At 45.1% G+C, this 57,671-nt stretch carries 55 protein-coding genes and 1 riboswitch (1 of these 56 running past the window's edge); of the genes, 22 read left to right on the top strand and 33 right to left on the bottom strand.

Features of this window, described 5'->3' with window-relative positions:
- Together BAZ21_RS06260 and BAZ21_RS06255 are read left to right on the top strand one after the other, a co-directional pair.
- A protein-coding gene (locus tag BAZ21_RS06260) for a helix-turn-helix transcriptional regulator (protein ID WP_068498165.1) crosses the window boundary here: on the top strand, positions 1 to 431 show its 3' portion. The gene continues 895 nt to the left of window position 1, outside the view; only the last 431 of its 1,326 coding nucleotides appear in the window; its start codon lies off the left edge, out of view; the stop codon is at positions 429 to 431.
- Positions 406 to 1,206 carry a WYL domain-containing protein gene (locus tag BAZ21_RS06255; protein WP_068498162.1) on the top strand — a complete coding sequence of 267 codons (801 nt, stop codon included), beginning with the start codon at positions 406 to 408 and terminating at the stop codon, positions 1,204 to 1,206. The genes BAZ21_RS06260 and BAZ21_RS06255 overlap by 26 nt, the downstream gene beginning before the upstream one ends.
- Before the next feature lie 61 nt (positions 1,207 to 1,267).
- On the opposite strand, the gene BAZ21_RS06250 is transcribed toward BAZ21_RS06255, so the two are convergent.
- Together BAZ21_RS06250 and cysK are read right to left on the bottom strand one after the other, a co-directional pair.
- Entirely contained in the window at positions 1,268 to 2,245 is a 978-nt protein-coding gene (locus BAZ21_RS06250; protein WP_068498160.1) for an aldo/keto reductase, read from the bottom strand.
- 46 nt (positions 2,246 to 2,291) lie between these two features.
- Complete coding sequence (gene cysK, locus BAZ21_RS06245; protein ID WP_068498158.1) at positions 2,292 to 3,215, bottom strand: cysteine synthase A; 924 nt, start codon at positions 3,213 to 3,215, stop codon at positions 2,292 to 2,294.
- Between the two features lie 215 nt (positions 3,216 to 3,430).
- Here cysK and BAZ21_RS06240 point away from each other — a divergent pair, with 215 nt between their 5' ends.
- Complete coding sequence (locus BAZ21_RS06240; RefSeq protein WP_068498155.1) at positions 3,431 to 4,636, top strand: MFS transporter; 1,206 nt, start codon at positions 3,431 to 3,433, stop codon at positions 4,634 to 4,636.
- A 101-nt stretch (positions 4,637 to 4,737) separates the two neighbouring features.
- On the opposite strand, the gene BAZ21_RS06235 is transcribed toward BAZ21_RS06240, so the two are convergent.
- The 3 genes from BAZ21_RS06235 to BAZ21_RS06225 form a co-directional block, all read right to left on the bottom strand.
- The gene (locus BAZ21_RS06235) at positions 4,738 to 5,736 is read right to left on the bottom strand and encodes a glycosyltransferase (RefSeq protein ID WP_068498153.1); all 999 of its coding nucleotides are present in this window, start codon (positions 5,734 to 5,736) and stop codon (positions 4,738 to 4,740) included.
- A gap of 49 nt (positions 5,737 to 5,785) precedes the next feature.
- Positions 5,786 to 6,823: an aminoglycoside phosphotransferase family protein gene (locus BAZ21_RS06230; RefSeq protein WP_176718122.1), complete on the bottom strand. Its 1,038-nt coding sequence runs from the start codon at positions 6,821 to 6,823 to the stop codon at positions 5,786 to 5,788.
- Positions 6,824 to 6,958: 135 nt separating this feature from the next.
- A complete protein-coding gene (locus BAZ21_RS06225; RefSeq protein ID WP_068498151.1) occupies positions 6,959 to 7,651 on the bottom strand; it encodes a pectate lyase in 693 nt (230 codons plus the stop codon).
- Positions 7,652 to 8,207: 556 nt separating this feature from the next.
- On the opposite strand from BAZ21_RS06225, the gene BAZ21_RS06220 reads away from it, so the two are divergent.
- Positions 8,208 to 8,780, top strand: a complete 573-nt coding sequence (locus tag BAZ21_RS06220) for a shikimate kinase (protein ID WP_068498990.1) — start codon at positions 8,208 to 8,210, stop codon at positions 8,778 to 8,780.
- Positions 8,781 to 8,880: 100 nt separating this feature from the next.
- On the opposite strand, the gene aroD is transcribed toward BAZ21_RS06220, so the two are convergent.
- The 3 genes from aroD to BAZ21_RS06205 form a co-directional block, all read right to left on the bottom strand.
- Positions 8,881 to 9,645, bottom strand: coding sequence for a type I 3-dehydroquinate dehydratase (aroD, locus tag BAZ21_RS06215; protein ID WP_068498150.1), 765 nt, complete (start codon positions 9,643 to 9,645; stop codon positions 8,881 to 8,883).
- 108 nt (positions 9,646 to 9,753) lie between these two features.
- Positions 9,754 to 11,007, bottom strand: a complete 1,254-nt coding sequence (locus BAZ21_RS06210; protein WP_084011525.1) for an MFS transporter — start codon at positions 11,005 to 11,007, stop codon at positions 9,754 to 9,756.
- 129 nt (positions 11,008 to 11,136) lie between these two features.
- Positions 11,137 to 12,048: a LysR family transcriptional regulator gene (locus BAZ21_RS06205; RefSeq protein WP_068498145.1), complete on the bottom strand. Its 912-nt coding sequence runs from the start codon at positions 12,046 to 12,048 to the stop codon at positions 11,137 to 11,139.
- Positions 12,049 to 12,281: 233 nt separating this feature from the next.
- On the opposite strand from BAZ21_RS06205, the gene BAZ21_RS06200 reads away from it, so the two are divergent.
- The gene (locus tag BAZ21_RS06200; RefSeq protein WP_068498143.1) at positions 12,282 to 13,472 is read left to right on the top strand and encodes an MFS transporter; all 1,191 of its coding nucleotides are present in this window, start codon (positions 12,282 to 12,284) and stop codon (positions 13,470 to 13,472) included.
- Between the two features lie 29 nt (positions 13,473 to 13,501).
- Positions 13,502 to 14,392: a shikimate dehydrogenase gene (locus tag BAZ21_RS06195; protein WP_068498141.1), complete on the top strand. Its 891-nt coding sequence runs from the start codon at positions 13,502 to 13,504 to the stop codon at positions 14,390 to 14,392.
- A 130-nt stretch (positions 14,393 to 14,522) separates the two neighbouring features.
- On the opposite strand, the gene BAZ21_RS06190 is transcribed toward BAZ21_RS06195, so the two are convergent.
- The 12 genes from BAZ21_RS06190 to BAZ21_RS06135 all read right to left on the bottom strand — a co-directional run bounded on the left by BAZ21_RS06190 (position 14,523) and on the right by BAZ21_RS06135 (position 26,866).
- Complete coding sequence (locus tag BAZ21_RS06190; protein WP_068498139.1) at positions 14,523 to 15,749, bottom strand: RtcB family protein; 1,227 nt, start codon at positions 15,747 to 15,749, stop codon at positions 14,523 to 14,525.
- 280 nt (positions 15,750 to 16,029) lie between these two features.
- A complete protein-coding gene (locus tag BAZ21_RS06185) occupies positions 16,030 to 17,238 on the bottom strand; it encodes a M20 family metallopeptidase (protein WP_068498137.1) in 1,209 nt (402 codons plus the stop codon).
- Positions 17,239 to 17,302: 64 nt separating this feature from the next.
- A complete protein-coding gene (locus tag BAZ21_RS06180; RefSeq protein WP_068498135.1) occupies positions 17,303 to 18,190 on the bottom strand; it encodes a MetQ/NlpA family ABC transporter substrate-binding protein in 888 nt (295 codons plus the stop codon).
- A gap of 43 nt (positions 18,191 to 18,233) precedes the next feature.
- Positions 18,234 to 18,896 carry a methionine ABC transporter permease gene (locus tag BAZ21_RS06175; RefSeq protein ID WP_068498134.1) on the bottom strand — a complete coding sequence of 221 codons (663 nt, stop codon included), beginning with the start codon at positions 18,894 to 18,896 and terminating at the stop codon, positions 18,234 to 18,236.
- On the bottom strand, positions 18,886 to 19,911 hold the full coding sequence (locus BAZ21_RS06170; protein ID WP_068498132.1) for a methionine ABC transporter ATP-binding protein: 1,026 nt from the start codon (positions 19,909 to 19,911) through the stop codon (positions 18,886 to 18,888). Before BAZ21_RS06170 ends, BAZ21_RS06175 begins: the two co-directional genes overlap by 11 nt.
- Before the next feature lie 320 nt (positions 19,912 to 20,231).
- Complete coding sequence (locus BAZ21_RS06165; RefSeq protein ID WP_068498130.1) at positions 20,232 to 21,236, bottom strand: Gfo/Idh/MocA family protein; 1,005 nt, start codon at positions 21,234 to 21,236, stop codon at positions 20,232 to 20,234.
- Between the two features lie 192 nt (positions 21,237 to 21,428).
- The gene (locus tag BAZ21_RS06160) at positions 21,429 to 22,349 is read right to left on the bottom strand and encodes an Rpn family recombination-promoting nuclease/putative transposase (protein WP_068498128.1); all 921 of its coding nucleotides are present in this window, start codon (positions 22,347 to 22,349) and stop codon (positions 21,429 to 21,431) included.
- 204 nt (positions 22,350 to 22,553) lie between these two features.
- Positions 22,554 to 23,195, bottom strand: a complete 642-nt coding sequence (locus BAZ21_RS06155; RefSeq protein ID WP_068498126.1) for a deoxynucleoside kinase — start codon at positions 23,193 to 23,195, stop codon at positions 22,554 to 22,556.
- Positions 23,192 to 23,815 (bottom strand): deoxynucleoside kinase, encoded by a 624-nt coding sequence (locus tag BAZ21_RS06150; RefSeq protein ID WP_068498124.1) that lies wholly within the window; start codon positions 23,813 to 23,815, stop codon positions 23,192 to 23,194. The genes BAZ21_RS06155 and BAZ21_RS06150 overlap by 4 nt, the downstream gene beginning before the upstream one ends.
- 171 nt (positions 23,816 to 23,986) lie before the next feature.
- Positions 23,987 to 24,586: a response regulator transcription factor gene (locus BAZ21_RS06145; RefSeq protein ID WP_068498122.1), complete on the bottom strand. Its 600-nt coding sequence runs from the start codon at positions 24,584 to 24,586 to the stop codon at positions 23,987 to 23,989.
- Positions 24,583 to 25,716 carry a sensor histidine kinase gene (locus BAZ21_RS06140; protein ID WP_068498119.1) on the bottom strand — a complete coding sequence of 378 codons (1,134 nt, stop codon included), beginning with the start codon at positions 25,714 to 25,716 and terminating at the stop codon, positions 24,583 to 24,585. Before BAZ21_RS06140 ends, BAZ21_RS06145 begins: the two co-directional genes overlap by 4 nt.
- A gap of 97 nt (positions 25,717 to 25,813) precedes the next feature.
- Positions 25,814 to 26,866: a fatty acid desaturase gene (locus tag BAZ21_RS06135; RefSeq protein ID WP_068498118.1), complete on the bottom strand. Its 1,053-nt coding sequence runs from the start codon at positions 26,864 to 26,866 to the stop codon at positions 25,814 to 25,816.
- Between the two features lie 219 nt (positions 26,867 to 27,085).
- A riboswitch (ZMP/ZTP riboswitch) is annotated at positions 27,086 to 27,171 on the top strand.
- 117 nt (positions 27,172 to 27,288) lie between these two features.
- Here BAZ21_RS06135 and BAZ21_RS06130 point away from each other — a divergent pair.
- The 3 genes from BAZ21_RS06130 (at position 27,289) to BAZ21_RS06120 (ending at position 30,534) form a co-directional block, all read left to right on the top strand.
- Positions 27,289 to 28,155, top strand: coding sequence for a bifunctional 5,10-methylenetetrahydrofolate dehydrogenase/5,10-methenyltetrahydrofolate cyclohydrolase (locus BAZ21_RS06130; protein WP_068498116.1), 867 nt, complete (start codon positions 27,289 to 27,291; stop codon positions 28,153 to 28,155).
- Entirely contained in the window at positions 28,152 to 28,787 is a 636-nt protein-coding gene (locus BAZ21_RS06125; protein WP_068498114.1) for a cyclodeaminase/cyclohydrolase family protein, read from the top strand. The genes BAZ21_RS06130 and BAZ21_RS06125 overlap by 4 nt, the downstream gene beginning before the upstream one ends.
- A gap of 232 nt (positions 28,788 to 29,019) precedes the next feature.
- Positions 29,020 to 30,534, top strand: coding sequence for a stalk domain-containing protein (locus BAZ21_RS06120; RefSeq protein WP_068498112.1), 1,515 nt, complete (start codon positions 29,020 to 29,022; stop codon positions 30,532 to 30,534).
- A gap of 130 nt (positions 30,535 to 30,664) precedes the next feature.
- On the opposite strand, the gene BAZ21_RS06115 is transcribed toward BAZ21_RS06120, so the two are convergent.
- Both BAZ21_RS06115 and BAZ21_RS06110 read right to left on the bottom strand, forming a co-directional pair.
- Positions 30,665 to 31,657: an ABC transporter substrate-binding protein gene (locus tag BAZ21_RS06115; protein WP_068498110.1), complete on the bottom strand. Its 993-nt coding sequence runs from the start codon at positions 31,655 to 31,657 to the stop codon at positions 30,665 to 30,667.
- 209 nt (positions 31,658 to 31,866) lie between these two features.
- The gene (locus BAZ21_RS06110) at positions 31,867 to 32,259 is read right to left on the bottom strand and encodes a winged helix-turn-helix transcriptional regulator (protein WP_068498108.1); all 393 of its coding nucleotides are present in this window, start codon (positions 32,257 to 32,259) and stop codon (positions 31,867 to 31,869) included.
- A gap of 144 nt (positions 32,260 to 32,403) precedes the next feature.
- On the opposite strand from BAZ21_RS06110, the gene BAZ21_RS06105 reads away from it, so the two are divergent.
- The gene (locus tag BAZ21_RS06105; RefSeq protein ID WP_068498106.1) at positions 32,404 to 33,078 is read left to right on the top strand and encodes an NAD(P)H-dependent oxidoreductase; all 675 of its coding nucleotides are present in this window, start codon (positions 32,404 to 32,406) and stop codon (positions 33,076 to 33,078) included.
- Between the two features lie 119 nt (positions 33,079 to 33,197).
- Here BAZ21_RS06105 and BAZ21_RS06100 read toward each other — a convergent pair whose 3' ends face one another.
- Both BAZ21_RS06100 and BAZ21_RS06090 read right to left on the bottom strand, forming a co-directional pair.
- Complete coding sequence (locus BAZ21_RS06100; RefSeq protein WP_068498104.1) at positions 33,198 to 36,170, bottom strand: S-layer homology domain-containing protein; 2,973 nt, start codon at positions 36,168 to 36,170, stop codon at positions 33,198 to 33,200.
- A gap of 421 nt (positions 36,171 to 36,591) precedes the next feature.
- Positions 36,592 to 37,299 (bottom strand): hypothetical protein, encoded by a 708-nt coding sequence (locus BAZ21_RS06090; protein ID WP_068498102.1) that lies wholly within the window; start codon positions 37,297 to 37,299, stop codon positions 36,592 to 36,594.
- Between the two features lie 179 nt (positions 37,300 to 37,478).
- On the opposite strand from BAZ21_RS06090, the gene BAZ21_RS06085 reads away from it, so the two are divergent.
- Positions 37,479 to 37,778 carry a DUF3953 domain-containing protein gene (locus tag BAZ21_RS06085; RefSeq protein ID WP_068498100.1) on the top strand — a complete coding sequence of 100 codons (300 nt, stop codon included), beginning with the start codon at positions 37,479 to 37,481 and terminating at the stop codon, positions 37,776 to 37,778.
- Positions 37,779 to 37,864: 86 nt separating this feature from the next.
- On the opposite strand, the gene BAZ21_RS06080 is transcribed toward BAZ21_RS06085, so the two are convergent.
- Positions 37,865 to 39,244, bottom strand: a complete 1,380-nt coding sequence (locus tag BAZ21_RS06080) for an amino acid permease (RefSeq protein WP_068498097.1) — start codon at positions 39,242 to 39,244, stop codon at positions 37,865 to 37,867.
- Positions 39,245 to 39,735: 491 nt separating this feature from the next.
- Between BAZ21_RS06080 and BAZ21_RS06075 the strand changes: the two genes are divergently transcribed.
- Positions 39,736 to 40,500, top strand: coding sequence for an SDR family oxidoreductase (locus BAZ21_RS06075; RefSeq protein ID WP_068498095.1), 765 nt, complete (start codon positions 39,736 to 39,738; stop codon positions 40,498 to 40,500).
- Between the two features lie 165 nt (positions 40,501 to 40,665).
- Here the strand turns inward: BAZ21_RS06075 and BAZ21_RS06070 are convergent, their stop codons facing one another.
- Positions 40,666 to 41,112 (bottom strand): GNAT family N-acetyltransferase, encoded by a 447-nt coding sequence (locus tag BAZ21_RS06070; RefSeq protein ID WP_068498092.1) that lies wholly within the window; start codon positions 41,110 to 41,112, stop codon positions 40,666 to 40,668.
- A gap of 66 nt (positions 41,113 to 41,178) precedes the next feature.
- Positions 41,179 to 41,655, bottom strand: a complete 477-nt coding sequence (locus BAZ21_RS06065; RefSeq protein ID WP_068498090.1) for a MarR family winged helix-turn-helix transcriptional regulator — start codon at positions 41,653 to 41,655, stop codon at positions 41,179 to 41,181.
- 180 nt (positions 41,656 to 41,835) lie between these two features.
- On the opposite strand from BAZ21_RS06065, the gene BAZ21_RS06060 reads away from it, so the two are divergent.
- The 6 genes from BAZ21_RS06060 (at position 41,836) to BAZ21_RS06035 (ending at position 47,214) form a co-directional block, all read left to right on the top strand.
- Positions 41,836 to 42,711 (top strand): SDR family NAD(P)-dependent oxidoreductase, encoded by an 876-nt coding sequence (locus BAZ21_RS06060; protein ID WP_068498088.1) that lies wholly within the window; start codon positions 41,836 to 41,838, stop codon positions 42,709 to 42,711.
- A 165-nt stretch (positions 42,712 to 42,876) separates the two neighbouring features.
- A complete protein-coding gene (locus tag BAZ21_RS06055; RefSeq protein ID WP_068498087.1) occupies positions 42,877 to 43,557 on the top strand; it encodes a hypothetical protein in 681 nt (226 codons plus the stop codon).
- Complete coding sequence (locus BAZ21_RS06050; protein ID WP_068498085.1) at positions 43,554 to 44,969, top strand: phage baseplate assembly protein V; 1,416 nt, start codon at positions 43,554 to 43,556, stop codon at positions 44,967 to 44,969. Before BAZ21_RS06055 ends, BAZ21_RS06050 begins: the two co-directional genes overlap by 4 nt.
- A 12-nt stretch (positions 44,970 to 44,981) precedes the next feature.
- Positions 44,982 to 46,265, top strand: coding sequence for a pentapeptide repeat-containing protein (locus tag BAZ21_RS06045; RefSeq protein WP_068498083.1), 1,284 nt, complete (start codon positions 44,982 to 44,984; stop codon positions 46,263 to 46,265).
- Entirely contained in the window at positions 46,262 to 46,792 is a 531-nt protein-coding gene (locus BAZ21_RS06040; RefSeq protein WP_176718109.1) for a hypothetical protein, read from the top strand. The genes BAZ21_RS06045 and BAZ21_RS06040 overlap by 4 nt, the downstream gene beginning before the upstream one ends.
- A gap of 5 nt (positions 46,793 to 46,797) precedes the next feature.
- Positions 46,798 to 47,214, top strand: coding sequence for a DUF4280 domain-containing protein (locus tag BAZ21_RS06035; protein ID WP_068498081.1), 417 nt, complete (start codon positions 46,798 to 46,800; stop codon positions 47,212 to 47,214).
- Positions 47,215 to 47,348: 134 nt separating this feature from the next.
- Here the strand turns inward: BAZ21_RS06035 and BAZ21_RS06030 are convergent, their stop codons facing one another.
- The 4 genes from BAZ21_RS06030 to BAZ21_RS06020 all read right to left on the bottom strand — a co-directional run bounded on the left by BAZ21_RS06030 (position 47,349) and on the right by BAZ21_RS06020 (position 50,789).
- Positions 47,349 to 48,845 (bottom strand): protein adenylyltransferase SelO, encoded by a 1,497-nt coding sequence (locus BAZ21_RS06030; protein ID WP_068498078.1) that lies wholly within the window; start codon positions 48,843 to 48,845, stop codon positions 47,349 to 47,351.
- 193 nt (positions 48,846 to 49,038) lie between these two features.
- Positions 49,039 to 49,908: a GNAT family N-acetyltransferase gene (locus tag BAZ21_RS06025; protein ID WP_068498077.1), complete on the bottom strand. Its 870-nt coding sequence runs from the start codon at positions 49,906 to 49,908 to the stop codon at positions 49,039 to 49,041.
- A gap of 264 nt (positions 49,909 to 50,172) precedes the next feature.
- A complete protein-coding gene (locus BAZ21_RS28870; protein WP_176718108.1) occupies positions 50,173 to 50,310 on the bottom strand; it encodes a hypothetical protein in 138 nt (45 codons plus the stop codon).
- Positions 50,307 to 50,789 carry a GNAT family N-acetyltransferase gene (locus tag BAZ21_RS06020; RefSeq protein ID WP_068498075.1) on the bottom strand — a complete coding sequence of 161 codons (483 nt, stop codon included), beginning with the start codon at positions 50,787 to 50,789 and terminating at the stop codon, positions 50,307 to 50,309. Before BAZ21_RS06020 ends, BAZ21_RS28870 begins: the two co-directional genes overlap by 4 nt.
- 118 nt (positions 50,790 to 50,907) lie before the next feature.
- On the opposite strand from BAZ21_RS06020, the gene BAZ21_RS06015 reads away from it, so the two are divergent.
- Positions 50,908 to 51,774 carry a LysR family transcriptional regulator gene (locus tag BAZ21_RS06015; protein ID WP_068498073.1) on the top strand — a complete coding sequence of 289 codons (867 nt, stop codon included), beginning with the start codon at positions 50,908 to 50,910 and terminating at the stop codon, positions 51,772 to 51,774.
- A 220-nt stretch (positions 51,775 to 51,994) separates the two neighbouring features.
- On the opposite strand, the gene bluB is transcribed toward BAZ21_RS06015, so the two are convergent.
- A complete protein-coding gene (gene bluB / locus BAZ21_RS06010) occupies positions 51,995 to 52,630 on the bottom strand; it encodes a 5,6-dimethylbenzimidazole synthase (protein WP_068498071.1) in 636 nt (211 codons plus the stop codon).
- 261 nt (positions 52,631 to 52,891) lie between these two features.
- Complete coding sequence (locus tag BAZ21_RS06005) at positions 52,892 to 53,545, bottom strand: hypothetical protein (RefSeq protein ID WP_068498068.1); 654 nt, start codon at positions 53,543 to 53,545, stop codon at positions 52,892 to 52,894.
- Positions 53,546 to 54,263: 718 nt separating this feature from the next.
- Between BAZ21_RS06005 and BAZ21_RS28865 the strand changes: the two genes are divergently transcribed.
- From BAZ21_RS28865 to BAZ21_RS05990, 3 genes are all read left to right on the top strand, one after another.
- Positions 54,264 to 54,482, top strand: coding sequence for a hypothetical protein (locus tag BAZ21_RS28865; protein ID WP_176718107.1), 219 nt, complete (start codon positions 54,264 to 54,266; stop codon positions 54,480 to 54,482).
- Between the two features lie 184 nt (positions 54,483 to 54,666).
- Positions 54,667 to 55,359 (top strand): hypothetical protein, encoded by a 693-nt coding sequence (locus tag BAZ21_RS05995; RefSeq protein WP_068498064.1) that lies wholly within the window; start codon positions 54,667 to 54,669, stop codon positions 55,357 to 55,359.
- Positions 55,360 to 55,823: 464 nt separating this feature from the next.
- On the top strand, positions 55,824 to 57,671 hold a 1,848-nt coding region (locus BAZ21_RS05990; RefSeq protein ID WP_256019970.1), incomplete at its 3' end, for a contractile injection system protein, VgrG/Pvc8 family.

The following is a 57,671-nucleotide window of genomic DNA, read 5'->3' as shown; positions in this document are numbered from 1 at the left end:
ACGTGGGCGGCAAGGGAATCATGAAGTTCCGTTTGGAAGGTATGACTCAATTGGTGGAGGGAAAGCCCGTGCCAGAGCAGCATTTTGCCGACCTGCTGGTGGTGCTGGAGGAAAAAATGCAATATAGCTGGCTTGTGGATACTGGACGCGCTGTAAAGGTTCGGGTACGTTTTTTTAATCCTGAGGGCGCAAAACGCAACTTTATCCGGGAACGTGTGCTGTCACAAGGACAATGGGGTACGATTACGGAGGAAGAAAGCGAATCTTTTATCTATGAAATTACGGTGAATGGAATTACCGAGATCAAACCGTGGATTCGCAGCTTCGGATCAAGCTGTGAGGTATTGGAGCCCGTGCGGCTGCGTAAGGAATTCAACCAGGAATGGAAGGAGCTGCAAGCCTATTATGAGCCTGTTCGAGAAAATATTTAACTATCAGATCGTCTCACGACTGGATGAATCGGGCGCTTTTGCCACCACATCGCAGGAAAGAGGCTGGCTCCAATCCATGCTGTCAGACTCGGCAGCGGCAGAGGCTTTTACCCCTTCAACGCTGGATAAGCTTCGACTGCTGCTGACAGACGATGAGCCGCTGGAGGTCGATGGGAGCTTGAAGGAAAAAGCGGGCAGCTCTGCTTCCTCCGTCTATCATCCACTCCTGCGTGTATTGCGTCCCATCCTGCGCTCCCGTTCAGGCATCTGTATGAACTACAGACTGCGCAACGGGCACATGCATGAGCGAATGTCCGGGTTTCCTTACAAGCTGGAATTTTCCATGGTCAAGAAAGAATGGAGCCTGCTGTGGTATAACCGCCGACACCGCGCGCTGATGTCTACCAAGCTGTCCAACATCGTAACCGTATCGGAAGAAGAGATTCCATCTGAAGAAGCAGAGAAATTGACCCAGCGTATACTCGGTATTCTGGAATCGTGCAAGGAACAGGGTATCATTGAGATTATTCCTGTATACAACGGGGAAATGTCCCGTATTTTATATGCTTTTTCCTGCTTTGAAAAAGAGGTTGAATACGTCCAGGAAGTAGATACCTATCGTATTACACTCACCTTTCAGGCAGACGAATGTGAATATGTGCTATCCAAAATCCGTTTCCTCGGCAAACGTGTCAAAGTCGTTCAAGGAGCCCGGCTGATTTCCCGCATGAAGGAGACAATCGCCAAAGCCCTCGCACGGTACGAAGAGGAATAGCTTTGCTGAAAAGGCCCTTCCTCGTCCGTTCATTAGACAAAGGAAAGGCCTTTTAAACGAGTTACGGCAAAGCTTGTCCGCGCGCGCTGACGTACAATTCATACCATTCCTCACGGGTCATCAGCTCGCTCTGACGCTCCGCATCCTGACACGCCTTGATTCGTTCAGGGTTGGCGCTGCCAATGACAGGCTGAATCCGTGCCGGATGCTTCATAAGCCAGCCCAGGACGATAGCTTCACGTGTCGTGTCTTTTTGAGAAGCCAGCTTTTGCACCAACTCTGCCGTCTTACGAACATGCTTCGGCTCTCCGTCCAAAGGCCCTCCGCTAAAACGCCCCTGAGCCAGCGGTCCCCACGCTTGAAGCTGAATATCCTCCGTTTGGCAATATTCCAGCAAGCCTTCACCAAAATGCACATTTGTTCCCGCCTGCTGATTCACATGCACTGTCTGATCTACAAAATGCAGATGTGCCAAGCTCATTTCCAGCTGATTCACGATCAATGGCTCCGTCAGGCTGCGCTCCAAAAAACGAATCTGGCTTACATTCATATTGGAAACGCCAAAATGCCGTACTTTGCCGGACGCCTTAAGCTTGCTGAACGCCTCTGCTACTTCTTCCGGTTCTACCAGTGGATCGGGGCGATGCAGCAGCAGGATGTCCAAATATTCGGTGCCCAGACGCTTGAGAATGCCGTCCACAGACTCCATAATATGAGCATATGAGAAGTCAAAACGGCCCGGGAGCGTGCCATCCGGCAGGAAAATCCCGCATTTCGACTGAATTACAATTTCCTCACGCAAACCGGGTTGTCCCTTTAAAATCCGACCGAAAATTTCTTCCGCTTTTCCCATGCGGTAAATGTCTGCATGATCAAACATCGTAATTCCGATGGAACGTGCTGCTTCCACGGCTTTTTCTGCTTCAATGATATGCTCCTGCGTAAATGGGGCATGACTCCATTCTCCACCAAAAGGCATACAACCAAGCGCCAAACGACTATCTGAGATTCCACGTTTCTGTAAAGGCATGATCTTCATTACTGCTCCTCCTTCATCCTCCAAAATATTTGGCGTCATATAATCTTTATCCGAATATCCCCATGCTCAAATAACGCTCTCCAGTATCTGGTGCAATACATAGCACCCGTTTGCCCGCTCCCAAACGACGGGCTTCCTGAATAGCTGTCCAGATCGTAGCTCCACTGGAGGGCCCCACGAGAATCCCTTCCTGGGCAGCAATCGCCCGGGTCATTGCAATCGCATCCTCATCGGAAACCTGTACGATTTCGTCATAAACCTTCGTATTCAGTACGTCAGGAATAAATCCCGGACTGGTGCCAACCAGCTTATGCGGACCGGGTTTTCCACCGGACAGCACTGGCGAACCCTTTGGCTCGACCACAACCACCCGTAGATCCGGCAAATGCTGGCGCAGCACTTCACCCGTTCCCGTGATGGTACCGCCTGTTCCCGAAGAAGCGACGAACACATCCAGCCTTCCCTCCGTCTGTTTCAAAATTTCAAGTGCCGTCGTTGTACGATGGATATCCGGGTTAGCCTCATTTTCAAATTGATGCGGGATAAAGCTCCCTTCAATTTCAGCCCCCAATTCAAGCGCCTTGCGAATCGCACCGGGCATCCGTTCCTCTGCCGGGGTCAGCACGACCTCAGCCCCGTATGCCTTCAAAATATTGATTCGTTCCTTCGTCATATTCGACGGCATCACCAGAATCGCACGGTAGCCTCGGGCGGCCGCATTCATCGCAAGTCCGATCCCCGTGTTGCCGCTAGTCGGCTCAATAATGGTGCCCCCTGGCTGTAGATGCCCTGCCTTTTCGGCCTCCGCGATCAGGTTGCCCGCCGCCCGATCCTTGACACTGCCACTTGGATTAAAATATTCCAGCTTTACATACACCTCTGCATCCTGCGGCCCTGTAAGCCGTTGCAACCGTACACAAGGCGTATCTCCAATTAAATCCGTAATTCGGTGTACCACTTTAAGTGTCATCGTTGTCCCCTCCTTGGCTGTTCCATACATCGTTATTTACTATCCTAATATCCTACTAACAAAATAACATAATTAGCTGCTCCCTACCCGTCGCTATTGTAAATTACATCAATCTTATCGATTTAGTATGTAAAATTCTTGCAAAACGGGTCGCCAGATATCGTCTGTAGTGATATACTCGCAGTACTATTTTTTCAGGAGGATACAAGAAATTTATGAGTACTCAAGAAACTATGACAGCAAATCGCTTTCCCCCCTCCTTGTTATGGCTGACACTTGGTGCCTTCGCCATCGGTATGACCGAATTCGTCATTATGGGACTGCTGCCCAATGTAGCCCATGATCTTCATGTTACGATTCCGCAAGCCGGACAGCTTATCACCAGCTACGCGCTGGGTGTGGCCATTGGTGCACCTGTGCTTACCGTATTAACCCACAAGGTGCCGCAAAAAAAGCTGCTCTGCCTGCTAATGACCATATTTATATTAGGCAATCTGTTTTCCGTCGTTGCGCCCAACTACGAGCTTCTTATTGCAGCCCGCATGGCTACCGCGTTATCACACGGAACCTTTTTGGGAGCCGGTTCCCTGATCGCCGCTCGACTGGTTCGTCCTGACAAGCGGGCGGGTGCCATTTCTATGGTATTGACCGGATTGACCGTAGCGAACATTATCGGCGTGCCCTTTGGTACCTTTATTGGGCAACAGCTCGGCTGGCGTGCTTCGTTTGGAGCCATTGTCGTGATCGGTCTCATTTCTCTTGCGGGCATCATTCGTTATATCCCGGTCATTCAGCAGGACAAGCCTTCCAGTCTCAAACAGGAAGTCCGAAGCCTGTTTCATCCCAAGGTACTGCTGATGCTGCTCACAGGGGCTATCGGCTGTGGCAGCCTGTTCTCTGTCTTTACGTACATTACGCCTTTGCTTACGGACATTAGCGGCTTTGCCGAGCATAGCATTACATGGATTCTCGTCCTGTTCGGGCTCGGCGTAACCATCGGCAACATCGTTGGCGGCAAGCTCGCAGATTGGAAGCTGCTGCCGTCCTTGGTTGCAAACTATGCTGTACTGGCCATTATTTTGGCTATTCTGACCTTTACGCTTCACAGCAAGGTACTGGCTGTCATCACCGTCTTTATCTGGGGGATTGCCGCATTCGGCATCATGCCGGGCATTCAGGTACGCATCATGAACCTGGCCTATGAAGCTCCTTTGCTCTCCTCCACCTCCAGCCATTCCGCTTTGAATCTGGGTAACGCAGGTGGCGCTTTTATCGGTGGAGTCGTTATTAACCAAATGGGACTGGCTGCCATCCCATGGGTCGCATCTCTTATCACCGTCGGCGGCCTGTTCCTTATGCTGGTCAGCTACATGATGGATCGCAAAACGGCTCTTACTGAAGCAGCAGATACACAGTCATAGAAAAAAGGGACTTTCGTTCATTGGAGCGCAAGTCCCTTTTTGGTGTATTTAATCGACGTATTTAACCAGTATAATTAAATCGAAAGGCTCTATCCAAATGCTCAGCTTAGCCAACGGTCAAAGAAGTCCCGATACCCCTGTTTCATCACCTTACTCGAAAACTGTTCCATGGCATATGCCTGATTCTCCATCGAAACCCGGCGAGGTGAAGCGACAGCCATATTAACCAGCTCGAACCAGTTTTTCTCATTCCCTGAAAAAGAATGTGTAGAACTGATATGTCCATAGCAAGGATGCTCCGGCTTGACGACGATTTTTCCCATGGCCAGCGCTTCGGTCAGCGGCATCGCGAACGTGTCGAATTTGGAGCAGCTCCAATACACCTTCGCCGTGTTCATCAGCGCAAACACCTCATCCTGCGTCAACGCAAATTGAAGCTTTACATTGTCCGGGATGTCATATTTTTTCATACTTTCCTTGTATCGTTCTCCGCCAAATACCATATAGACATCCTTGTCAGGATTATGTCGCGCATACTCCAGCACCAGATCAGGACGCCGATTCTCCTCATCTCTACCGATCCACATCACCCGGTTGTCCACAACCTGCGAAGGGTCGAAATGCTTTTCCACCAGCCGCTCATCGAATCCTATCGGGATCACCGTCACATCGGTTACGCCAAACTTCGATGCCAGCTCCTGCTTGAGAAAGGCAGTCTGTACGATAGCCTTGTCCACGATTTGATAAAAAGGCTTCATCATCTCGTAGCCTGTAAGCGCCGGATCAGGAAAACTGTGCGGAAAAAGCACACTGTTTTTAAAAAACATATTCAAATATGTAAAGCCGGATACCGTATAAATCACGTGCTCAATCTGCTGCTCATGGAGCTGGTCCAGTACGATGTCATAATTGACCAGATCACCCTTTTCGTGCTCATAACCCGCCAACCAGTCATGGCTGCTCACATGGCGCTCCGGTGATACAAATACGATATCCACTCCCAATTCCAGTCCAATCTGCTTCAGACGTTCTGCAAAAATACGAGGCCCCTGTGCTTCAGCAAATTGTATTTTTCTCATGACCAAGCCGACTTTTTTCATCCAGTTCCCCACTTTCTTGACAATCTTGATGCACCCTGTGTCTAAACTGCTATTTACACCGTTTAACTTGTCCCCATTCCATCATCGTTGCACATTCGTTCAAGCAGGCTAACGTTTCTCCCCGTTGAGCCTCTAATTGCTCTTTTGACCATTTGTCGCCGTTTCTATGCAGGTCCGTTCCAATCCGCTGTAAATCACTTTGAATAAGCATCAGCATCCACAGCGAAAATACTACAGCAAACATGCCATATTCCAGCAAAAATGCCGCTCGATCCACGCTTATACCCAACAGATCCCGCTGCTCCAGATACGTGTCCAACATACGAACACGCAAATCGGACGTCATGCGACGGGGGAACAACGGATGAGACATGTCGATCAGATGATACACATCCCACAGCGGTATGTTCAGATGAGCATGCTCCCAATCCAGCACCATGAGCCGTTCCCCGCTTAGCGCATAGTTCCCCGGATGAAGATCGCCATGCGACAGTACAAGCTGCTGAGCAAAAGACTGGTGTTCCAGCTGTACATAAATACGCTGAACCTGTTGCTTCGAGAATCCCAGTGAGCTGCAAAGCTCCAGCACTTCAGGCTTGCGCTCGTACAGCTCAGAAGCCATCTCCTCAATAAGCGGCTTCGGCCCTCGCAGCGGAAGGCCAGTAAAACAATCTGTTGGCAAAGCATGCCACCATGCGACAAGTCCAATAGCTCGCAACAGGGTTTCTTCTTCATGCAGATGCTGTAGCGGACCAAGGTCCTCAAAAATCATCCATTCCTCTTTGCCATCCGTGCCTGCGCCAGAACAGGCCAGCAGCCGGGGATAGATGGGTGGCAACGAAGCAAATACATGCTCATATACCCACCTCTCCCGGCCTCCCTGCTCATCATTGGTTAGCGGCTTGAACACATAGCTTTCAGAAGGCGATACGTAAAAGCGTTCTACATGCCGACCATTTGTACCTGTATATAAAATTTCACAATTCTGCGCCAGCGTATCATTCAAAGTACCGTCAGCATTCACATATTGATGAAAACGATTCATGGCTACCCAACTTTTTTGTATAAAATGTAATAGCAAGATCATATCACAGTCCTTGTTCCAAGCGAAGTCCAGATCGCCTTGAAGTAGCTCGACGTACCAAAAAGAGGCTTGTCCAATCAGATCCACGCGACCTGTTGGACAGCCCCTTGTCATATCCGTACTTCTATCCTGCTCTGATTAATATTTAGTATTGCCGGACTCGCTCGTGTTGCCGGATTTAAAGCCCTTGAACAATTGTGGCACATTGTGATAACGAGTGTTTGTAATTTTAGCTTTGCTGTTCGGACCATCCGATCTCAGGATCGAATCCTTTACATTGGAAATATCCGAGTTATCCAGAGTCATATTCACTGTGAATTTAGAGTCCCCAAGTTGGCGAACCAGCTTTCCGATATCATCGGCTCTAAAGTTTTTAATGTTAATCGTGCCTTCGGCATTGATTTGGAATACTTTGTCATAGGCATGGAACGCTCCACCGCCCGTAATGTTTACCGTACCTGGTTTTTTGAGCGTCAATGCATCTTCACCTACATCCTCCCACGTTACGTTGGAGATGGTTCCGTTGCCATAAACATGCACACCGTCCGCAGCAGGCGCAGCGATGATCACATTTTTCAATGTTGCATTATTTTCAAGCTTGAAAATAGGCTTTTGAGCCTCTTTCTGGCTTCCGTCCCCCAAGGTATCAGGATCGGCCACTACGGTCTTCCCTTTACCATCGTATACTTCTCCGGCTTTAACAAGTATCGTCTTATGAACGACTTCCGGAGCTGCATGAGCAGAATAATTGCCGACGAATAAAGCGACCAGCATACCTGATAAAGCAATACTCATTCCCTTTTTCAATACTTTGGCTGTTTTTGTGTTCATTCAATTCATCCCTCTCGTCAATTTTTTATTTCTGCCGCCGTATCTGAGCTGAGCAAAACGAGTAGACCTTCTCACCACCCTTCGACAATGAACCCATGAACCGATACACGTCTGTGTGGGATGATCCAATAAGTAATAAGTAACATATGTATACTTGGTATTTGGTTCAAAGTAATGAACTGCACTTTATTAAAAAACACAATTTGTAAATATAGCGATTTCATTTACAAATTGCATAATTCCATTATAGTCAAACTTCCAGTAATTTCAATATATAATTCGGCAAATTATGTCCTTATTTTCAACAAAGTACACAATTTTGCCTTTTTTATACTTGTTCAAATCTACTCTTCGGCGAATTACGCAGCGGAATTTTTCATGACTAACCGTCTACTATGTTCTATAGCATTCCATAGGGTGATAATTACATCATGAGCTTGTACCTCGCTTCTGATATGATCTATGCTATTGAAAGCGACGTTTGATGAACGTATAATGTATTTAGTGCTTTGAAGCGTTACATCTCAACATTACTGGTGAGAAAAGAGTGGTTATGGTGCAAAACAATAGAGAGATTCCATTAAGAGAACAAAATATTGTGCTCATTGGTTTTATGGGCGTAGGCAAAACAACGATTGGTTCCCATCTTGCGCGCAAGCTGTATCGGGATTTCGTGGATATTGACCAGGAAATTGAACAAGAGTACAACATGCCCACAACAGAGATTTTCAAGACATACGGAGAGCAGCGATTCCGTGAAATTGAAAAAGAGCATATTCTGAAGTTGTGCAGTAATACTCGTCTGAAAATCATTTCCGTTGGCGGGGGCGCGTTTTTACAGGAAGAAGTGAAGCAGGCTTGTTTGGCTTCATCCATTGTTTTCTTCCTGGATTTAAATTGGAACTCCTGGAAAGATCGGCTCAAGATGCTGATTGACACCCGTCCAAATCTGCAAAACAAGACGTTAGAGGAAATTGAAGAACTTTTCCGTTCCAGACAGAATATTTATGCGGTGAATCACTCCAAGATCGATACAGATCAGTTGGATGCGGAAGAAGTCGCAGACTATATTATCCAAACTCTAAATCTGGGCTGGGAGTTGTATGAGCCTACTCGGGGATTGAATTAAAAATTACAAAAAGGAAGACCCAACCATGCCACTGCATGAGGGCCTTCCTTTTTTTGTTCACTGCGGATTCACGCTTATCGGCAGTAATGCCATGCATCCTCTAATTGTGACGATGCAGCACCGTCAATATTTCTCTCAGTTCGGTGACAGGAATCTGCCCAGGCGCGGAAGCTTTCTTGGCAGCCCCAAAGGTCAGAGCCGAACCAAACAGTTCTCCGGTCAGACGGCTCACGACACCTCTTCCCGCCATCGACATCGTAATTATAGGCCGATCTGCATACTCCTCTGCCATCGTACGCGTTGCATCCAGCAAGATCAGCACATCGGCTGTATTCGTTGGCATAACTGCTATTTTAGGCAGATCGCCTCCCAATTCCTGCGCCTTACGCAACCGGGATACGATTTCCTCCTTCGGCGGCGTCTTCTGGAAATCATGATTGGATATAATCACATACACTTGATGCTGATGCGCAGCTTCTACCAGTGTCTTCACATCAGCTTCCTCATTGAAAAGCTCCACATCAATGAGTTCTACTTGCCCCGTCTCGGCCACCGTGCGGTTCAACTCCACATAACTCGCCGCACTGATCTCCTTTTCTCCACCTTCCCGAGCACTGCGAAACGTAAAGACGAGTGGAATATTTCCTAAAATTGACCGAATTTCATTCAAGGCAGCCTTAACCTGTTCCAAGTCCTCCACATGCTCAAAAAAATCAACTCTCCACTCTACGATATCCAGGTCAAGTGTGCGCAAATAGGCAGCCTCTTCCTTCAATTGCTCCAACGTTTCTCCCACCATTGGAACACAAATTTTAGGCGCTCCTTCACCGATCAGTACATCTTTCACCTTTACGATTTTTGCCATTTCTATTCCACTCCCCAATTCATAGTTTTAAGTCGAACATTTTTACAATATTTCATAGTGTAACGCATTCTGAATAAGCATGCAGATGATTAAGCCCGGCTTGTTGGCTTACTCTGAATCAAGTGCAATTTGCGGGGATAATTTGCGACTTGATGGAAAAACGGCACTATACCGGAAATTAACAAACACTGCCAGCGCAATCCCAACCGCATTCACAATCAGAGCCAGCATAAAAACACTGGATATTTGAGAATGCTTCAAAAGAAAGCCGGTAAACACGGGAATAACCGTGTACGACAGCGAAGTGGCTGTGTAAACAAATCCGGTGATCTGCCCTTTTCGTTCACTAAAAAATTCACTCATGACGGTTAACGTCAGCTGAAGCACACCCGAGATGGAAAACCCGATAACACTTGAACAAATAATAGCCGCCGCCTGTGATTTGAACAGGAGAAGCGCTCCAAATGCCAACAAGGAGATACATGGGTAAATGAGAATAATGTGAACAGGCTTGACCCACTTTCTTAACACAATAACCAGTACAAACACGGAAACCAGTGAGCCAACATTGTAATAAACCAATAGTCTAAGAGACTCTGATTCGGTCAGACCGATAAACTGCTGTCCAAAGGTAGGCAGCCACAGCTGAACAATATACAGCAAGGTCGGTCCTGTAAAGCCGAGTAAAATAAGGCTCAGTCCTTCCTGCCAAAACCGCGGCTGGCTCCGGTCATTTGCCGCCAATTTTACCGTTTGTTCAACAGAAGTATCACGTAAGGACTCCTTTGGCGACTGAACCCGCATGTCTGGAAATTTCATTTTGAACAGGTAGATCGCATTCAGACCAAATATGAGCGCCGGTATAAAGAATGAGAACCCGTAAAAAATATCGTGATTCATAAAAAAGATGATCATTAACGGTAAAAATGCCGCCCCAATGGATATAAAGCCTCTCACCAAAACTGTAGCCGAACCGGAGGACTGCGGGAACGCCTCGATCAGTGCCGGATAGGTGCCCGAATCGAGCAAGGAATTCGCCACGCCGGCCAGTACAGCCAGCACCATCGCCATTTCAAAGCTGGGGCTCAGCGGTATACCAACCAGGAAAACGGCCATCAGCAGCCCTGCGGCCACAATAAACGGCTTGCGACCATAACGGTCAGAGAGCACTCCGGATATGTACAGCGTAAACAGCCTGCCAAATCCCATCGCGGAAACCAAAAGACTGATGCCCGCCTGATCTGTATGAAAATGCTCTGTTAAAAAGGACATGTGTGACGCCAGCATAATATTAAACATACCAAACAGAAGATAGTTTACATACAGGCCAGCCGCCACCGGGAAAGAAGAACGTTTCATCATGAATTCACCTGCTTTTGTAAGTAAGTCTTGTGGCATTACTAATGTGAATCATTTCACATTTTCTGTATTGATGATGAAGTATAGAACACATTTTAAAATTTATCAAGCTAAAATACTGCGGGACACAGCTTAGACACGCTTATGCGTTTTCAGATAAAATTCCTCGCCATAGCTAAGTGCAAAGTTCCGAAAGTCCACGACCGCCGGGGATAAATATCTATTTTTGATGCTCGCCAGATAGATAAACCGCTCGTATTCGGGATTTACAATAGGCAATATTTTGACGTTAAAATAATCCAGCGAAGAAATTCGGGGCATGACTGCGATCCCGTAATTGACAGACACCAGTCCCGCCATTGCTGTATCCTCTTCAATCTCGCAAATGATTTGTGGCGTAACCTTTACTTTGGCAAACAAATTTTCAATAATGGGCCGGATACCGCTTTTTTTGTTAAAAAAGATAAACGGATAGGCCGCTGTATCCTTGAGATCAATTTGATTCAGTGAAGCCAACGGATGATCGGGTGAAACAATAACGACCAGTTCCTGCTGAGCCAGCGGAATGAATTCCACATCCGGTTCATTTTCAACGTGAGAGCAGAATGCCACATCATAGTGCTCTTGCTTCAGTCCTTGAATAATATCGTTCGTATTCCCTTGGTGAAAAGAAAAGGATATATCTTGGTGACCGTCCAAAGCCGAGAAAGCTTGAATTATCGTCGGAATGAAATGAGAGCCCAACGTGTAGATAAACGCCAAATCTATGGTCCCCTGGCTTGGACTCACCAATTCCCGCAAATCATGCTCTCCCTTCTCCAATTCGTCCATTGCATGCTCCACATACTTTAGAAAAAAACGCCCGTATTTGTTCAGCCGAACATTTCTTCCCTGCTTTTCAAACAAATGAACCCCTAAATCCTTTTCCAATTCTGAAATTGCATGACTCAAACTGGGCTGAGTAATACATAATCGTGCAGCGGCCTGGGTAAAATGCTCCATTTCTGCAAGTACACGAAAATATTGTAAGTGTTTCAGGTTCATAACATGGAGTCTCCTTCATTGATTTATATTTAAAATTATAGACCTAAACTATAGAAAATAATAGAAATATGCATTGGATTTATAATACCACTCCTTAATATAATAAAGGCATATCATAATTGAGTCATTGAAATATTGTGAATATTTTCACTTTATTTCAGGCTTACTGCAGTACGGCTGGACAATGCCTACTTAGGCCATTGATCTAAAAATTAAGTTGGGAGTTACACCTTATGAAAAATCCTTATATCAGAATGGCAGCAGGGCTTTACATCAACTATTTTCTTCTAGGTATGATCAATGTTATTCTCTCCTCGAATATGAGCTTCCTGACCGTGCAATTGAACACGGATAAGGCTGCCATCGGTTATCTGGTGTCAGCCATCGGGATCGGCAAGTTGCTGGCGCTCGGGGTAGCCGGAAAAATGTCAGACAAATACGGAAGGAAACCGCTCATTGTTATTGCATCCTTTGCGTATTTAATTTTTTTGATCGGCATTCCCCTTGCACCCAACTATGCCGTGGCCTTTGCATTTGCCATTATCGCAGGGGTTTGTAACTCCATGATGGATGCGGGAACTTATCCTGCACTAATTGAAGGGTTCGGAAAAAAAGCCGGATCTGCAACCGTCCTGGTCAAAGCATCCGTTTCTATCGGTGCCATTGTTATTCCGTTCATGATCGCATTCTTTATCGATCACAATATGTTCTATGGCTACTCCTTCTTTATTCCGGCAGGTATTTATCTGCTGAGTGGTATCTACTTGTCGATGACAGCCTTTCCCAATCACAAAATGGAGGAACAAGAGGCTACAACCAACGCTGCCCAATCGGTGGACACTTTCCGCAGTGAGCCTAAGTTTTGGCAAGAGGGTCTGTCCCTGATCATTATCGGTTTTACTTCTACTGTATTGTTCATGATCGTGCAGCTATGGCTGCCTACCTTTGGTCAAGAGGCCCTGGGCATGGAGAAAGCTAGTGCCATTAAACTGCTGAGCTATTATAGTATAGGTTCGTTGGTTTCCGTTATTTTGTTAGCCGTGGCACTTGGCAGACTCATTAAACCGGTTACCGTCATGATTGTGTATCCGTTTATTGCCTTGCTTTCCTTGCTGGCTTTAATTACATGGCACAATCCTGTCTCCACTATAATCAGTTCATTCTTAATTGGCTTGTCGACCGCAGGCATATTCCAAATCGCTCTTACTGTTATGACCGAATTTTTCCGCAAAAACAAAGGGACTACAACTTCTCTCGTGAACATTGCAGCCAGTCTTGCATTCATCTTGATGCCGCTCGCTACCGGGGTCATGTCCAAAAGTCTGGGAATTACCTCGGTATTCATTCTGGATATCGCGATTGCCGTAGTCAGTATATTGCTGGCCATGTTTGTTGCTTATCGATATAAAAAAGTGTTTCATTAAACTACACAATTAACCTGGAGGCGTATATTATGAAAAATGCTGGACGTATTGACGGAAGAACACAACTTATCGGACTACTTGCAACACCTATCGGACACTCTTTGTCTCCGGCTATGCACAACCTTGCGTTTGAAAAACTCGGGCTGAACAATGTGTATATGGCTTTTGAAGTAGGGAATGAACAGCTGGAAGAAGTGGTACGAGGTCTACGAGCCTTGAATATACGCGGCTATAACGTATCGATGCCTAACAAGACAACTATTCTTCAGTACCTTGATGAGCTGGACGATAGCGCCAGATTTACCGGAGCAGTCAATACTGTGGTAAATACGGATGGTAAACTGAAAGGCTACAGTACAGACGGATCTGGTTACGTTCGCAACCTGCGTGAACACGGGATTGATCTGAAAGGCAAAAAAATGACACTCGTCGGCTCTGGCGGTGCTGCTACTCCGATTGCCATTGAAGCCGCTCGGGCTGGCCTGGCTGAAATTTCTATCTTCGCCCGCGACGATCAATTCTTTGCCCGTGCAGTGGAAAATGTCCGCATAATTAATGAAGATATGAAACACGCCCAGGTCAAGGCGAATATTTATCCACTGGAAGACCAGGAACAATTACGTGAAGAGATTCGTACAAGTCATATTTTCGCTAACGGTACAGGCGTTGGCATGAAACCGCTGGAAGGTAAAAGCGTGATTGAAGATGTGACTATGCTTCGTTCCGACCTGATCGTGACCGATGTCGTATACAGCCCGGCTAAATCCAGGCTGATGGAACAAGCCGAATCCGTAGGCGCAACCGCCATTAACGGTCTGGGCATGATGCTGTGGCAGGGAGCACTGGCCTTTGAATTGTGGACAGGCCAAGAAATGCCAGTCTCTTACATCAAAGAACAGCTTTTTGCTGACAAGCTGTAAGGCACGGGGTTACAGCAAGCATAGCATTCAAAACTTTCTTTCTATTATATACATCAAAAAAGGCTATGCCCGGTGAATGAACACTTCTACCGGGCATAGCCTTTTGTATTCAGCCTATATTGCTTTTTCGTTAGTCCTTGTATGGGTCGAACTCATTGGCCCCAGCCATGCATACTCCAATCGGCTTCAGCTCATGCAGAACTTCCACAGTCTCAGAATGAGCGTCCAGTACCTCACGCAGCTTCCGGTAGACGAATGGACTTTCATCTGTCCCCGCTCCGCGCAGCTCAACACCATAGCTTAGAACGGCCTCCTTCATCTGCTGGTCTGTAATTTGGCCGCCACTCCGTGTACGGGTTTTCCAATTCATTTTACCGGCCGCCTGGGTGCGGCTCATAATACGACCTGCCCCATGAACGGTACTATAATAGGAGTCCCGATTTTCTACCGTATCCTTCCCCTGTACAATGACCGAAATATCCCCCATGCTTCCCCCAATAAAGCCCATTTGTCCAGGGGCTGAAGGAGTAGCGCCTTTGCGGACAACGATTGTGTCACGTCCATTATGCTGTTCCTTCCATGCATAGTTATGATGATTATGCACGACAATGTCCGCTTCGGTCCCCATAATACCAAGCACTTGATCTATAACATAATCACGTCCCGCATAAGCATAACGTCCGGCAAGCCGCATCGCACGGTAGTACATGTCCCCCAGCTCGCTGTTCATGTCCAGCAGCACTGGCGGCTGATCCATATGCTCGCCCGGCGCTTTACCGAGAAAATCCCGTCCAGCGGCCAGGTTTAAAAACCCGCTCGCCGTTTTATGCCCAAAGCCCCGGCTGCCAAAATGATTCGCAATCCAGACCTGCCCTGTCGCTTCCTCTATGAATACATCAACAAAATGATTACCGCTTCCTACCGTACCCAGTTGTTCTCTCGCCAGGGACTTGAGTTTGTCATGCTCCTGTTTCCCAATCGCTGCATATACCGCCCAATCGGGATCATCGAACAGCTCATGATCGACCTGAACCGCATTCACACGACCTACGCCAAACGAAACATGACGTGCAATTTTATCCATGATGAATGAAATATGGGACTTAACATCCGCCGCAAACAACTTGGTTCTTACCGCTTTATTTCCGCAGCCAATATCATAGCCGACGCCCGAAGGCGAAATTTGTCCGTCATACACCACTACACCGCCGATGGGCTGACTGTAGCCTTTATGATGATCCGCCATCAGCAGCGCCTGAATCACATTGCCATTCTCCGCACACGTACGTGCTTGTGATAACGCTCCTGTATCGGGCGCTCCCCATACCCGTACGCCATGGATTTCTTGATAAGCCATTGTTTTTTTCCTCCTGTAGTGACTTCATTTCGAATGTTGTACCTGCTCATTGCATTATGTACGTTTTGGGACCTCCCGAACAGGGCGGAAGTATTACAAGCCAAATAGCAGATGATTCTAAGAAACCGAAAAGAAAAGGATATCCTCTCAGTCAACGAGACTGCAAGATATCCTGTATGCCGCTAATATAATAGAAGCAGTTAAAATGGACCTATGTTGTCGCATTAATCACGAACTGCAACGTTTAACTCATTTCATTCGGCTTTATATACCGTCGATGCTACTGTGCCGCTGCATGCGTACGCTTAAAATCTTCCTTCACCGCAACTAGCAGTGCTTCATTCACCAGTAGCTCCAAGCCCGACAAGGCTAACGCTTTGGCTCCAGTCACTAAGGCTTCCTCTCCCTTTGCAGAGCCAGCCGCTTCCCGAAACTCCACTGTGTGAGCGATGAGATCATCCGGGCCGATTTTAATATAAGCATGTGCAGTCGGGATAACATGGCTCACATTGCCTGCATCGGTCGAACCCAGCCCGGCACGAGGGCCACGATCCAGCTGTTCTCCCAGCGCTTCCAGCTCACGGCCAACTATCTCGTCCAGCGGATCGTTCAGAATGAAATCGCGCACTTCATTTTGAAAACGTTCGATTCTCACAGTAGCTCCTGTTGCCAATGCAGCAGCTTCTGCAATATGACGAACCTTCGTGGAAACCTCCTCTGTGCGCTGCCAAGTACTCGCCCGAATGAAAAAGCGAGCCGATGCATAATCTGGAATGATATTGGGCGCGTCCCCTCCATGCGTAATGATGCCATGAATACGCACATCAGTCGGCAATTGCTGGCGCAAAGCATTGATACCGCTGAACAACAGCAGCACCGCATCAAGCGCATTAATTCCCTGCTCTGGTGATCCTGCAGCATGAGCCGCTTTGCCGTAAAAATGAAAGTCCAGCGGGTCAACCGCCAGACTCGGGGATGTCAGCCGGGTCACACCGGATGGATGAACCATCAGTGCAGCATCAATCCCCTCGAACAGCCTGTGTCTCACAAAGTTGCCTTTTGCACTGCCATTAGGACCGCCTTCTTCCGCGGGCGTACCGAACACATACACCTCACCCCCCGTCTCGTCAATCACCTGCGCCAAGGCGATGGCTGCTGCTGTGCTTGCGGTTCCGATAATATTGTGACCGCAAGCATGGCCGAGACCGGGCAATGCATCATATTCAGCCAAGTATCCGATTCTCGGACCCGGTTTAGCCGAAGCCTTGCGGGCAACAAATCCGGTTTCGTGTCCCGCTACATTACGAGTAACCTCAAATCCCGCTTGTTCCAAAATACCCGTCAGCGCCTTGGAGGCTTGGAATTCCTGATTGCCGATTTCGGGATTAGCGTGAATAAATCGGCTCGTCTCCGTATATAGCTGACGAGACTTCTCAATGTTCTCAACAATCCGCTGTCTACGTGTATCCACCGTATTGGCTGCACTCATCGCAATCTCTCCTCATTTCGAAAATAGATTATTATTCTCCCAACCCTACTTCTATCAGACATCCTTATTTCTTTTGCGCTTTAACATCCGCCACCAGCTTATCCAATGTGGCCTGCAGCTCCCCGGCAGACTGGTCTACTACCACGTTAGCTCCTTTGGAATCCTGTTTTACAGCCTCGGCTACATCAGCATCATGGTACAAATCCACGATCGTTTTGTAGGTCGCATTATCTTTATCCTCCGCACGGGCAGCAAACACGTTCACATAGGGCTTCGCTTCTTCGCTGCTTGCATCATCCTTGTAAATAGCCCCATCCAGCTTGAGCCCGGCATCCGTAGCAACACCGCTGTTAACGGCTGAGGCGGCTACATCAGACAAGACACGCGGCGTCTGCTGGGCGACAACAGGAACAATCTCCAGCTTTTTTGGGTTACCTTCTATTTCATCCGTAGTCGGATACAGACCCGAATCCTGTTTTAATTGAATCAGCCCGGCAGACTGAAGCAGCTTTAAAGCCCGTCCCTGATTCGAGGGATCATCCGGTATAGCAATTTTTGAGCCGTCAGGAATATCCGATACGTTTTTAAATTTTTCGGAGTACAATGCCATAGGAGCGATGATCGTTGCACCGATAGGAACGATACTCACATCGTTTTCCACATTAAACTGACTGAGAAAGGCCAAATGTTGAAAGGAATTCAAATCCACCTCTTTATTAGCAAGCGCCTTATTGGGTAATGTATAATCCGAGAAACTGATCAGCTCAATTTCAATATTTTTGGCCTCCGCTTTCTTCTTAAGTACATCCCAATACGTATCCTCCGATCCTGAAACCCCGATTTTAACATGCACTTTTTCATTTGCATTTGAGCCCGAACCGTTAGCAGAGCAAGCAGATAGAACAGATACACTAAGAATAGCGAGTAGACCCAGGCGAATTATTTTTTTCATTTTCATTTCCCCTTTAATCGTTATGTATAATACTTGTATCCAATTAACGCCGTAGAAATTTACGAGACAAGTAGTTCCCAGCATATTGGGCGACCTGTACAAAGACGATCAGCAATACAATCGTGACCATCATGACCGAAGTATCGAAGCGTTGATAACCATAGGTCATTGCCAGATTCCCCAGACCACCTCCGCCCACGGTACCAGCCATGGCAGAGAAATCAATCAAGGCCACCGTAATAAACGTCAAGCCAAGAATTAGAGGTCCCAGCGCTTCCCGAATCAGCACACCCGTGATGATCTGAAAAGGAGTTGCTCCCAGCGCCTTGGCAGCTTCTATCATGCCTGGATCTATGGAGACCAGATTATTTTCCACAATTCTCGCAACAGCAAAGGCTGCTACAATGGTCATTGGGAAAATAGCCGCCGTGGTTCCAATCGTGGTTCCCATGACTAAACGCGTAAACGGACTAATCGCCACTAAAAAAATGATAAACGGAATCGGGCGGATGATATTAATCAGCAAATTCAGAAACATAAACACAAACTTGTTTTCAAACAAGCTCCCTTTACGTGTCACATACAGCACTAAACCAATTATAAGCCCCAGAATACTGGCAAAAATCAGCGTGACAACAACCATCAAAAGCGTTTGTCCCGTAGCCTCCACTACCTTGAGCCAAAACGTATCCCAATTAACTCTCATGATCGACGACCTCCCTGACTTCCACCGTCGTTCGCAGTTCCTCCACAACCATCTGAACTTCGTCTTCTGCCCCGATTAATTCGACAATTAAGCTTCCAAACAGCGCTCCCTGCAGCTCATTAATGCTTCCATATACAATGTTGTAATCCAGCTTATACTTGCGTGTCGCTCTTGACAGCACCGGTTCACTGGTCGCCCCATCCCGAAAAACAAGTCTGTACAGCCGACCGGCATGATGCTCCCGAATCTTGCTCAGCAGCTTGGGCGAGAGTTGGTCATTCAGTACGGAGCGGATAAAATTTTTTGTCGTCTTCGTCTGCGGATTGGCAAATACATCGAACACACTGCCCTGCTCAATCACCCTACCGTTCTCCATCACCGCCACACGGTCACAAATACTGCGAATCACGTTCATTTCATGGGTAATAAGCAAGATCGTAATCTGGTACTCTTCATTTACTTTTTTCAGCAGCCTCAATATGTCTTCAGTCGTCTCCGGATCGAGTGCCGAGGTCGCTTCATCACATATTAGGATATCGGGCGAATTCGCCAGTGCTCTGGCAATACCGACCCGTTGCTTTTGCCCGCCAGATAGCTGCTCCGGATAGGAATCCTCCTTGTCCTCCAATCCAACAAATTGTAGCAACTCCTTAACACGGGCATCTATCTGCGCCTTGGGCAGTTTAGCCAGTTTTAGCGGATAAGCCAGATTCCCGTAGACAGTACGAGAGTTAAACAAATTAAAGGTCTGGAATACCATCCCGATCCGTCTTCTTAAATTCCTCAGCTCCTTGGGACGTATCCGGGTAATATCCTGATCATTAACGACAATTCGTCCCTCTGAGGGGCGTTCCAGTAAATTGACCAGCCGCAGCAGCGTACTTTTTCCTGCACCACTAAAGCCAATCACGCCGAAAATTTCTCCCTTTTCAACAGATAACGAAACCTCTTCCAGTGCACTTACCTTACGATTGGGTAAAGAAAATATTTTGCTAACTTGTTCAAACTTTATCAAACTGCTTCCCCCTTACGTCTAAAATCTATGCCTCCGTCCCAATTTAGTAATCCGGTTGAATTAATCGGATTTATACCTAAAAAAAAGCTCCCATATCTTCGGTTGGCCGAAGGTGGAATTTTTTAACTATATATTGTATTGTTAACACCTTAAGTCAAGAAGGAGAATCTGTCAATAAAAAATGAATATAACTTTCCGACTCCTGTAATCACAATTACTTACATTTTTAGGACCACAAAACCAAATAAGGCTAACCGTATATTTGCAAAATTGCAAAATCGGCAGCCTTTGTGCTTGTGTCATATTGATCATTCAACAAACTAATGCGCAGACGACGTATTTTTCAAATCCGCTTCATAACGAAGGCCGATCTGCTGTCTTGCATCCTCCATCACTTCAGCGACTGCAAGTGAACACTCCAATGAGTTAATGGAACTGTTGCGTTCTCCAATTTTGATCAGATCCATAAACTCCTGAATTTCATAATACATCGGCTCACGTGTCTGAGCTTTCGTCAAATCCTCAATGGTGCCGTCCCGATAATGGATTTTCACCTCATAAGGCTGGCTGATTTTGTCGATCACCATCGTTCCATTCTCACCCTGAATTTCAGCAGGCAGATAGGAATCGGTGATTTTGGAATACATGACGACTGCATCCATATCAGGATATCGCATCACAATACTGCCCTCGCCATCGACACCGGAGGACAAGAGCACGCCGACCGCACGAACCTCATCCGGTTTGCCGAACAATGCCACCATGGGATATAAGCAATACACTCCCAAATCCATCAAGGAACCATTGGAAAAAGCAGGGTTGAACGCATTTAATACATTTCCTTGCTTAAAAGCATCAAAACGTGAGGAGTATTGACAGTAGCTTGCAAAATAACGCCGAACCCGGCCTATTTTATACATATGTTCCTTTATGATTTTAAAGTTGGGCATAAGCGTGGATTTAACGGCCTCCATCAACAGAACATTGTTGTTGCGTGCGGCTTCGAGCATGCTCCGCACCTCTGTTGCATTTGAAGCAAACGGCTTCTCACAGAGCACATGCTTTCCGCGATTCATACACATAATCGCCTGCTCCGCATGCAAGGAATTGGGACTGGCAATATATACGGCATCCACCTGATCGCTGGCAGCCATTTGAGCCAGGTCTGTAAAAACCTCTGCTTGGCTATTATATTGAGCAGCAAAAGCTTTGCCTTTATCCTCTGTTCGTGAGTATACCGCGGTCAGGGAAAATTCGTCCGTCTCCATCGCGGCTTGAATAAACCTTTCCGTTATCCAGTTGGTTCCAACAATGCCAAAACGCATCACAGTATCCCATCCTCCCCGTGAGTCATTCTCATTCAAATATATGTATCTATTCTCGCATTCTAACCAAGGCTTGTCCACTATATCGTAGATATATCTTGTTCTTCAACATCCTTCATTCGACAAAAAAAGACTGTAGTCATCAGCTCCATCTATTTCTGATTGTACTACAGTCTTTGTATGTTTTTAATTTTATGCCTTCAATGCGCGGACTTCTGATTCAGATAAGCCAGACGCTTTTACAATCACTTCGATTTCAAGGCCCATATTAAGCATGTTCCGTGCAATTTCAAGAGCTTTTTGGCGCTCTCCTTCAGCTTTACCTTCAGCCTTACCCTCAGCTTTACCTTCGAGCTTTCCCTCAGCCTTTCCTAGCTTCAAGCCTTCTTCCCTTGCGCCTTCTATCATAGAAGCCTCATCATGCAGGTACTTTTGTCGGGCTTCATACTGCAAACGTGCCTCTTTATCCTGACTTAGAAACTCCAGCGTAGTCATCGCCTTTTTCAAACCAGGTTCATTCATGGCTAGCACCTCCCATTGAGATGGATTAATTCCCTTTAAAAATAAAAGCCAGTTGACCAAACCGCCGCTGCCAGCCTGGACAACTTGCTCATCCAGCTTGGGCAGCTCTAAAAAATGCAACTCCATATCATCACTAAACGGAATGCCTGTACGGTCCTCCGTCAAATGAAACACATTATGATATCGGCTGTTCGGCAGGAAAGAGTAATTCAAAATGTTGATTGTCACACACTTTCTCAGCAGCTTGTAAGATTGGCCTTCGTATAATTGTCCTGCGTACTGCTTACTCCAATAGAATAAGGTTCGCTTATCCATGTCGTATTTATTAAAAAGCTGCATCTCCACATTAATAAGCTGACCTTCCGACGTTCTGGCTCGAATATCTAAAATAGACTGCTTATCACGCGGTGCGTCTTTATCCGTATACGGATTCAAAAGTATTATTTCTGTTAATGGAGGTTTCCCCGCTTCCTCAAAAGTACGATTTAGGAAAGTTAAAAGCACATCACGATTTTCCTCACTTCCAAAAATACGCTTGAACAAAAAGTCATTCCGGGGATCCAGCATTTCTACCAATAGAATCAGCTCCATCTGCTCATATTATACCACGACCTTTAATAAGAAAACACAAAACAGAACACTTGTTCTCGTTTCCATAAAATAAAATATACCAGCTTCATAAGCATCAGACTATATTCCTGATGAATCATTTTCAGTGAGCTTATCTGCATATATGTGCATATTTTTCAGATCGTATAACGCAAAAAAACCGTCCTCTCAGACGGTGAGTAAAACTTATTTTTTTAAAATCACCTTGCCTACTTCTGTTAAAATGGCATCCATAGAAGCCGGGTCATGTACATCATACTCATCAATGTTCAGACGCAGTACAGGGCAGGCATCGAACTCGTTGATCCAATTGGAATATCGGCGATGCATTTGCTCCCAATAGGCTCTCTCGGTCTGGATCTCCATCTCGCGACCGCGTTCCTGAATCCGATTCAGTATGGATGGCAGGCTGCCTTCCAGGTAGATGAGCACATCGGGGTGCGGGAAAAATGGCGTCATCACCATCGCCTCAAACAGGCTAGTGTACGTTTCATAATCCGTAGGGTTCATCGTTCCCTGATCGGCATGCATTTTCGCAAAGATGCCTGTGTCCTCATAAATGGAACGATCCTGCACGAAGCCACCACCGGATAAGAAAATATTTTTTTGCTCCTTGAAGCGCTCAGCGAGAAAATAAATTTGCAGATGGAAGCTCCATCTTTCGAAATCATGATAAAACTTTTCCAGATACGGATTATGATCAACCTGCTCCAAAGAGGTTTTAAAACCCAGGCGTTCAGCCAAAGCAGCCGTTAGCGTGGATTTCCCTACACCTACCGTGCCCGCCACCGTAATCAGGGCATTCGCGGGAATGTTGTAATTATTCATTGAATAAGCTCCTTTACATCGGAAACAATTTGTTCGAACTGTGCTTGGTTTTGTACAAAATCAATCTCATTCCCATTAATGGTCAATATACGGGGCGAAGGGGATTGCTCAGCAAGAAACTGAATGCCTTTATCATAATCCTTAATTAATTGCTCCAGATAGGCGGGGTCCATCTCCTGTTCAAACGAACGGGCCCGCTTACGGATTCTGCCCAGTAAAGTATCCAAATCGGCTCTAATATAGATGATAATGTCCGGCTTAGGCATGTCATCTGTCAGCAGATGATAGATTTGACGATATTTTTCAAGCTTTACACCCTTAAGTGTACGTTCAGCAAAAATCAGATTCTTGTAGATATGATAGTCAGAAATAACAGGCTGAGCCTTCTCCAGATATTGCAGGCCAGTATCCTCCAACTGCTTATATCGGTTGCAGAGAAAGAACATTTCCAGTTGAAAGCTCCATTCATCTATATTTTGATAAAATTTGTCGAGAAACGGGTTCTCTTCAACAATTTCTTTAATGATCGGCATATGCAGCTCGGTTGAAAGCATCGAAGTCAACGTTGTTTTACCTGCTCCGATAGGCCCTTCAACAGCGATAAAAGGGGCATGTTTCATGCGGTTCCGTTCCTCCTTGTACTCCAGTCCATCCTGTGGACAACTATCCTATTGTATCACAAGGAAGTATGTTAAAGGCATATCAAATCTATGGATAAAACAAAAAAACAGAGCTGCCATATCCTGCTTCATAGCCATCTCTGTTTCTTCTCAAATATTTCTGTCAGTCACTCATTTAAACCAGCCTTTTTCATTAAAACGTGTAATCGCCTCAATTCGGTTGCTGACACCCAGCTTGTCGAGAATGACTGAGATGTAATTGCGCACCGTCCCTGTCGTTAAATACAGTTCACCAGCAATCTCCTTCGTGTTCTTCCCATCAGCAATGAGTGCCAATACGGTCTTCTCACGCTCAGTTAACGGATTGACTTCGGCATAAGCATCATCGACCAGTTCCGGGGCATAAATGCGACGGCCTGCTAAAATACTGCGAATGGAGGAAGCCAGTTCTTCACTGGGACTATCCTTGAGCAAATAACCGTGCGTACCTGCCTTGATGGCCCGTTCAAAATACCCGGGGCGAGCAAATGTGGTCAAGATCATCACTTTGCAGTTCAATCCCTTGAGTTCTTCAGCCGCATCCAATCCACTCTTTATCGGCATTTCGATGTCCATGATGCATATATCCGGCTGGTGCAGCTTGACCAGCTCTACAGCCTCTTCCCCGTTACTCGCTTTTCCGACTACTTTCATATCCTCTTCCAAGTCCAGCAGCGAAGCAAGAGCACCGAGCAGCATACGCTGGTCTTCCGCAATGACAATTCGAATCACGGCCCCACCTCCTCGTTCGGCTTTTCAGTGATATTGGGCACTTTAATGACCAGGGTCGTTCCCTCATCTGAATGCAGCTCCATACATCCATTCACAAATTCGAGTCTTTCCTTTATTCCTTGCAGGCCATGTCCCCGAAAAACTGCATTTTCTCCCATAACGCCTGTCCCATTATCCTGAATTCGAAGGGTTAATTCCTTGCGAGACGGCTCAATGATGATGGAGCAAGCGGTGGCTCCACTGTGCTTAACCACATTGGTCACCGCCTCCTTCATACACATACTAAGCACATTTTCATTCATTAATGATGTATGCTTCAGCTTCGGGTCGCCCTCCAGGGTCAATTCAATATGAGCAGCCTTTAAAATCTGTCGAATACGCAGCAGCTCATCCTCTAATCGCATGCCGCGCATTTGAGTCACCATTTCCCGCACTTCTTTTAACGCGCTTCTCGCCGTAAGCCGAACATCGTTAATTTCATTTCGAGCCCGCTCCGGGTGCTGATCCATCAGTTTACCCGCCAGGTCGCTTTTCAGTCCGATGAGCGACAGCTTCTGACCCAAGGTATCGTGCAGGTCACGTGCAATTCTCTGCCGCTCTTCCAGCTTAATCAATTCCGATATTTTCTTATTGGCATCCTCTAATTGCACTTGAAGCCGATCACTTTTGTTACGATTAAAATTCGTGATCGGAAGAAGAATCACACCAATCAGGTTGAGCAAAATAAAAGGAATTTGCTTGATAAAAACAGGATTTTCAGAAACAAAACCATAATTGATCAGTCCAATAGTAACAACCATCAGAACAATATACAGTGTCGTGAATGCGGATTTACTTTTAATATTACCCATCAGATAAGCGATAAATATGGAAAAATACATATAGCTGAACAGCAGCGTCATGGTAATCGATATCACAATCTGTACACTGGTCCAGAAGTATACCAGCCAGCCCTGCGAAACAAAAGCCAGAACATAACAAGCAAAAAACACTAAAATAATGGCGGTGCCCAGAATAATATGACTGGTAGAGGAGGAACTGAAATAGTAAAAGGGCAGAATGTAAAAGACAACCCACACATAAGGGCTAAGTCCCGTATTTTTTTGGAAAATCTGATACCATTTTTGCATCCTGCCTACCCTTCTCTCCTTCACATTCCTTTTGTCCCTTATCTTATCATATCGAAATGCGTACCAATCATTTTCTTTCTGTTCATTTTCTTTCCGCTCATTTTCTTTCCGTGCCTACAGGTGCAGGAATGGGTTTCGTAACAGCAACACGTTTGCCCCGCAGCGGCTTCACTTGTTTAAAGGTCAAAAAGGTTTTCGTGCTTTCATCCCAAAGCCGGAACTTCAAAGATTGCAGACTGCTGCTCATGGTAATGGTGGTCGCTTTTTGCAGCAGTGGTGTCGCTTCATGTGCCTTCTCCAAATTATAATTTGGCACTTTGGGACTCAAGTGATGGACGTGGTGAAAGCCGATATTCCCCGTAATCCATTGCAATACTTTAGGTAGCTTGTAATAAGAGCTGCCTTCTACGGCTGCATTGATATAGCTCCACTCTTCATCATGCTCAAAATACGAATCCTCAAACTGATGCTGCACATAAAATAGCCAGATTCCCAGCATGCCTGATACAAAAAAGATTGGCACCTGTATCAGAAGAAACGACTGCCAGCCGATCGCCCAGCACAACAATGCGTACAAGGCGACGATAGATATATTTGTGATATAAGTGTTTATTTTTTCCTTACGCTTCGCTGTTTTGACGTTAAACCGATAGGAAAGCAAAAAAGTATAGATCGGACCCAATCCGAACATAACCCAAGGATTCCGGTATATGCGATAAGCCAGCCGTGTCCATGTGGAAGCCTGTGCGTACTCCTCCACTGTAAGTACCCACATATCCCCTGTACCTCTTTTATCGAGATTACTGCTGGTTGCATGGTGAACCGCGTGACTATTTTTCCATTGATGATACGGACAGAGCGTAATGACACCTGTAATCGTTCCCACAATGTCATTCAGCCTGCGGCTTTTGAAGAAGGATTGATGACCGCAATCATGAAAAATGATAAATGTCCTTACCACAAACCCTGAAGCAATAATGGTAATCGGAAGCGTCAGCCAATAGGATACCGACAGACTGAGATAAGCCGCATACCATAGCAGGATCAGCGGACCCAAGGTGTTGATAAGTTGCAGAACGCTGGATTTCGTGTTTATTTTTTCGTAAGGAGCCATATTTTTTTTCAATTGGGCTAATGGAATTTGTGTCATACTTAATGTTGATCCTCCTTCAAAATGACGCCTGCACTTTGTTCTCGTCAGACGTGCATATAGATCTAACCTCAGTATAAGGAGCTGCCTCTGGCCGCTGTAGTCATAAACGTCAGTTCGGGAGTATGACATTTGTCATATCGTTTGATCCATTTAGCCATTTTCCAATGGTTCACGGGTTTATTTTCGGAAGAATATTTGTTAAAATATAAAGTAAATAACGCTGTATGTGACTGGCGAAGTCAGTGGAATAAACCACGAGGGAGCATACAAACAAAAGCGTGCCGTTCGCCTGGGAGAAGTATTTGCAGAGGATTCGTCTGTCTTGACGACCTTGTGCAAATACTTTTTTTCGTTTTACAAGACCATGACACCCTGTTGATTCCAACATTTGTGCGATAAATTCAGAGGAGGCTTGAGCTATGACTATCATTATGAAATCCAAAGAAGCAGCTGAGCAAGTGTATGCGACAATCCGTTCCCAGGTGGAACAGCTCAAACAGCAAGGACATCGTCCCCATCTGGCAACTTTATTGGTAGAAGGTGATCCTGCCTCTGCCTACTACGCCCGGATCAAGCAAAAAATAGCGGAGAAGCTGGGCATCTCCTTTCATCTCCATACTTTTGATCGCCATGTTAGAGAAGCCGAACTCCTGCACCTGATCGACAGTCTGAACGAAGCTTCGCATGTACATGGCATTATGCTGGAATTGCCCCTTCCCCGGCATCTATCCGCATCTGTCATTAAACAGTCCATCGCCCCGTACAAGGATATTGATGGAATTACCCCGGGCAATAAGCTGGCTACTGTTACAGGTGAAGCTGGACTGTATCCCGCTACACCTCAAGCCTGTATTGAGCTGCTCAAGCATTACGGCCATACCTTGGCAGGCAAAAATGTCACTCTAGTCGGCATCGGACAGACCGTGGGACTCCCTCTTTTTCACATGTTGCAAAGAGAAAATGCCACCGTCACCGCCTGTCATGCGGGCACACGTGATATTGCAGAGCATTTGAGTCATGCAGACATTGCCTTCGTCGCAGTCGGATGCCCTGATGTAATTACACAGGATATGGTACACCCCGGCCTGATTTTGGTAGATGCGGGAATTAACGAGACGCTGGAGGGAAAAATAGTGGGGGATGCCGCTTTAGACGTTGGGGAAAAGGTACATGCGATTTCTCCCGTACCCGGCGGTGTCGGCACATTAACAACTGCCATCCTGTACAAAAATCTGCTCAAAGCGATTGATCTGCAACAATACTCCCGAGAGGTGGTTTATTCATGAGTGAACTGTCGTGGAATGATTCCATTCGGCATTTTCTGAAAGAGGCTGGAAGCGAAGCTCCTACGCCCGGAGGGGGAAGTATATCCGCACTGGCTGCGGCACTGGGCGCGGCTATGACCTCCATGACCGCCAACCTTTCACAAGGGGAAAAATTCGCGCATATCCATGAACAAATCACTGAAGTGATTCGCAGCATGGAAAGCCTGACCACACGCTGTGAGGAACTGATGGCCGCAGACATCCGATCCTTTGAACAGTACATGACGGCGCTCAAGCTGCCCAAAGGAACAGACGAAGAAAAGCGCTATCGTACCCATTCTCTACAGACCGCGGTGATTGCTGCCATTGAGGTACCGATGCGTCTGCTGGAAGTATGCCGGGACGGATTGTCCCATGCCTACCGTATTGTAGAGACATCCAATAAAAATGTTATTTCTGATCTTGGCATAGGTGCGATCCTGTTTGAAGCTGCTGCTCAATCCGCCCTCCTTACCGTCGACATTAACCTTGCCTCACTAAAAGACTTGGATGTCAAACAATCCTATGAAGCCAAAACAGCTGCGATCATCCGAGAAATTGCCCAAATCAAAGAACAAACCTTATTGATCGTGCGCAGCCGAATCGCAAATTAGTCCGCTTATAGCAGGGTGGCCATTGGATGAACCTTTCCTAAGTCATAATCTGCTTCCATGCTCAAAAATAGCCTCTAAGCCCGTCTCTGATCGTGGGTTTGGAGGCTATTTTATTGGAATTCATCAATTTGTGGAAAACTTTTCTAAATATTCAACGTCTATGGATAAGGGTATGTTTTCCAAGATGTTGGTTTTTATCTTATATAACTGATGAAGAAATGAGGAAAAGCGTATGAAAAGACGGACTCTATTACTCAGTATGATCACGTTATTGTTGTTCAGCTCTAGTGCATGGGCGGCCGAAAAAGAATCTACATCCCGTATTCGTTCCTATGATTCCGGGAGTCTGATTCAATCCGATGGAAGCTTGTGGTTGTGGGGCTATAATCAATCTGTTCCTACTCGCGTAGAAGATAAGCCGGACGTTGTAAAAACATTTTCTAATATCTTCAACGAAGGCGACCTGGTATTTACCTTACAAGATCAATCCGCTTGGTACGTACCAAGAAATAACATTGCTGAATCCGTGAAATTCATTCCTTTGGAAGAAGTACAGAACCTCGCAGCTGTAAGTGGGTTAAATGATCACGTACTTGCCCTGAGTACCGAAGGCAACGTATATTCCGCTGATCGGCTCAACAATGGCGACATCTCTGGTCCTTTTCAAACTCTAGCTGGTATCGACGAGGTTGCAAATATAGACAGCTACTATGAAGTAAGACCAGAATATGAGGAAGGCTGGATTTTCTTAAGAAAAGACGGCAGTGTGTGGAAAAATACAAAAGGCTTGCAGAGCTTCAAACCTATTTCCTCGTTACAGGATATTACGGCAATCGCGAAAAACATAGCCTTAAAAAAAGACGGTACCGTGTGGACATGGCCCAAGGAATTCGATACAAACGCTGCCTTATCCGACACTGCAACTGCATCGCAGATTCAATCCTTAGCAGGAATCCAAACGATCAAATCCAATGGCCGTACCAACCTTGCGATGGATCGGCAAGGTCGGCTGTGGTTCTGGGGTGCTACAGTCACAGGCTACTCGGATAGTACAACCTATCACAACGAAAATAATCCTATACTGTTGACGGGTGTATGGAATGTTAAAGACGCCTTTATCGTTGAGCGCTCCATCCTTGCACTAACCACAGAGGGGAATGTTTATGAAGCTTCCTTGGAAGGTGAAAAATTATCGTCAAATGCCCACTTTACATTACTTGCCCAAAATATTCAAAGTATCAAAGCAGGCCCAAGACATGTGATCATGCAAAAAACGGATGGCAGCCTGTGGGGCTGGGGGGTCAACAAACATGCGCAGCTCGGCATAGGGGATTACGAATTTCTTTACAGTACGCCGGTTCCTGTACAAAAGCCAATTCTCGTCCGTCTCAACGGTACACCTGTCCCGCTAAGTAACGGTGTGATTACTCGCAACGGTCAGGCGTTTATTCCGCTCCGTTCTGTATTTGATAAAATGGGAGCCGAGGTCACCTTTGACTCCAACAACAAAGTAGCGAAAATTACTCAGTCCAGGGCAGGAGCCAATCCTGTCTCTCTACAAATCAATCTCAAAACCAGCCAAAACACAGTTAATGGTAAATCTGTGGAGCTCACCAACCCTCCATTCACGGTGAACGGTATTGCCTATCTTCCTCTGCGATTAATCAGTGAGGCGCTAGGGGCCAAGGTAGATTGGATGCAAAAAGAAGATACTATCGTCATTACGACTACCACTACGACGAAATAAGAAGATCGATCTGCCGAATATGCTGCAGCAAAACCTGACACGGTAAATCTCAATAAAACGAACCAGCCAAAACATAATTTATGTTTTGGCTGGTTCGTTATTGCTTTGCTAAGGCCTGTATACAGTTTACCTACTTTTTCGCTTTATTCTCTTTTTCTCTTTCAATCAGCATGTCTACGATCATATCAATTTGTCCGGTAATGGCAATCGGATCATAGCGATAATACGTATCAAAATCGTTAAAGAACACTCTATTGTTCTTCACCGCAGGCAGGTTCCCCCACACGGCAGACGATTTCAGCTGCTTGAGCGCGTCACCCTTTTTCTCCGGATCATAGGTCGTCAGGAACATATAATCTGCGTCATATTGCGGCAGCACCTCCATCGAAAGCTGTACGGTTTGTTCCTTGGAACTGGCTGTCTTCTTCGGCATATTCAGCTTGAGCGCATTGTAGACAGCTTGTCCGCCCCGGCCGGCATTGTCCCCAAATATCCAAAGTGCGTTTTTGTCCGTCAGCTCATACAGGCCAAAGGTTGCCTTTTCGTCAATCACACCTTTAAGACGTGCGCGGCCTTCAGCAGCTTTTTTATCAAATGCAACAATAAATTGCTCAGCCTTCTCCTTCTCCCCGGTGATGTCACCAAACAGCTTGACTGTATCGTAAATATTGGTCGTCGTGCCATACGGAATATACAGGGTAGGTGCGATTTTAGACAAAGCCTCATAATTCGTATCCTTCATAACCACGATCAGATCGGGTTTGAGTTCCAGCGTCTTCTCCAAATTGGTCGGGTCACCCACTTCTTTGGTCCCTTTTTCCTTGAGCAAGTCGGTCAGAAAAGGATTTTGAAACGCAGTCGGCTCCACACCCACCACATTAGCTCCTACGGACAATAATTCCCCACCGTAAAAATCCGTTACAATGCGCTGCGGTTTGACCGGAATTTGAATATCCCCTTTCACCGTTTTAAAGCTTCTCGTCTCAGCCGAAGTTGGCTCTTTCTTATCCTCTGAAGCTGGAGCGGAATTACTTCCATTATTGCTTCCACTACAAGCGCTAATGAATATAGACAATACAAGCATCAAAGTAGTCAGCATAAAAAACGATTTTTTCTTCAACATATGAGCCCCCTGTGTAATATGAAAATAGCTTACATCACTCATGATAATGATTATCAATATCGCAAGAAATATATCAGGCTGCCTTCCTGCTGTCAACTAAAATTGATAATATGTTCTATGTAGAATAGAGCGGATTTCACAGGAAATAAAAGAAAAAAGACCTGTCAAACGGATGACAAGTCTTTTGTCGTGGGGTCTACCTCAGCATGCTACAAATTGGGGCTCGGATGTTGAAGGCGGCTGTCTGTTGAACGCTGCTTGGTTTTATAATTTTCTCCCCAGTCCTTCATCAGGTTAATAATCGGGATCAGAGTTCTTCCAAATTCAGTTAGGGAGTATTCGACCTTGGGCGGAACCTGCTGGTAAACCTCCCGATGAACTACACCGTCCTCTTCCAACTCGCGCAATTGGAGTGTCAGCATACGCTGTGTAATTCCCGGACAAATACGCCGAAATTCACTAAACCGCTTTGTTCCATACATGAGATGGTATAAAATAATCCCTTTCCACTTGCCCCCAATCACGTCCAGCGTGTACTCCACAGGACATGCCTGATCATTTCCAGTAGGACATTCCCCAAAGCCGCCCTTCCGATTGCGCATAGGTTTTTCTCCCCCTTGGTAACATTTTTTATACTACAGCACATAAATGTGCGTACTTCAAAAACGATCATGTATATTCTAATATTAAGCATGTCACTCGGTAAGCGTCAATTCTAATCCATATCCATAAGGAGTGTAAAAACAATGGAAACCTTAACAAACACTAAACATCAAATCTTGTCAGCATATGAGTTCAGACATGCAGCCAAGGAATTTGATAGTCATAAAAAAATTAGCGATTCCGATTTCGATTTTATTCTTGAAACAGGTCGTTTATCCCCGAGTTCATTTGGCTTTGAGCCCTGGAAGTTCGTTGTCGTCCAAAGTAATGCTATGCGTGAGAAGCTGCTGCCTTACTCCTGGGGAGCCAAAAAACAGCTGCCAACAGCAAGCCATTTCGTGCTCATCCTCTCCAGACTGCCTAAAGATATGATAGCCTCATCCGATTACATCAAGGATATGATGGAAAACGTACAGCAATTGCCTGCTGAAGTTATGCAAGGCAAAGAGAAAGTATATGACGCCTTCCTGAAATCAGATTTTGGACTGGAAGACAATGAAAGGGCTATGTTCGAGTGGGCCTGTCGACAAACCTACATCGCATTGGGCAATATGATGACAGCCGCAGCTCAAATCGGAATTGACTCCTGTCCGATCGAAGGTTTTAATAAACAGGAAATCGAACGCATCCTCTCTGAAGAAGGCATCATGGATGCCGAGCATTTCGGTATTTCCTGCATGGTGGCTTTTGGATACCGTCTGAATGAGCCGCGCGGAAAAACACGGCGGTCTGTGGATCAGGTTATTGAATGGGTATAAAACCAACGAATAATTTTCTCTAAAGCAAAGGGGTGCCCCCTAGCCATTTCCATGGCTTTTGGGACACCCCTTTTTTCATAAGGCCTCTCAAATCTTAAAAAATCCTGTCATTCCAAATACTACTGATACTTTACTTCTTCTGCGAAGTAGATCTCCTTCAAACGATCCTTTACACGCTGGATTTCATCTGCTGTTAACGGAGCCGTAGGATTTAGCTTGAAGTTCCTTCCGGTGACATAGCTTACATCCGTTTTCAAATCCAGGTTGTATGGTAACTTCGGAACCGGACTGCGGGTATAGTCCGTAAAATCAATAATAGACCAGGCCGCATCTCTATCCTCCTTGGATAAAATGATCCGCTGTGAGGCGTTTTCAGTCCACAAGTAACGCAGATTGGCCGGCGAATTATTGGAGCCCGTGGGCGTCTCAATGCCGGAGCCCCTAAACATGAGTGAAAATTCCGAATGATCATTATTCGATCCAGCTGACGATTGATAAATCTGTTTCAGCCCGTCCACGCCCACAATCTCGACCTCACGGTCAGCAGGGAAGTTCTTCACAAAGTTCTCCCATATTTGAGCCATGTTAGGTTTTTGGGCAAACGAGTTGATGTCCAGAATAATGGACATGTAGTTTACCGTATTTAAACGTTGATAAGGATTATCCAGATATTGCTGTGCTATATACAGTTGTGGTGCCGCATCCGTTTTTTCATTCAAATTTGGGTCACCTGGATTGAGCGTCCAGCGTGAGGAACCTTCTGTATAGCGTGATCCAATGGGATCAATCGTAACCGAGTTCATAAACACGATACCGCTATTATCGGTAAGCCCCTGTGCTGGAACAATCGGATTATCCTTATTAGACCAGTAAGGCATCAAAGGTGAACCCTCACCAAACATGTTGTTAACATTATACTGTGTTGCCGACCATCCCATGGCTGAAGTGATTTTATAATGATCTTTAAGCCATTGGGCCTGCTCAGGATTCACCGTAAAGCTGGTCAATGATTTAGGCAGATACTTCCGATATTGGTCTGTATCCATGCTTTCAAACACCGAAGGTGATCCCATCGTACCGCCTTGGTGCAGCTCATTGAGTGCATTATAACGATACATATACAACCACTCGCTCATCCGTGCTTCCCAAATAGGAAGCTTGTGCAGGTTATTCGGGTACCCGTCCATAATCCCGACTTCATCGCCATACTGATCCACGTATGCTAAAACCTGTTTAAGCTGCGGGCGATTCGTGTCTACAAAAACAAATGTATTTTCCATCGCCCAGGTCACTTTTAAGTTGGGGCCAAAGTGATCCATCAGCAACTGACGAGCCTGCTTAATTTGGTCTACCGTGGTCGCACTGTCTCCTCCCAGCAGCATCACAGAGACAGCAAAATATTGCTTTTTGCGTTCTCCGGGTACTACAGTTAACTCGGCATCGGATATGAAGTGAATTCCCTGAGATGGTGATTCAACCTCGATCTTGAATGGAATGACTGAGTTCACTGCCGGAATCAAATGCAGATTGACAATACGTCCATCCTCATCAAATATCCCACTGGAATCCTCTATCCGAAGCTTCAGGTCTGACGGCAACGAACCGGGCGGTATGACCTCTCCCTTTGCATTGTGAAATACATAGGGCATGCTCCAGGCTGCAGGGTCTAGAGTAGTGGCCTGTGAAATGGTGTACGTCGCCAAGTATACAGACCTGATTACATTCGGAGCCTCTGGTGGAGGAGTCATCCCTTTCACGATCAGCTTGGTCTGTGCTTTAAGTACCCGATAAGGTTTGGCAATGGTGACTTCCAACTCGACAGGAATAATACCATCTGCAGCAGGGATATTTTCAGAATGTGCGATTTTCCCCTGTTCATCAAACACACCTAATGCATCACTAAATGTATAAGTAACACTTGTAACGCTGTCAGCGGGAATGCTTACCGGCTGCCCTTCTTTGTAGAGCTCAAAGGACAGCTGATACGAAGGATACGTTTCCGGTTGATTTATGAGCTCCGGCGCCTTGATTACGACCTCATCCACTACAAAATCCGAAGAGTGATCCGGTGGTTTGGGATCAGGCACCGGTGGCTTGGGATCAGGCACCGGTGGCTTGGGATCAGGTACCGGTGGCTTGGGATCAGGCACCGGTGGCTTAGGATCAGGTACCGGTGGCTTAGGATCAGGTACCGGTGGCTTAGGATCAGGTACCGGTGGCTTAGGATCAGGTACCGGTGGCTTAGGATCAGGTACCGGTGGCTTGGGATCAGGTACCGGTGGCTTGGGCTTTGAGCTGTGTCTTTCAGGCTCCTCAATTTCCGGATTCACGGGTTGGGGCCTAATTTCCGGTGCCAAGTCGACCACTGGTTTGTCCGGTTCCGGCAAGCTGGGTAGCTGATTCGTCGTTCCAGCTCCGTTTCCTGACTCTAGCAAACGCTTGGCACGCTCTCTCAGATCGTCACCGCCTAGCCATACCCGATATGCAACCAACGTGGCATCTTGTCGTGTTACAAATTTTTTGGGATAGAAATAATGATTCGTATCCCCCTCTATCAGCTCTAATCGCTCCATCAACCACACGCTCGTTTGTGCATAGTCTGATATATCAAATTGATCCACAAAACTGGATATACCGGCAGAACGAGTGTCTTCAGAAACACCAAAATACCTAGCATACCAAACGGCCATATCCTGACGAGTCATATTCTGCTTGGCACCAAATAATTGATCACTAATTCCTTTTGTAATGTTCTCTTTCTGCAAGATCTGAACATAAGGTAGAGCCCAGGGAGACACATCACGAAAAGTAATAACGTCCTTGTCATTCAGTGTACGTTTTAAGGTTTTAGCGAAGATGGTAGCCCATTCCTGCCGCGAAATAAACTGTACAGGTCGAAAACTGCCATCCTGATAACCCGTAACATAACCTTGAGCAGCCATGGCTTCAATTGCATCCGCTGCGTAGGAATGTTCAATATCGTTAAAGGCCCTATCTGCAAAAACAGGCACAGTATGTATACAGAACAACCAAACAGCCAGTAAACCAGTCATGTATTGCCTAATTCGTTTTAATTTTTTCTCACATCTCATTAGTTTAGATCATCACACCTCCTCTACGAGATAGCATTGGATCATTTTCACCTGTCCCTTTGTTTCAGCTTTGAAAATAACCCCATTTGTTTTCAAACGAATTTTAATTTCCATTAACACCAAACTGTATATATTTAAATTATCGGAATAATCTCCCCAAGATTGAATAAGGCCAGTAAAAAAAAGTAGTTTTAACAATTCTGTCCTTATGCTAATTTATGTACTTTTAAAGCCGTATATCCCAATCACTTAACAATGGTTTTCATTGGGAATTAAATGTTTATAGCCTTATTCGGCTGTTACTTCGATTACGCGTACAAATAAAACAAGAGATAACATCATGTATCCTCATTCAGTATGAAGAATACACAATGTTATCTCGTTCTTGTGTAGATGTGCTTATTAAATCCTGTCTGCTCTTTTAATTCTCTTTCAACTCAGAACCCTTATAAATATAAAAGTAGCCGTTAAAAATTCCATTTGACGGATAAGCAGCAGGATCTTTGCCCTTTATTTGACCTACCAACTCTCGATTTATAAACGTAGGGGTTCCTTCTTCAATTAACGCTTCAGCAGACATTTCACTGATCGGTTTTACTGTACTGGACCGGAATGTAACTAAATAGACATCGTTAGCATTAAAATGATATCGTCCTTCAGTTGGAGTCCCCTCATAAAACAGCTCTGCTAAAGAAGCCGCTTCAGACCCTTTCATAAAAACGCGAATATCATCGGTTCCGTTCCATCTACCAGGAATTCCGCCTATTGGATTAACGTATTCCAGAATTTCTGGCTCTTTGTCGCGAATAAAATCAATAACCGAATATTTATAAACCCCATCTGTTACACTCTTGGTCGCAACTCCGGTTGTTTTCCCTGTTCTATAGCCGGTGAACCCCCCATACACATTCGGAGTTTTGCTAATAGCAGCAAAGAACTTTTCCTGATCCATAGATCCGGCTCTTCCAGGTACTGGTGTCAACTTGTAGGTCCTGACCTCAGTCCCCTTGTACTTCTCCCAAGTGTATTCAAAATAGTAACTCGCATGAGATACTCCACTGTTCCAGCCTACAGATGCCAGCATGATAATACCTAGCATGAATAATAATGGCCATTTTTTCAACATCATACCTTCTCCTTCTTTTTTCTTAATACAATGCATTATAGCGTTTCAGTAAATATACTGACAGTTAAATTTTAGAAAGAGATAAGAATAATTTTGTTCTTTATTCATTTGATGTACCACAGTCTGTCCTTTAGAATATAGAATACAGACACTAGGTTTTATCGATTGCAGGAAGGCTGAGGATGTTTAGCTACAGGGGGAAAATCAAAGGAAGGGTGCACTTGTCTATGTTCAAGAAAATGGATATTTACAGAATCCTCACTCTCATATCTGCTTTAATGGTTGTGATCCTATCATCTTTATCACTCGCATTTCCCGATACCTATAAGCACTCATACACCATCGCACAATTTTTTCTGGGCATTCTGTTCTTATTTTCAGGCATTTCGGAGTTAAAAGCAAAGCGAAATCATATGGCTATAGCCAGCTTTATCGTTTCCTTCTTCACTTTTTTTGTGTTTATATTCAGGCTAATGGTGTGAAAAGGATGGTCTCATGTGAAAAAGCCGAGCGAAATCAGGATATAACCTGAATGGCACTCGGCAAATTTTACATATTTAACAAGCTTCTAGTTTTCCTCTAGTTCTTCAATTCTCTGCCGCTTTCCTATGCCAAAGACAAAATATCCAACAACGACGAGCGCCATAAATGATGCACCCACAATCAATGACATACGTGTGTCTGGATTGAACCACATCCCTACGATCACTAACAATAAGAAGACAATGGTGATGTAATTGCTGATTGGGAAAAAACGAGACTTAAAGGTGTGATCCTTTATTTCGTTTTTCCATTTTTTCCTGAATTTAAATTGGCTGATTGCTAACGCAAACCACGGTACCATGCCCGGAAGAACACTGGCGCTATAGATGTACAGAAATAGTTTGGAATCAGGTAACAAGTAATTAAAAAGCACTCCGATCAGCAGCAGGGAAATCGTCGTAATAATACTATTTTTAGGGACACCGCTTTTGGAGACTTTCCCGAAAAACTTAGGGGCTTGTCCGTTTTTAGCCAATGTATACAACATTCTTCCCGCACTATAAATACCACTGTTGCAGCCTGACATCGCTGCTGTAAGAACAACAAAGTTAATGATACCCGCAGCGGCCACAATCCCTACTTTGGCAAAGGTCAGAACAAAAGGACTGCCAATCTCGCCAATCTGGTTCCAAGGATAGATCGTAACAATAACAAAAATCGCACCCACGTAAAAAATCAGAATACGCCAGATGATGTTTTTAATGGCTTTTCGCAGTGTCATTTTCGGATTTTCTGCCTCACCTGCCGTAATGCCCACCATCTCTATACCTTGGTAAGCCGCCGTTACAATGCATAGTGCGAATAGAAAACCTTTTAAACCACCTGCAAAAAAACCACCATGGCTGTATAAGTTGGAGAGGCCAATCGGTTGCCCACCATTACCCAAACCAAAAAAGATCAGGCCTGTGCCAACAATCAGCATAAAGATAATGGCAACAATCTTAATCATGGCGAACCAAAACTCAAATTCCCCATAAAACTTTACAGCCGCCAAATTGGCTAACGCGATAATAACTACACCTGCCAGAGCTGGCAGCCATTGCGGGATGTCTGGGAACCAATAACCCACGTACACCCCAATCGCAGTTACCTCAGCCATTCCTACTGTAACCCATAAAAACCAATAGCTCCAAGCGGTCAGAAAACCGGCCAAAGGGCTGATATATTTATGAGCAAAAGTAGCGAATGAGCCCGTCACCGGTTCGAGAACCAGCATTTCCCCCATGATCCGCATGATAAAAAACATAATAATCCCAGCTAAGAGATAAGCCAGCAGCACAGAGGGACCCGCCCATTTTATCGTACTTGCCGATCCCATAAACAAGCCAACGCCAATTGTTCCTCCAAGCGCAATCAGCTCAACATGCCGTGGCTTAAGCCCTCTCGTTAATTGTTTCGATTCCAAAAGAACGCTCCCCTTCGTAAATGTTTATCATCAAACGTTAATGACCCGGAAAACTGTCCCCAAAACATTATTAATTTTTCGGACTGACGCAGTCCTGCCCGAACGGACTACAAAATAGCTCCACGATTCGTAAATAAACAAAGAGACCACGCCCAATTCACCGTCCAAACCTTACTGTTTCTAAGACCGAGTCCATAGCATTAGGTGAATTGTATGACAAAAAACGCCTAAATACAACTGCTAATTGGTAGACATTTTTAGGGACGAAATGGAAAGGAAGGCGTTTCTTTTATCTGAACATTGGTCAATTTTAATCAATCAATTAGATTAGAAAAAGTACTTAAACACATGTGTTTTTTTCAATGATAAATATCATGATTTCTGCCTTATTGAAGTCTGCATATCCCCCTGAATTCGAATATAAGAGCAACATTTCAAAAATCACCTCATGATATAACTAAACATGAATTCCAGACTAAGGAGATGAAAATATGAGTAAGCTAGAAGGCAAAATTGCTTTAGTAACCGGTGCAAGCCGAGGGATTGGTCGCAGCATTGCGCTGCGTCTGGCACAGGAGGGTGCCGTCGTCGCCGTACACTATGGAAGAAGACAGCATGAAGCAGAGGAGGTGGTTCATAAGATTGAGCAAAGTGGAGGGAACGCCTTTACGATAGGAGCCGACTTAAGCACCCTTGACGGCATTCATGATTTATATGCGAGCCTGGATGAAGCTCTTGAGGAACGTACTGGCGACCATCGGCTCGATATTCTCGTCAACAACGCTGGAATCGGTCAAATTGTAACCTTGGAAGAGACGACAGAAGCATCTTTTGACGAAGTCATGAACATTAATGTCAAAGCACCGCTTTTTGTTACCCAGCAAGCTTTGCCACGCCTAAGAGACGGAGGGCGCATCATCAATATCTCATCATTTGTTACACGTGTAGCCTCTCCCAGTGTTTTTGCCTACAGCATGTCAAAGGGTGCGGTCGACACACTTACGCGCGTTTTGGCTCATCAGCTTGGGAGCCGCAATATTACGGTGAACGCCATCCAGCCTGGCATTATTAATACAGAAATGAATGACAGCACGTTAAAAGATCCCGACGGGCAGAAATTTGCCGCTGGCCTTTCAACCTTCAAAAGGTGGGGGGAACCTGAAGATGTCGCGGATATCGCTGCCTTTCTCGCTTCATCAGACAGCCGCTGGGTAACGAGTCAGTTGATTGATGCAAGCGGCGGATCTTATCTGTAAATGAACAGGTTCAAAAGCCTGGCTAAACGGGCTCCTCCCCTCTCATTTACCCTATGATCGCCTATCCTCAGTCACGAGGCTGCCGGTTTACCTGACAGCCTCGTGCTATTTCCTCATTGACTCTCGTGTCACGAAGCTTACACAGCTATCCAATGGAAATACGTATTATTTGAACTTTTTTATGAAATTTTTTTGGTCTTTAGTAAACTGATACCCACGTTGTTCGTAGAACCTGTGCGCATGTATTCGACTTGGGTGAGATAACAGTTTAATTCCGGAGAATCCATGGCTCTCTCCCCACTGTTCAAGCCGCTCAATCAACATGTTGCCTATACCTTGATTTCTCTCCTTCTCTTTCACAACAAATCCTAGCACGTTGATTAAAGACTCCGAAAAAAGCAATTCATACGGGCTTCCATGAATATATCCTATTACTTCATTATTTTCTTCACAAACAATAACAATATCTTTGGTTTTCTTTGTAATTGTTTCAATCTTCTCTTTTACTTTTTCTTCAGGAAATACATATAAATTCGGGTTAAATTCCTGATTTAACAAATAAATATCATGATAATCCGTTACCCTGATTTCTCTAATCTGTTTTCCTTTCATTCTTGTACACCTCCTATTTTTACGGTTCATTGTACCTGCTCACAGGCTTGGTTTCATCCAAAATAGTCAGGCATCTTCTTTAACTATGGTTTGTCCGTTAAAACACTTAAGCATCCCAATAAACGCTTCAAGCTTGGAATCTTCCCATGTTGAAATGCGTTGATAAAATTCATTTTCTTTTACTTTTAAAGCATCCAGGGCTTTTTCACGGCCAAAAGCTGTCAGGGATATCAACACACCCCGGCGATCCTCAGGGTGAGTTTCACTTTTTACATAATTCAAGCGCTTAAGCTGAGAAACAAGCCGACTGACAGAGCTTCGATCCATAGCGGTGGATTCCGCCAAAAATGTAGCGCTCGCCGAACCGTATGAAAGAAGACAACGTACAATCAGAAAAGCTGCAGGTTGTAATGCTGGATCGAAAAGTGCCGCAGTTCTTACATTGAGTGCATGTGATGCACTTATAAGTGCATTAAGCTGTTTACCAAGATCCAGTTCTAATTGCACTCTTGTAGAATTTGGATGTTGAATTTTATTTTCCATAGGTTTACACACCTCATTATAAATTAGCTTGAATTTATTTGACATATATCAATCGAAATGCATATACTTGATATATATCAATCATATTTTTGATTTGGTTAACTGTCAAGCAGAACGCGTCTAAAACGATAGAACGGTAATATGAATGCAATTTATTCAAGATTTTGGAGGAGTATTTATATGTCGACATATCCGATTGTTGTAATTACTGGTGCTACTAGCGGTCTTGGACAATTGACAGCAATTGAATTAGCCAAACGCGGGGCACATCTGGTCTTAACAGCCAGAAATGAAAAACGTGCTGAAACAACTAAAAATACTATTAAAGAGCTTGCGCCCAACACAAAGGTAAACTTTTTTTTCGGGGACCTGTCTCTGATGAAAGATGTCAAGCGTATTGGAAATGAAATTAAAGCCAGTTATCCAAAGATTGATGTATTAGTGAACAATGCAGGATTACATGGTTTTGAACAGCGAATAACCTCAGAGGGCTTGGCTGAAATGATAGCAGTAAACTATCTTGCGCCATGGCTGTTAACACATACATTACTCCAGCCATTAATGAATTCAAAAGATGCAAGGATCGTCAATGTGGCTTCTGAAGCATCACGTAACCATGGCAAGCTTACATTGCCAGAGGATTTGACAGATACATCTGCCTTTACTGCAAGAGGTTCTTCTATAATTTACGGAAAGACTAAACTTCTTAATATTATGTATACGGGAGAACTTGGACGTCAATTGGATGGAACTGGGGTCACTGTTAACGCGCTTAATCCAGGGTTTAACGTGACCGGGCTTGGCCGTGAGTTAGGGTTTTCGTCAATACTTGCAAAAATATTGAACGCTTTACATATCGGAGATCCGCGAAAAGGAGCGGACATTATTATTCGTTTAGCTACAGAATCTCAATATCAAGAAGTGACAGGCGGATATTTTAATGTCGGCACTGGAAGGCCCATTGTTCCAGCCTACCCTGGTGGGGATATCATTATGCAACGCCAACTATGGAGTGCTACTAAAGAATTGTTACAACAAAAAGGGGTTATGGATTGAAACCCGAAAAAATTAACATTTAAATCCGCCAACGAATGGGTCATTTTGTAAACTAAATTTCTCTTTTAACCGATAAAAACATATGCTGGGTTCGCAATTCAATATCTCCTTCTATCTCCAAGATTTAAGTATCATCTCTTATTTTCATAAAAAAGGGGGCTTCCTGTGAACTATCTAGACGAGCAAATTGTTAGCCTCAAAGCTAAACTGATGGATCAGACGACAGCTAATAACGGTGGTTTACAATCCATTCCAGCTCAAAATCGGGAACCGGAACAGAATGGTTCCATGTCTGAACAAAATAAGCTCTTTCATATTCAAAATGAACACCTCGCGTTAGAGCCAAGTACGATACTAGATGGGGAAATCGGCTTCTATATTCCCAAATCCTTTATTCCTATGCCGGTGGAGCAAGCTGCAATCAAATATCCCTCCGAGCATCGTCCACAGGATATTTATACCTCAGCAGAAGGAACGATTAATATCAGTTTTAATCCTACGAATTCGTTTTTAGAAGTGGACGAGCTTTCCGAGTTCATGGAGCAAATGGCAGACGTTTTACGGTCGGTACAACCCATTCGCAACTGGCTCGGCTCGGAAATGTTTATCAATCATTCCGGACTTTTAATCGGACGGATTCGTTTTATAGCAGCGGGAATAGACAGTAATCTATACAACGAATTGCTGCTTTTTATCCAAAAGGGACGAGTTGTGATAGGCTCCTTCAGCTGTCTGGAAGCAGAGCTCAAAGAATGGTTGCCTGTAGCGGAATATTGGGGCCAGTCCCTTCGCGTCCTTACACCCTCCCCCCATCCTGCAAATGAGAAAGGAATGATTTCACGATGAGTCTGGGATACGATCAAATTCAAATCCACCCTTATGACCAAATCGATCTGGAGCAGCTTACCTTAACGAAAAAAATTAATGAGCATACCCGACTTTATTTTACAGGTGTGATTCCTGAAGACTTGCAGGATAGCTATGTGGAAGCGACAGAAAAAAATACGGTGATTGAGGTGAGCCAACGGGATGAATCTGGCGCCAGCAAGCCGCTATTCAGCGGGATTGCCCTCTCGGTCGAAGTAAAAGTCGTGCGGGGTGTGTACTATCTGGAGGTGGAGGCGATTTCCCACACTTATCGGATGGACATTAAGCAGCGTACCCGTTCTTTTCAATATACGAAAATGACGATTCCTCAAATGCTAGAGTATATAGGCAAGGACTATGAAGGACTCGATGTCATTGACGGAGCTACTGGGGGAGAAGCCATCGGACGGATTGCCATTCAATACCAGGAGACAGATTGGGCGTTCTTGAGACGTATAGCCTCTCGCTATCATACGAGTCTGATGCCTGTGGCCCGTTTTGACAGTCCCAAGTTTTATTTTGGTATTGAAGACAGCCCTGCGCAGGCGGTACTGGATCATACCCGTTATACCGTACGCAAGCAGTTGCTGCCTTTTCGTTATTTTCAGGAGAATGAGCAGACCAAGCTGAGTGAGCATGATTTTATTTTTTATGAGGTAGAAACGGATGAGGTGCTCGACTTGGGTGCTCAATTGAATTTCCAGGGTCACAACTTGTATGTGATGGAAGCCTATACCGCAATGAGTCAGGGACTGCTGCGACATCAATACGTACTGGGTTCTTACCAGGGATTCCGGCAAAAAAGCTACTACCAGGATAAGCTGGCAGGAGCCTCGTTAAGTGGTGTTGTACTGGACGTCCGTCAGGATCAAGTACGTATCCATCTCGATTGCGATGAACAGCAGGATGCAAGCAAAGCGCATTGGTTCAACTATTCAACCGTGTACAGTGGCGGTGGTCATACCGGCTGGTACGTTATGCCGGAAAAAGGCGATTCGGTATCCCTTTATTTCCCTGGCAGTCGGGAAGAAGACGGCGTGGCAGGCAGTGCGGTAAGACGGGCAGATCGCAAGAGTACACATAACCATTTTTCCAACCCGCAAATGAAAATATGGCGCACCCCGCACGGCAAGGAAATTCGACTGGGGCCGGATGAGCTGGTCGTTACGGGCAAGGACGGCGCTATTTATATCAAGCTGGACGATAAAGAAGGCATTCATATCACGAGCAGCAAGCAAGTGAATATTTCAGCGGGAGGCAATCTCAGCCTGTCTGCGGGCAAAACGATGAGTCTGTCCGCAGGTAGTCAGCTTCGTATGGATTGTAATGGCAGTCATATTGAATTAAGCGGTTCGGCGGACATGAAGGGCAGCGAAGTGAAGTCTAATTAAGGATGATTTTAAATGGAAAAACAAACAGATGTGTTAGATCAGCAACAAGCAACTCTGCTTCGGGCATGGTCTCTCATTCGCCAAGAATGGGCGTTAAAATGTAGAGCCACACAAGGATTCCGACTCCAGCATATAGTAGAACATTTTCGCGCCTTATGTCAGTTCGTTCGGCAAAAGCAGCAAGAAGGTCTTAAAGGCAATATTGGCTACATCACCTATTCCATGCTGCGCACCACATGGCTTGAGCAAAAGCCTGTTTATCTCGTCGAGGCTACGGACGCCTTATGGATGCTGGATGCTGAACCCATTGCGTTGGAGTACGATGCAGGTTGGGTCTTTTCCTATTGGGCTCATCTACGTGGACAGCTTTTGGCCGAAGCCTTGAAGCAGCAGGTATCTCTGTCCGAGCTAGAATTGGAACGGATCATGCTGGAAGCAGCAGGATATCTTCATACGATGATCGTTAGCCTGATTCGGCAGGCAATGAAACAAGCAGTTACTTTGCCAGAGTTTCAGGCGCTGGATCGTGAGGAAGCTTTTGAGATTCGGGTCGGAGAGTATATGGATCACAGCGTGTCTGTGTACCGGGAAGATCGCAAACCAATGGATGCGAACGTAATCAAGTCTTGGCTGGAGGAAAAAGAAGAAGGGGCCTACAGCTACCAAACGCTGACCCAAGTCGATCTATCCGGTGGAGATTACAGCTCGCTGGATTTTCGCTATACAGCCTTTCGCCAGATCAGGATGGAACATAGTCGATTGCATAGCTGTATTCTCGCAGGAACCGTGTGGCAAGGAGCTCAGCTGGATGGAACCGACTTTTCATACAGCCTGCTTCATGGAGCCGATTTTAGTGGTTGCTCCCTGCAAGAGGCTATACTGGACGCCGTTTCCGGGAATAGCGAATATGGTGGTTCAGGTGCTTGGCTGGACTGGGAGCCATTAGGATGGGATGGACTAGATTTTACAGGAGCGAGTTTACAGGGAGCCAGCTTTCAACATGCTCAGCTTCAGGGGGCTGTTTTCCAAGACAGCTCGCTGCAAAAAGCTTTATTTATTGGAGCGGATCTGACAGACGCCTGCTTTATGGGAGCCGATATAACGGGTGCTTCGTTTACAGACGCTTGCTTAGTAAGAGCTGATTTTACAGGAGCAAAGGTCAGCCGGGTAAGCTTTACGGAGGAACAATTAAGCCAAGCTATAGGTCTCACTGTGGAAGCACCTCCTTCATCCCATCCTCGTCTTAAGTCTATACAGGTACAAGATACGGTGAGTAAAGGAGACCGGATACAATGAGATATTTTCGACTCATGGTGGACGAGCGCGTCAAGCATCGGGTGGAGCCTGCTTCCCTGTCTCCCTTGCAGGTGGAGGATATCCTTTCGGATAACAGAGCTCAGGCGGAGGATACTCCCTTGTTTTTAGCTGTACATACAGATTCTCAAACTGTATATCCGGATTTTCTGGAGTATCCTTTGCCGCTGGTTTCAGATTCGATGAAAGCATTATTGGAGAAATATATGCCGGGATTAGAATGGAAAGCAGCTATACTTACCGATTTCCAGCAAGCCAGACAGGACGTGTACTGGGTACTGCGTCCTCCTGTGGTGGATTGTCTTTCCGTACAAACTGAGTGGTATCCAGACCATACCTTAAAGCATTTGGTACTTAGACACGGGAAAATCGACTCATCTATATTTCGGATCGCTGGCTTGATGGAAGCTCATATCTTTATTGATCTCGCAGTGGCGGAAAGCTTGCTGCGCCGTCCATTTACAGGTGTGCGGGTGCAAAAAATAGAAATGGCAACAAAGGAGGAATAATCCGGATGGAAGAAGCGAATGTGCAGCCTGGAACAGGCGCGAAAAAAAGCTACGTTGTGGCAGGTGCGATTTTAAGCTGTAGCTACGGGACACAGCCTACCCGTTTGAAGCGCCCTTTTAGTCATGGGGTGTATGTCAAAAATAAAGCACAGATGAATATTGGAGATTACGTGCCGGGGGTAAACATCAAATCTTTTGGTAATTGCTCCAGTCCACTCAATCCGGCTGTACAAGCCAGTCAGATGGTCGATATTTATGGGGTGAAAAAGGCCCCCTGCATTCCTGTCCTTACGATGCCCTGGCTAAACGGGAAAAGCGACATAAGAATCGAAGGCCAGCCCGCTCTAACGCAAAACTGTACTCATCAGTGTCTGTATTGCGGGCATATTCAAATCGAAAATGACGGTCAGGAGCTGGATTAACGGTTACAATCTACCCCTTTTCAGGAGCTGGATTTTGCAAAATCCTCGGATAAATACAAAATGCGCTGGTGAGAGAACGGCTATCTTCTCCACCAACGCATGAAATAGGTTATCTTCAAATGGTTCGCTCCACATCAGGTACCGCAAAAGGTTCGGTATGTGCAGTTGGATTCCCCAGGCAATGTAGCGTAAATCTCCTGTTCCTCAGAGTAGGCATACGGGTTTGAAAGAACTTCAAGAAGCTGCTCCATCACACGATAGTCTTCTCGTTCCATCGCAGCCTCCAATGCTTCTTCTACCCGGTGATTGCGCGGAATTATTGCAGGATTGCTGGTGCGCATCAGTTGACGCGAGGCGGCTTGTGATTCCTGCTGCCTGCCCAATCTCGCCTGCCATTGCTCATGCCACTGCGTAAATTCCGCAGTACTGTACAGGACCGTATCCTCCGGCTTGTCCAAAGTTAAGGCACGGAAGGTATTCGTATAATCCGCACGATACTTCTGCATCATGCCAAGAAGGTCTTCAATCAGGGATTCATCCTGCGGCTCTTCGTTAAAAATCCCCAATCTCGCCCTCATTCCTGATAGCCAATGACGATGGAACAGCTCTGTAAAGTCTGAAATCGCATCTTCGGCCAGTTTGACAGCCTGCTCCCTGTTGTCATGCAGCAACGGCAAGAGGGTCTCCGCAAATCTTGCGAGATTCCATGCGGCAATGTGCGGTTGATTGGCATAAGCATAGCGACCCTGAATATCAATGGAACTGAATACGGTCTCAGAGTCATAGGTATCCATGAAGGCACAAGGGCCGTAATCAATGGTTTCCCCGCTAAGGGCCATGTTATCAGTGTTCATCACCCCGTGAATAAAACCAACAAGCTGCCATTTGGCAATCAGCTCGGCCTGACGTTTGATCACTGCCTGAAGCAGGGAAAGGTAGCGGTTTTCGTCAATTACAGCTTCCGGATAATGCCTTTCCAATGTGTAATCAGCCAGGAGCCGAAGATTTTGGGTAGTACCCCATGCTGCAACATATTGGAAGGTGCCCACGCGAAGATGACTGGCTGCCACACGAGTCAGAACAGCACCAGGCTGCTCGGTTTCCCGGAAGATCGACTCACCCGTGGTTACCACCGCCAAGCTACGGGTGGTAGCAATACCTAGCGCATGCATCGCTTCACTAATGATGTATTCACGGAGCATTGGCCCAAGTGCCGCCCGACCATCACCACCGCGGGAGTATGGCGTTCTGCCTGAACCCTTGAGTTGAATATCAACTCGCTCCCCCGAGGGAGTAATCTGTTCGCCAAGCAGCAAAGCACGACCGTCTCCCAACATGTTAAAATGCCCAAATTGATGGCCTGCGTAGGCTTGGGCAAGGGGCGCAGCCCCCTCGGGAACCCGATTGCCGGCAAGCACTGCTACTTCATCCTTTTGCTGTAGTGCTGAATCGTTCAACCCCAGCGATGCTGCCAACGGATGATTAAAAATAATCAGCTTTGGTGAGCGAACAGGGTTTGGGCTAAGCCTTGTAAACAATGCTTCCGGCAAACGAGAATAACTATTGTCGAAGTTCCATCCTGCTTTATCTACTATTTCTGTTTTCGCTGCTATTTCTTTTTTCTCCGTCATAGCGTCTCCTTTTTCCGTTGTAGTATCTCAGGCTTCACCTGTTTAGTTTTTACTTCCGTCCATTTATTATCCACTATTCCCCATACTATTCTGCTCTTTAGCGGGAAAAGGCAGCCGAATAATTCGGTTGCCTTTTCATTTTTGATTATTAAAATATCGTTATCCCAGGAGCATAGTAGTGCCTCGCCGCTTACTACATCTTATTAAGAGTGGTCACATAATAATGAGACTCAGCAGAAATCTCAAACCCTACCGATTGGTAGAGGCTTAAAGCACGTCTGTTTTGAGTGACTACCCCCAGGCGTATCCGAGTGCGCTGCTTGTTGAGCAAGAGACTGACTACACAAGCCAGAATTTCACGGCCATATCCTTTGCCTTGGTATGCTGGAAGCACACAGAAATCATGAATAACGGCTATATCCGTAACAACGTGATTAACCCTGATCATTCCAACCGCCGTCAAGCCGTCCACAGCAATGTAAGTGACGCGCTCAGGCTCTTTCGTATGAGTAAAATAATTCCTTGTCCAGGATTCTGAATCACCAAAGGCTTGTGATGAACAGGTAACCATAAAATCAAAATCCTCAGCTTCTTCTAATCGCAAAATTAAGCCGGAGCAACGTAATGTAAAAGTTTGAAACCGAATTAGGTTCATGGAGAATTCTGAAGTACTAAAATTCCCGCCCAAATGCCTTATACAATCGATACCAGACTTAGAATTGGATGGAACCCTAAAGCGGCAAGTTTGGATACCCTGTATTAGCATCTCTGCTGCAGCACTTTCCATTAAACGACCAAATACACCTTGGCGACGATAGTCCGGATGAACCATACCGTTCATATTAGCTTCGATTCCATCCGATGTATACCAACTGAGAAAACCAATGAATTGGTTGTCGCTTTGGCACAGGAAGGCTTGATCTCCACCGTTTTCCTTAAGGCTTTCTAGGCCCACTCTCAGGCATGATCCGTCGAATTCTTTGCACTGTTGTTCTAACATTCGAATTTGCGCCATTTGATGACTTGAAAAGTCATTCATTTTAGTAATTTTATATTTTTGCATGTTGATTGTGATTGCCTCATCAAGAAGGAAACACGCAGTTTAAGGACGAGTAGGCGCTATCCTTCTATAGACTGTCCGTTTGTTCATGATTACCAATTGAACCGCCTCCTTGATATCGTATAACTACAATTTTAACTTAATATTGAAACAAATCAATATCATCCCGATAAAATGAACATCTCCATATAAACATCCGGCAACAGCTTATAGAGAGCACATGTTCAAACTCGTTAAGTTTTTGCTTATACAACAGCAGTTGAATTTTTACAGGAAATCTGCACATGCTGATGTAAAGACGTCATGCAAGATGGTTATCATCCCCCAGTAGGATGCAGCCATGAGGAACATCGGACGGAAATGCTCGGCAATAATTTTGTCTCCGGGTTCATTCTCCGGGTTCATTTTAGTTCCAACTCCATAAACACATCCGCTCTTACATATGGCATGGGTCCGATTCGCTCAACAGGAACATGCTTGAACCCTACCGATTCGTAAAGATGAACGGCGTTCGGTAGCTTGGTGCTACTGCCCAAAAAGAGCGATGTTGCACCAAGCTCGCGTGCGCGGTCGATGGCGGCATCGATGATTCTCCGTCCGTATCCGCGTCCCCGCGACCCGGGTGTAACGCTCATCTTCGATAGCTCGAACACGCCAGCTCCGCTCGGCACGAGTGCAACGCATCCGACAATCGAATCTCCAGTACGAGCGATGAGCACATCTCCTCCTCTGTTCACGATATTCTCCACCGGGTTATCAAGGATGACCCGATCCTCCTTTTCAATCGTGAAGAAACGAGTGATCCATTCCTCGTTAAGAGTTTTAAAGGCATGAGCCTCGTTGGTCGTCTTCATCGAAGTGATCGTGAGTACTGTTTCGAGCATGATATGTTTCCTCCTCTTGTATGCTTTACTCCACTGTAGAAAAAACCGAACGATTGATCAATGTCGATTTTCATATTAATATCATAGATAATATCTATGATCGGACGGTGACAACCTAATGGAACATCGGTTATTGACCTATTTTTTAATGGTCTGCGAGGAGCTTCATTTTACGCGGGCGGCTGAACGACTGTCGATCAGCCAGCCAACGCTCAGCCACCAAATCCAGCTGCTAGAGCACCAGCTAGGCGTGCCATTGTTTACCCGCATTGGCAAGAAGGTCTATTTGTCCGAGGCTGGACACATTTTGCGAAGTCACGCGTTAAGCGCCTTCCACGAGTTGGACCAAGCTCGGGTCGCCATCGAAGAGCTGCGAGGCATGAAGCGTGGCCGCTTGCGGATCGGCTGTGCAGGCAATCATTTACTCCTGCCTGCCATCGCCGCGTTTCATCAGCAATATCCTGAGATTGAACTGTCCGTCCAGGAACTGGCGACCGAAGAAGTTAAGAGGGAATTGCTAACCAATCGGATTGATCTCGGTATTGTCTATCTACCGCTGGATCACGAACAGCTAGAGAGCATTGAGCTGTTCGAGGACGAGTTGCAATTGGTCGTCGCAGCAGGGCACCCGCTCGCAGCAGCAGATACCGTCCCCCTCGCAGAGCTTCAGGCGCATCCCTTTGCCATGCTCCAGCCCAAGTTTCTCGTACGTCAGTTCTTCGACCAGTATTGTGAGAGCGCTGGCTTCCACGTCAAGCCGATCCTGGAGCTCTCCACTCTGGAATCGCTGCTACAGGTCGCGATAACAGGTGTTGGCGCAGCCGTGCTGCCACGATCCTACCTCCAATCAGTTAATCAGCCTGCCATCAGCAAAATCTGCCTCAAAGATCCTGCTCCCACACGGAAGATTGGTCTGGTTTATCGCAAAACCTCCTATCTCAGTACTGCAATGAAGACGTTTATCACCCAAATAACGGTGCAATAATTCGCATAAAACAAAAATATGCCCTCTCGTTGAAGAGAGGACAATGCTATATTAACTTCCACTAGTTATTTCTATTGGTTCACATGAATAAACTTTTGCCATATGGGCTATGTCATTGTTGCCTAGATCATTAAAGAACCACCTTTAATAAGGTAGTTCCTATTGCACTATCGTTTCCATTAGCATCATATCTTAAGGGAAGATCCAATTGTATTTCAAATCACTCCCAGACATTATGGTGTATTAGGTTATTTAGATTTCGACGTTTCTCCCAATTTACTTGCTCCAGGATTGGTTTTGTAGGATAAAAATCCGTATATCCTAATGAAATCAAAGCAATAGGGTCAATATGTGGCGGAATATTTAGTATTTCTCGTACGTCTGTTTTCTTGTAAAAACTAACCCATCCCATAGCTATTCCTTCTGCATAAGACGCCAACCACATATTTTGGATACAACAGGCGACGGATAGAATATCTGTTTCAGGAATAGAATTTCGTCCAACTACATGTCCGCCACCTCTTGTGGGATCACATGTAATACAGATCGTTATTGGTGCTTCCCTTATACCCTCTAATTTTAGCGAGAGAAATCTTGTCTTTTTTTCATCTTCATAGTGTATGGATAACGCTTGTATTTCTTTATGACATGCATGCGCCAATCGTTCTTTAACCCCTTGAGAGTCAATGACAATAAAATCCCAAGGTTGCATAAAACCAACGGAAGGTGCATGATGACCAGCCATTAATATGTTGTTTAACTTATCTTTGGATATGGGTTTTCCATTAAAGGATCGAATATCTCTCCTTTCAAAAATGGCCTTAAATACTCCTTCTCTTTCAGAATCATTTAACAATTTAATCCCTCCCTTAAAACAAAAATTCCCAGGCCATATAAGTCTGAGAATGCGCCAGTACTCAAATGATTATGACAGGGCTTCAGACTCAAGTTTACATTGAAATAAGTTTTTTATGTGATTTGCAATTTCATGATCAAAACCTTTTCTGATATATACCTTCATAAAGATCTCCTACGCATACATTTCCCGATGTGAACCTCTACTCTGATTCAGCAATACAGTCAGTCCTAGAATAATCTCACCACAAATTCTTTAAGGCTATCTTGCCTTAACAGGCTTTATCTCAGGGAATTTCCGCTGATATGTTTTAAATAACAAATACTTTTGTAAACCTTTGGATTGATGTAAGGCTTGTTGTGCCAGTTCAGTTGCTGCTGCAAGATGATTTGATTTCAACTCCAATTCGGAAAGAAGTGCGTTTTTCATCCAAGGCGTTGGAATCTCGTGAATGATTTTGAGAGCTTCCGCATTGTTTCCTTCTTCCATACACACGATGGCTCGATAGTAATTTTTATATGCCAGTGGTTTGATGAACTCGATTTCTTCTTTAACCGTCAGGATTTCTTTTTTATAGAAAGCAAAAACGGTTTTATATAACGCTTGTTTGTGAATTCCCTTAAACTTTTGGAGCAATAGTCGGATTGATTCTTCTACTTCTTCATCGATTTCATGGGCTAAAGCATAAAATAGATGGTATTCTGGCTTACTCTTACGCAACATTAAAAACTTCTCTATTCTCTTCAAATTAGAATCCCATAATGCAGTAAAAAGAATAGGCACATATAGCACCAGGAACATCAGGATAAAAATGATTACAAAAGCTAGCACCTTATTGATATGTAAATGATCCATAATTCTCCACATTACAATGGCAAATACAAATGCGACAATATTCCTTATATTCCAGATCAATATAGCTTCCCCTTTTCATGCTGTTGAACATGTTGATTTGTCTTATCCGGGTTAATTCAACAAATTTGAATGTAATCCCTTCTTTTCCCTAAAAAGTAGGATCTATATGGGGAATATCACGAAAATAGGGAACAAGCGATAACATCCCATTTCCTATATATATTCAGGCTTACCCTGCCAACTCAGCCTCGTAAAACAACTCGATATTTTAGGAATATTGGATAAAGAAAGTACATAAACTGTTATTCATTTAAATCTAAAGACATAAAAAATACCCATTAATAAATATGAGTATTCATTCGAAATGATAAGATATTAATGCTTCTCATCTCGATATATCTATTACTATCACGCACTCCACGTGTGTCGAGACGACGGAAAGAATATAGTTAGATCAGAAAATGGTATGTTTATTCAAAAATTGAAGAATAGAATCATTTATTAATTGGAGCTTTTCTCTAAGCATATACGGTCAATGCTACAATCTGGAGCAACCAGACGCCGTGAGTCTCTAACAAGCGGGCATAATCTATTAGTTGCTCTTCTGTAGCCAACTCATCTGTTCACTAGCAAAAATGAATCCACTCTTCTACAGGAAAGGTTATCTTCATTTACACATAATTCTTAACGCTACCGTCTAAACTTATTGAGAAGAAAATTCCTAATCAAAACAATTATAACTTCTGGTAGAAACACAATAAATATATATAGGGGTATGATGAATGGTAAAGATGCAACGAAAACCTCTGCCACCTGCCCCCCCTCAACCCAAAACAACCAAATTGGTACTGATAAAATCCATAGCAATACATTAGAGATCATTAAATATCGAAGGTTTTTCCAGAGAAAACAAAACAAAACTGCAATGACTGCTGGTATCCCCCATGAAACTATCTTGGCACCATTACTTAATATCACAAATGCCGTAATGGGATAGAGTATTACGATTAATATCTGAACCAATCTATTATTATAAAAACTCAATTTTTCATCTCCCCCATCTTTATTTCAACAAACTAATTCCCTTTTAGGATAATCATACATTATTATTCTATTTATTTCCAGTATCTTTTGTGTATAATAAGTATTGCATTTAAATTTATGGAAAATGGCGGTGTATTATGAAAAAATTAAAGATTTTTTTGCCTGCTCTACTATTACTTCTCTTCTTTACCTCTTTTCTTGGTATAACTTCTGTAAGTGCCTCTGAAGTTAATCCTTCTGTAAGTGCCTCTGAAGCTAATCCTTCTGTAAGTGCTTCTGAGGACACATATGGCTTTGCGCCATCAGCGTTAGAACCAGATTCAACCTATCCAGGGACCAATATCAGAGTTAGGGTAGGAGATGTGCTTTATTCATCAAAAGCATTAGGCGGAAATGCACCAATTGTCGGACATGTTGGAATTATTGGGCCTGATTATATGGTTTATCATGTAAATGCCGTAAATGATAATCAAGGAGAAGGTGGAAAAAGGGATACCATTTCTTATTACCAATCGAGGCATAAGGCTAATGAATCAATCGCTGTCTATAGAGCAACTCACGGCCTTAACGCAGCTTATTGGGCCAAAAACAATTACTCTTCAGTAACAAGTTACTATATACCTTGGGCTTCTTGGGATAACTTTCAACTTAAAACTATAAACCCTAATTACTGCTCTAAATTCATTTGGCAAGCCTTCTATTATGGAAACTATAACACAGACTTTATTATAGGATATTATACTCCAAATAAAGAGGCTTTTGTGACTCCAGGTCAAGTCATTAACAGTAATGATCTTACATATGTGGGTTCATTCAAAAGTCGTAACTAAAACATAAATATGCATTTTCAAAGCAAACAAAAAACGTATTTAGTCGATTAAACTAAATACGTTTTTTTGTTTATACAGCTATCCGATCAGGTGGGTAATGAAAGTATTGATAATGACCGCCACTGTACACAACTTAACCCCTTTGATTTCTCCTACTTCCAGTATTACACATTGCCCCCCAATGAATGGGTAATTTTGTAAACTAAATCTCTCTTTCAACCGATATATACATATGCTGGACTGTAATTAAATATCTCCTCTTGTTCTTTTGTACCTTGAATGAAAGCTTACTCGGAACATCTGTATCCGAATAAGAACGTTTTGTACCCAACAATTTCAGTGATACATATCTATCTCGACTCAAATTTGCACTCATCTGCGGCTTCTATAATCTGAAGCGAATTCAAGATGACGTTCTTCACTTGGAATCAGCCATCACATCTGGAAAGGAGACATGAACTCACTTGAGCGTACTATCAGATGCAATCGGATATGAAAGCCTACACTTTTATGGTCCCTTTCAGCCACAACACATCGATCAACTTCAAATAACACGTACCATTAATGATCATGCCTATTTGCATTTCAGTGGTATGCTCTTCGAAGAACAAGGAGCAACCTGTATTGGACAGGATATGGAGCAAGAGCCAATTGTGATTCGTCAGTTGGATGATCAGGGACAATCGCTGAGAAGGCTGTTCCATGGGGTTGTTACGCGTATGTCCGTACACTGTGTGCGGGGCGTGTATATGTTTGAACTGGAGGCCGCTTCCCATTCGTACCAGATGGATATTAAGAGTAAAAGGCGCTCCTATCAAGATATTCACCGCACTTATGATGATCTGGTCACTGCACTGGTTCGAAAATATCAGTACGGAGATGCCATTGATACCGTAAGCAACTATGCCAAACTAGAGACATTTGTTTTACAATATGATGAGACCGATTGGGCGTTTTTAAAACGTCTCGCATCTCGTTTTGGTTCAATACTTGTACCAGAAGTGACCGCAGCCTCACCCAAGGTCTTCTTTGGGATGCCAGAAGGCAAGCAGCATAAAGTGGAACGAGATGTATTTTATCGGGTACGGAAAACATTTCATGAGCTGGATGCGGAAAAGCTGGGAGAACAACGTGCTGGCTCATATGTCACCTATACAATTGAAAGTCTGCAATACTATGCGCTAGGCGACCTCATTACGTTACCCATTGGACAAGGCAAAGAGTTGGTCGTCGTTCGGGCAGTAACAACGTTAGCAGATGGCTTACTGCGTACTCGTTATGAACTCCAAGCGGAACAGGATATTCACTATGCCCGGTATGAGAACGATCAGGCCACCGGGATTTCGCTGACAGGAACGGTGCTCAAGGTACAACAGGATTTCGTACAGCTTCAACTGGACATCGACCCGAAGCAAGATCCTGCCAAAGCCTGTTGGTTTCCCGTGGCAACTCGATATGTAGCCGAAGAACATAGCGGTTGGTACGATATGCCTGAAATCGGGGAACAGGTCGAACTGTATCTGCCAACAAATCGCGAACAGGATGCCTATGTGACGGATTCACTGCGACAACAACGCCACGCGAATGGACAGCCGAATGTGAAGATGTGGCAACATGTGCAAGGTAGTGGGGTAGAAATGTCTGAGCAAGAACTGACCCTTTCTACCTCGGATGGATTTTCCATTACACTGCACGAGGATACGGGCATCACCATCAACAGTCCGGGGGATGTACAGATTCAGGGTGGTCATGTGAAGCTCGATGCAGGTGAGGAACTGTCGCTGGAAGCTGGAACGGCGCTATATCTGAAAGGCGGAGCCAGTAGCATGGTGCTAGATGGTGAGACAGATACCAAAGCTCCAGTGATTTATCAGGAAGGTACGGTGAAAGCTCCAGTTTTCGTAGCTGACCTCCCCCCTGTGCCTGAGCCGCCATTGATGAGCATTAAAGCCTATGAAGCAGCTCAATCAGTAGCTAAGGATTCATCTAGCAGCCAAGCCTCTACCCCTAAAGCAAAAATCACCAGTCCCGCAGAGCTTAAACAGGCGAATGCCTTGATGGGGACAGTATCCAAGCTATTAGGTTCCATTCCGGTGATGGGAAAAGTGGCTAGTGTGATGTTAAATACGGTTGGTGGACCCGCAGGTAAAGTAGCGGCAACTGTTTTGCAAGCAACTGCATCGATCCCCGTTCGGAGCAAAGGAACACCTACGATTGGAGGAGACAGCAAGGGGAGCGGAGTTCATCCGTTAAAATACTTGGCTGGATTAGCCCTTCAAGGACTGATTAGTCAATACGAGCATGAGCAAGCG

The organism is Paenibacillus kribbensis, from assembly GCF_001705305.1.
In the GTDB taxonomy this organism is placed as follows: domain Bacteria; phylum Bacillota; class Bacilli; order Paenibacillales; family Paenibacillaceae; genus Paenibacillus; species Paenibacillus kribbensis_B.
The sequence above is the reverse complement of the archived record's forward strand: the minus strand, read 5'-3'. Positions and strand labels throughout refer to the sequence as shown.

Bases quoted from the DNA above. Each gene is read 5' to 3' on its own strand.
- BAZ21_RS06255 (WP_068498162.1), top strand. From the start codon at position 406: ATGAGCCTGTTCGAGAAAATATTTAACTATCAGATCGTCTCACGACTG.
- BAZ21_RS06250 (WP_068498160.1), bottom strand. From the start codon at position 2,245: ATGAAGATCATGCCTTTACAGAAACGTGGAATCTCAGATAGTCGTTTG.
- cysK (WP_068498158.1), bottom strand. From the start codon at position 3,215: ATGACACTTAAAGTGGTACACCGAATTACGGATTTAATTGGAGATACG.
- BAZ21_RS06240 (WP_068498155.1), top strand. From the start codon at position 3,431: ATGAGTACTCAAGAAACTATGACAGCAAATCGCTTTCCCCCCTCCTTG.
- BAZ21_RS06235 (WP_068498153.1), bottom strand. From the start codon at position 5,736: ATGAAAAAAGTCGGCTTGGTCATGAGAAAAATACAATTTGCTGAAGCA.
- BAZ21_RS06230 (WP_176718122.1), bottom strand. From the start codon at position 6,823: ATGATCTTGCTATTACATTTTATACAAAAAAGTTGGGTAGCCATGAAT.
- BAZ21_RS06225 (WP_068498151.1), bottom strand. From the start codon at position 7,651: ATGAACACAAAAACAGCCAAAGTATTGAAAAAGGGAATGAGTATTGCT.
- aroD (WP_068498150.1), bottom strand. From the start codon at position 9,645: ATGGCAAAAATCGTAAAGGTGAAAGATGTACTGATCGGTGAAGGAGCG.
- BAZ21_RS06210 (WP_084011525.1), bottom strand. From the start codon at position 11,007: ATGATGAAACGTTCTTCTTTCCCGGTGGCGGCTGGCCTGTATGTAAAC.
- BAZ21_RS06205 (WP_068498145.1), bottom strand. From the start codon at position 12,048: ATGAACCTGAAACACTTACAATATTTTCGTGTACTTGCAGAAATGGAG.
- BAZ21_RS06200 (WP_068498143.1), top strand. From the start codon at position 12,282: ATGAAAAATCCTTATATCAGAATGGCAGCAGGGCTTTACATCAACTAT.
- BAZ21_RS06195 (WP_068498141.1), top strand. From the start codon at position 13,502: ATGAAAAATGCTGGACGTATTGACGGAAGAACACAACTTATCGGACTA.
- BAZ21_RS06190 (WP_068498139.1), bottom strand. From the start codon at position 15,749: ATGGCTTATCAAGAAATCCATGGCGTACGGGTATGGGGAGCGCCCGAT.
- BAZ21_RS06185 (WP_068498137.1), bottom strand. From the start codon at position 17,238: ATGAGTGCAGCCAATACGGTGGATACACGTAGACAGCGGATTGTTGAG.
- BAZ21_RS06180 (WP_068498135.1), bottom strand. From the start codon at position 18,190: ATGAAAAAAATAATTCGCCTGGGTCTACTCGCTATTCTTAGTGTATCT.
- BAZ21_RS06175 (WP_068498134.1), bottom strand. From the start codon at position 18,896: ATGAGAGTTAATTGGGATACGTTTTGGCTCAAGGTAGTGGAGGCTACG.
- BAZ21_RS06165 (WP_068498130.1), bottom strand. From the start codon at position 21,236: ATGCGTTTTGGCATTGTTGGAACCAACTGGATAACGGAAAGGTTTATT.
- BAZ21_RS06160 (WP_068498128.1), bottom strand. From the start codon at position 22,349: ATGGAGCTGATTCTATTGGTAGAAATGCTGGATCCCCGGAATGACTTT.
- BAZ21_RS06155 (WP_068498126.1), bottom strand. From the start codon at position 23,195: ATGAATAATTACAACATTCCCGCGAATGCCCTGATTACGGTGGCGGGC.
- BAZ21_RS06150 (WP_068498124.1), bottom strand. From the start codon at position 23,815: ATGAAACATGCCCCTTTTATCGCTGTTGAAGGGCCTATCGGAGCAGGT.
- BAZ21_RS06140 (WP_068498119.1), bottom strand. From the start codon at position 25,716: ATGCAAAAATGGTATCAGATTTTCCAAAAAAATACGGGACTTAGCCCT.
- BAZ21_RS06135 (WP_068498118.1), bottom strand. From the start codon at position 26,866: ATGACACAAATTCCATTAGCCCAATTGAAAAAAAATATGGCTCCTTAC.
- BAZ21_RS06130 (WP_068498116.1), top strand. From the start codon at position 27,289: ATGACTATCATTATGAAATCCAAAGAAGCAGCTGAGCAAGTGTATGCG.
- BAZ21_RS06125 (WP_068498114.1), top strand. From the start codon at position 28,152: ATGAGTGAACTGTCGTGGAATGATTCCATTCGGCATTTTCTGAAAGAG.
- BAZ21_RS06120 (WP_068498112.1), top strand. From the start codon at position 29,020: ATGAAAAGACGGACTCTATTACTCAGTATGATCACGTTATTGTTGTTC.
- BAZ21_RS06115 (WP_068498110.1), bottom strand. From the start codon at position 31,657: ATGTTGAAGAAAAAATCGTTTTTTATGCTGACTACTTTGATGCTTGTA.
- BAZ21_RS06110 (WP_068498108.1), bottom strand. From the start codon at position 32,259: ATGCGCAATCGGAAGGGCGGCTTTGGGGAATGTCCTACTGGAAATGAT.
- BAZ21_RS06105 (WP_068498106.1), top strand. From the start codon at position 32,404: ATGGAAACCTTAACAAACACTAAACATCAAATCTTGTCAGCATATGAG.
- BAZ21_RS06100 (WP_068498104.1), bottom strand. From the start codon at position 36,170: ATGAGATGTGAGAAAAAATTAAAACGAATTAGGCAATACATGACTGGT.
- BAZ21_RS06090 (WP_068498102.1), bottom strand. From the start codon at position 37,299: ATGATGTTGAAAAAATGGCCATTATTATTCATGCTAGGTATTATCATG.
- BAZ21_RS06085 (WP_068498100.1), top strand. From the start codon at position 37,479: ATGTTTAGCTACAGGGGGAAAATCAAAGGAAGGGTGCACTTGTCTATG.
- BAZ21_RS06075 (WP_068498095.1), top strand. From the start codon at position 39,736: ATGAGTAAGCTAGAAGGCAAAATTGCTTTAGTAACCGGTGCAAGCCGA.
- BAZ21_RS06070 (WP_068498092.1), bottom strand. From the start codon at position 41,112: ATGAAAGGAAAACAGATTAGAGAAATCAGGGTAACGGATTATCATGAT.
- BAZ21_RS06065 (WP_068498090.1), bottom strand. From the start codon at position 41,655: ATGGAAAATAAAATTCAACATCCAAATTCTACAAGAGTGCAATTAGAA.
- BAZ21_RS06060 (WP_068498088.1), top strand. From the start codon at position 41,836: ATGTCGACATATCCGATTGTTGTAATTACTGGTGCTACTAGCGGTCTT.
- BAZ21_RS06050 (WP_068498085.1), top strand. From the start codon at position 43,554: ATGAGTCTGGGATACGATCAAATTCAAATCCACCCTTATGACCAAATC.
- BAZ21_RS06045 (WP_068498083.1), top strand. From the start codon at position 44,982: ATGGAAAAACAAACAGATGTGTTAGATCAGCAACAAGCAACTCTGCTT.
- BAZ21_RS06040 (WP_176718109.1), top strand. From the start codon at position 46,262: ATGAGATATTTTCGACTCATGGTGGACGAGCGCGTCAAGCATCGGGTG.
- BAZ21_RS06035 (WP_068498081.1), top strand. From the start codon at position 46,798: ATGGAAGAAGCGAATGTGCAGCCTGGAACAGGCGCGAAAAAAAGCTAC.
- BAZ21_RS06030 (WP_068498078.1), bottom strand. From the start codon at position 48,845: ATGACGGAGAAAAAAGAAATAGCAGCGAAAACAGAAATAGTAGATAAA.
- BAZ21_RS06025 (WP_068498077.1), bottom strand. From the start codon at position 49,908: ATGCAAAAATATAAAATTACTAAAATGAATGACTTTTCAAGTCATCAA.
- BAZ21_RS28870 (WP_176718108.1), bottom strand. From the start codon at position 50,310: ATGAACCCGGAGAATGAACCCGGAGACAAAATTATTGCCGAGCATTTC.
- BAZ21_RS06020 (WP_068498075.1), bottom strand. From the start codon at position 50,789: ATGCTCGAAACAGTACTCACGATCACTTCGATGAAGACGACCAACGAG.
- BAZ21_RS06015 (WP_068498073.1), top strand. From the start codon at position 50,908: ATGGAACATCGGTTATTGACCTATTTTTTAATGGTCTGCGAGGAGCTT.
- BAZ21_RS28865 (WP_176718107.1), top strand. From the start codon at position 54,264: ATGAATGGTAAAGATGCAACGAAAACCTCTGCCACCTGCCCCCCCTCA.
- BAZ21_RS05995 (WP_068498064.1), top strand. From the start codon at position 54,667: ATGAAAAAATTAAAGATTTTTTTGCCTGCTCTACTATTACTTCTCTTC.